Here is a 54,849-nt window from a genome sequence, read left to right as displayed (position 1 = left end):
TTCGCGGCTTCCTGGCCGGTGATGTCGAGGGCGACGGTCAGGAGGTTCTCGTGCTCGCCGATCGCCTCGAGCACCTTCTTGGGGTCGCGGCCGGTCGCGACGACTTGGTGGCCGGCGGCGAGGGCGGACTGGGCGATGTCGATGCCGAGGCCGCGGCCGGCTCCGGTGATGAACCAAACGTTGCTCATGGGTGATGCCTCCGTGAAGATCGTTGCCAGCGGTTCGGCCGGCTTGTGTTTCGAGTCAACCCGTCGACGCGTGAGTGAGCGTGGCTCTACCTACGGGTGCACCAGCAGGGACCCTCTACCGGCGGCGGATCGGCGTACCGTCGAGGCATGGACACCCACGACGACCTGAGCGAGTTCCTGACCTCGCGCCGGGCGAAGCTCACCCTGGAGAAGGCTGGCCTCCCCGACTACGGTGGCCGCCGCCGGGTGCCCGGGCTCCGCCGCGAAGAGGTCGCCCTGCTCGCAGGCATGAGCGCCGAGTACTACAAGCGCCTCGAGCGCGGCAACGCCACCGGCGTCTCCGAGGCGGTCATCGACGGCGTCAGCCGCGCCCTACAGCTCAACGAGGCGGAGCACTCCCACCTGTATGAGCTGATCCGCACCGCGAACGCCGGCGCACACCCCCAACGACGCCGGCAGAGTCGAAAGACTCAGTTGACCGCGGGCATGCAACAGACCATCGACGCGATGTCCACGGTCCCAGTGTTCGTGCAGAACGGCCGCCTCGACGCCATCGCCACGAACAGGCTCGGGCTGGCGCTCTTCTCCGAGATGTTCGACGGCGCCCGCCCGCCGGTGAACGCTGCACGATTCGTCTTCCTCGACCCGCGTGCCCAGACCTTCTACCAGGATTGGGAGAGCAACACCCGCCAGATCGTCGCCATCCTTCGCGCCGAAGCCGGCCGTTCCGCCTATGACCGGCAACTCAGCGACCTCGTCGGCGAACTCTCGACCCGCAGCGACCTCTTCCGCAAACTCTGGGGCGCCCACGACGTGCGTGAGCACCGCACCGGCCTCAAGAGGCTCCACCACCCGATCGTCGGCGACCTCGAGCTCACCTACCAGAGCATGGATCTGGCCTCCGATCGCGGCCTGCAGATGCTCGTCTTCTCCGCCGAGCCAGGCTCCGCCTCCGCCGACCGCCTTCAGCTCCTGGCCAACTGGGCCGAGTCGAACAGCACTCCCTCCGCGGCTGCCGCCAGTACGGAACGCAATCTGAGCTGAATCGCGAAGTCGCCTGAGCCGAAGGCTCGATTGACGCGTCCGTTGAAGGATCCGTAGACGTCTGTGCCCGCGAGCTCGCCGACCGGCGGACACGCTAAACTGTCCTCAGTAGAAAGCCTCCGTCCGGGACCCGGTCGGAGGCTTTTTTCATGCCCCTCCACACATATCGTCGACTGTTCCGCACGCCCGAATTCGCCCCATTCATCGTGTCGCTCGTCCTACAGAACGCGGCAACGGCGCTGAGCGGGCTCGCGACCGCGACGCTCGTGTACCGCCAGACCCAGTCGCCGTTGCTCTCGGCACTGGCGATGTTCGGCCCCGCGCTCGCCCAGCTCCTCGGCGCGTCGACCCTGCTCTCAGCAGCGGACCGGCTCCCGCCGAAAGCCGCGATCATCGGGACGACGATCGTGTTCGCCATCACGACCGCGATCCAGGCCGTGCCCGGTCTGCCCACCGGGGTGGCCTTCGCCGTCCTGTTCGTACAGGGCATCGTCGCCTCGCTCGCCGCCGGAGTACGCCTCGGGCTCCTCCACGAGATCCTGCCCCCCGATGGATTCGTGCTCGGCCGCTCCGTGACCTCGATAGCCGCGAGCGGAGTACAGATCCTCGGGTACATGCTCGGCGCGGGGCTCGTCCTGCTGCTCACACCTCGCGCGACGCTCATCCTGGGTGCGGCGCTCTTCGCGGGGTCTGCCCTCGTAGCGGCGTTCCTCTCGGAGCGCGCCGCACGCATCTCAGGATCGTCCTCCATCGGAACGACGTGGCGGCTGAACCGTCGCCTGCTCGGTTCGAGATCGCTGCTTCCCTTCTACCTTGCGCTGTGGGTGCCGAACGGACTCATCGTCGGTGCCGAGTCGCTCTTCGTGTCGTTGGAACCGCAGGTCGCCGGTGTGCTGTTCGCCTGCGCGGCGGCCGGAAGCCTGCTCGGCAGCGTCGTCGTCGGCCGTTTCCTGACCGCGTACCAGCGAGCTCGACTCGGGGCACCGCTCCGACTCCTGCTCGCCGTGCCGTACCTGTTCTTCGTCTTCGCGCTGCCACTCCCGCTTGCGGCAGTCGTCGTCTTCGCCGCCTCCATCGGGTTCGCGGCGAGCCTCGTGCTGCAGGAACAGCTCATGGAGCGCACGCCTCCCGAGTACGCGGGCCACACACTCGGTCTCGTCTCGTCGGGCACGCTCGCGATGCAGGGCATCAGTGCCGTCATCGCGGGCGGCCTCGCTCAGGCGACGTCTCCGACAGTCGCGATGACGCTCGTCGCCGCGGCATCCGTCGCCGTCACCCTCGCGCTTGCGTCCGTCATTCGGGCGCCCGCCAAAATGACGCCCGGTACCTGACGATCGCGACTGAGCATGTTGCCGGTTCACTCACCGTCGTTCCTATCGGCGGGCGGCGCTCAGCGACCTGAGAGGCGTACCGGTAGGCGATCCACGTACGGGCGTTCGGTCGAAATACTTGCTACTCAGCCGGGACGAGTGCTGTCTCCCAGACCGCCCGGTTCCGGGAAACGTAATCTGCTGCCGCACGCCAGTGGGCGCCGTGTCCTGCCAAGTACATCGTCGACCAGGGCTGGCGATCGGTCTCGTGCGCGGCCCGCAAGAGATCGTGCATTGCTGCTGCCCGTTCTGCCATGACGCGTGGAAGCTGAGCTCGCAGCGTCTGATCAGCGCCATAGCCGTCGATGAATGCTCTGAGGCGCTCGGCAGCGTGGGCGGGAGCCTCTGTCGCGTCGTTCAACGTGAAGGCTTGCGCCGCGTACGCCAGATCCCATACACGGTTACTTGGACCGGCGCCGTCCCAGTCGATGAATACCCACCGATCTCCGATGATCAGGTTCCACGGCGCCAGGTCGTTGTGGCAGATCAGGTTCGGAGTGCCTCGGGAGGGAATCAAAATCTCCCAAGCCGTGTCCGATGAACTGAGGCCTTCGGACGCGTCATGGATCTCTCGCACCATTCGGCCGACGCGGGTGAGATCTGCAAGCGAGAGCGGTCCGGCATCCTCGGCGAGCTGCCCAGGGACGAACTCGATGATCTGGCGGCCACGCTCGTCTCGACCCAGCGGCAGTGGAGCATCGATTCCAGCGTCAACGAGCGAGCTGACGAACTTCACGACAGCTTCAGTCGAACTCGTCCACGGTTTCCGCACCGTTGACCCGACGCGAACCACCCCTGTCGTTGCGTTCCCCCCGTGCAGTGGGATCTCGTCCTCAGCCATCCGATGAGAGTATCGACGGCATCGTGGCTAACTTGGCTACCACTCTGGGCTGCGCCCACATCCGCTGCCTCCGCAAGCGGATCCTTCAAGGCGCTACCGCCTGAAATACCGGAGACGGCGGTGGGTTGACGCTAGCGTGGGGTAAATCGCGTCAATGACGGAGTTGAAGTGGTAGAAGAGAATCCCTGGAATGCTGCGCGTCTGATCCCGACGTCAGGAATCAACGGTGCTGAGGAGCAGGAGCGCCGTGCGACATCCGCGCTGCTCGCGGTGATGAGCTCCGTGAAAGAGTATGGCCGGGTCCTCACGAGCCGGATGGGCGCACCGGCTGGCGCAATCGAGACCTTCATCGAGGTGCCATTCGCCCTGGGTGACAAGAAGGTCTTCCCCGACGGCCTCATTCGGGTGAAGCGGGGAACCAAAGTCTGGACTGCACTGGTCGAAGTCAAGACAGGCAACAACGAGCTCCAGCGGGAACAGCTGGAGAACTACCTGGATGTCGCACGGGAACACCGCTTTGATGCGCTGCTGACGATCTCCAACGAGATCTCACCGGCGGCCGGCGCCCATCCGACTGTCGTCGACAAGCGCAAGTCCAAATACGTTCCGATGCACCATCTGTCATGGACGGAGGTGCTGACCGCCGCGGTCATGCAGAAGGAATTCCGCGGCGTCGCGGACCCAGATCAGGCGTGGATCCTAGGCGAGCTGATCCGGTATCTCGAGCACCCGAAGTCGGGTGCGGTCGAGTTCACGGACATGGGTCCCAGCTGGGTGCCTGTTCGCGACTCGGTCTCCAGCGGCACTCTTCGCAAGACTGACAAGAATGCTGCCCAAGTCGCAGGCCGATTCGATGCGCTGCTCCGCTACGGCGCCCTCAAGCTGGGGCAACGACTCGGCGCTGATGTCACTCAGATCTTGTCAAAGGCCGAGATCGCAGACCCGACGCTTCGCATTGCGGCCGTCACCGAGATGTTGGTCAACGACGGCAAGATGTCGGGCGCGATCCGTATTCCCAACGCGGTCTCGCCACTGACCGTGACCGTAGATATTCGCGCGGGCCAGATAACTTGCTCGTTCTCCACCGGCGCTCCCGCCGAAGGCAGACCGACAACCCGCGTCAACTGGTTGCTCCGTCAGCTGAAAGAAGCACCTGACCAGCTGCGGATTGAAGCATTCGCCACCCGGCAACGAGGCGGAACCGCAGAACTCTTGAAGGCCGCGCGCGAGGACCCAAACGTGCTCGTCGCGGATCCCTCGAAGGAGATCAAGTCGTTCACGGTCACGTACCTTGGCAAAATGGGTGCCGCGCGACTTGCGGGGAGGTCCGGATTCATCGATTCGGTGATGGACGCCATCCTCGTCTCGTACGACGTGGTGGGCCAACGGCTCAAGGACTGGTCCGCCGCCCCGCCTCGGCTACGCAAGCCCGACGAAGTCGTGGTCGATTCGGGAGTTCCCACAGACATCCCCTCAGCCGCGTTGTCGTCCCAGGATGACGAGCTCCCGCCTTCTCCGACTGCTGACCCTCACTAAAGTCCGCCGGACATGATGACTCACGAACGACACAAGGGTTGAGCACCTGACAAATCGTCGACCCGAGGGCGATCGGTGAGGGATCCGTCTGTGGACGTTCACGGGCTTCTGCTCTCTTCACTCTTCGTAGTGCAGGAGGTCTCCGGGCTGGCAGTCAAGGACGCGGCAAATCGCGTCGAGTGTGGAGAATCGCACCGCCTTCGCACGGCCGTTCTTGAGCACGGCGACGTTCGCCGGCGTGATACCGATCGCTTCGGCGAAGTCGCCGACGCTCATCCGGCGCTCGACCAGCATGCGGTCGATCGAGATGCGGATCGGCATCAGATGACCTCCTCCAGCTCGGCACGCATCAGCATCGCGCGCCGAAGCAGCGATCGGAGCACAAGAGTGACGCAGCCCAACACGACGAGGACGAGAACGACGATCACCTGAATGAGCCCGAGCAACGGACTACCCGCCTGCCCATTGCTGATCACCACGAAGCTGGTGATCACGAGCACGACAGCGCACGCGAGGGAGGTGACGAGGACGTCGACCCAGAGCAAGGATGTACGGGCCAGCACGGTTCCGCGGTAGATGCGGTGCACGAGCAACGAGATCATCGCGAGCGCGACGAGCGCGAGAGCGATGAACGCAATCGCCAAGGCGAGCAGCGGATCGCGCAGATCCGCGTACTCAGGCAAGCTCGCCGCGACCTCCGCACTGATGCCGGGCAGAAGCACGAGCGCCCCAACACCAACGAGGAACAGCGCCCCCAGAAGCGACTGAGTGAAGATGATGAGACTGCGAGAGGGGCGCGGAAGGTCGTAATCCATGCATCGATTGTCGATAGACGACCTATCGAAAGTCAATAGATGCATTTGGCCAGGCTAACTTGGGATCGCCCTGCGAGCCCACGTCCGCACGTCGCGGTGATGGATCCCCTCGCGGATATCCGCGAACCGACCGTCAGGGTGTTCGCGCCGGCGGTATGCGACGCTTATCAGTACGTTCGAATGCTGAGGCGAGGCGCAGCAGCGAGATGTCGCTGTACGGAATGCCGGCGAAGGTGAGTCCCACCGGCATTCGAGTGTCGCTCATGCTTCCCATTGGTACGGTCACGGTCGGGATCCCGAAGTGCCGGATCGTGATGTTGCCGTTGGCTACCCAGACGCCGTTCTTCCAGCCAGCGCCCGCGGAGCTCGGGTTGACGTCCATATCAGCGGGACCGACGTCAGCGACGGCAGGGAATACGACGGCATCGAGATCGTGCTGCGTCATCCATTCGTCGAAGTCCCGGCGGCGGGTTTCCTCCAGTCCGGCGATGCCTTCGGCGAGAAACGGGATCTCGGTGAAGTGGGTGCGGGGAGTGGCGGCGACGACAGCCGGGAACTGTTCGACGCCGTCGTCGAACCCCTCGTAGCGGTCGGGGAGCGCGCCGGGCGGATCCGGGAAGATCATGTCCCCGTCGATCTGCGCGAGAGTGGACAGATTTGGGTCGCCGTTCGCGTTGAGGAAGTCCTCCCACGACCAGGCCGCGAGATCGACGAGTTCAACGTGAAGGTAGTCCGTGCTGACGAGCCCTCGCGATGTGATGCTCGGGGCGCCGGCTCGGTCGCCTTCGTAGTTCGACACGAGTGGGAAGTCGACTTCCACGATCGTGGCACCGGCCGTCTCCAGGTCGCGGCGCGCAGCCTTCCAGAGCTCGATGATCGAGGCCCGGGTCTCGATACGCTGGCCGGTCGGCCCGCCGATGCCTCCCGGGGTGCCGGTGCCCGCGTCGGGGTCCTGGTTGATGTACATGCGCGGCACGCCGAGGCGTTTGCCTCGCAGCGCGGCGCGTGCGGCTTCAACGGTCGCGCTGGCCACCTCCGCGTAGCTCTCCGGGCGATGCGCGAGCACGTCGGGGATGTCGAGCCAGGGTTGTTCGCGCCAGAAGTCCCCGCGAGTGCAGTGATCGGGATGCACGATCGTGTCCAGCAGGATGAGCAGGTCGTCCATCGTGCGGGTGTGCGGCACGACCACGTCCATAGTGGGCGTGAGTGGCCAGTTTCCCCGCATCGATACGATGCCCCGACTCGGTGTGTACGCGCAGAGCGCGTTGTTCGAGGCCGGCGCTCGTCCACTGGACCAGGTCTCTTCGCCGAGCCCGAAAGCGCAGAGGGATGCCGCCGTCGCAGTTCCGGAGCCGTTCGATGATCCCGAGCCGAACGCCGAGGTGAGCCAGTCGGCGCTGTACGGGCTTTCGGCACGGCCGTACGCTCCGCGCTGCATGCCGCCGTTCGCCATCGGCGGCATGTTCGTGAGCCCGATGAGCACGGCGCCTGCACCGCGAAGACGCTCGATGGTGAACGCGTCATGCTGGGCGACAAGTTCGGTGAATGCCGGAGACCCCGCCGCGGCAGTCAGTCCTTGCGCCAGGTAGCTGTTCTTGGCCGAGTACGGGATCCCGTCGAGGATACCGAGTGTCGCGCCTCGAGCACGCCGCTGGTCGGATTCGGTGGCTTCGGCCCGGGCCCGGGGATTCATGACGACGTACGCGTTGAGCGCGACCGGTGTGCCAACCTCGTCGTACTGGCGGATGCGCCCCAGGTACGCGTCGAGGAGCTCGACGGCGGTGGTGCGGCCGTCCGCGAGGGCGGCGGCGAGATCGCGGATCGATGCTTCGACGACGTTCACGGAGCTCATGCCGCGGTGACCTTCGGCTGCTGCTGGGTGATGCAGTGGATGCCTCCGCCGTCGGCGAAAATGGGGCGGGCCTCGACCGTGACTGCTCGGCGCCCGGGATACGCGGCTTCGAGGATGTCTCGCGCGTTGGCGTCGGCTTCTGGTTCTCCGAAGCCGCAGGCGATGATGCCGTCGTTGACGACGAGGTGGTTCACGTAGCTGTAGTCGACGAAGCCCTCCTCGTCGTGGACAACCGCGGGAGCAGGCAACTCGGTGACCCGGAGCCTGCGCCCTGCCGCGTCGATGGCTTCCGACAACACGTCCTTCAGCTGTCGAGAGACCTCGTAGTCGGGGTGCTCGGGATTCGTCTGGGTGTGCAGCAGTACTTCGCCGGGTGAGGTGATCGTGGCCAGCATATCGACGTGCCCGCTGGTGCCGAAGTCCTCGTAGTCGCGCGTGAGTCCGCGGGGCAGCCAGATCGCTCTTGTCGCCCCGACCGTGCGGGCGAGCTCCGCCTCGACACGTTCCCTGTCGGCGTAGGGGTTGCGGCGGGGATCCAGCTGGACCGTCTCGGTGAGCAGCACGGTGCCCTCGCCGTCGACATGGATGCCGCCGCCTTCGTTTACCAGCAGCGAGCTGATCCGGGTCGCGCCGACCAGGTCCGCGACGAAGCGGGCGTTCTGATTCGCTCGCTCCCAGCGCGACCAGGAATGCGCGCCCCACCCGTTGAACACCCAGTCCACGGCGCCGAGCGCTCCGGGACGTTCGTCGTCCAGGACGAAGGTCGGTCCGTGGTCGCGCATCCAGCACTCGTCGATCGGAGTCTCGAAGAGTTCCACGTCAGCGGTCAGCATGGCGCGAGCCCGCCGCGATTCGGAAGGGTCCACGAGCATCGAGACCGGCTCGAACTCGACGATGGTGTTCGCGACCTCGGCCCAAGCCAGGTACGTGGCCTCGCGGCTCTCCTCGGACCCGCCGAGCGCGGGGCCTTCACACGGGAACGCCATCCAGGTGCGCTCGTGTGGGTGGGTCTCACTGGGCATCCGCCAGTTCATCGTTGTTCCTCCAGTTGGTGAGTGAGTTCGTGTGTGCGGGGGCCTTGGAGGTCGCGCGCTCCCCCGGGTCGCCGTGTCGGGTCTCCGAATGGTGCCGCGGTGCGCCACAGCACGGCGTACAGCGCGCCGGCGAGGACCGGCGCCACGATCGCCGAGAGGTCCGCGCCGTTGAGGGCGTGCGCGATTGGGCCGATGTACAGCGTTGTGTTCGCCATGAGGAGTGCGACCGCGGTGCCGGCCAGCTGCGCGATGACGCCGGGCCAGAACCAACCGGCTGAGTACCAGAACGGGGCGCCGGGTCGTTCATCGTTCAGTGAGATGCCGTCGTAGCGGTTGCGCCGAAGGAAGATGTCGACCGCGTAGATCGCCATCAGTGGGCCGAGGATCGTGACCGTGAGCTCGAGCGCGTACTCCATCGTGTCGAGGAATCCGGAAGACAGGAACGTGAGCCAGTACGCGGCGGCGGTGGCGATCAGGCCGGTGATCAGCACCATTACGAACCGAGGCGCTTTGAACCCGAGTCCCTGTGCTGAGAGACCCGCCGAGTAGGCCACCAGGGCGTTGTTGGTGATGCAGCCGACGATCACGATCCCGAGGAAGATCGGGGCGAACCACGACGGCACGATCTCGTGGATCGTGAGCTGCGGATCAGTCATATCGATAGCCGTCGCGGCGAAGATTCCGATCAGGCTGATGAACAGGGTCGGGAGCACTCCGCCGAGCGCGGTCCACCATCCGACCGCGGCCATTGAGGTCCTCTTCGGCAGGTACCTCGAGTAATCGGCGCCGGTTCCCCACGACAGCGGCCCCGAGGCCACGATGGCGTAGCCGAGGAGTAAGGCGGCCCAGTGATCCTTCAGTTCGAGCGGTTCCGCGGTGTAGGCGTAGTCCGCCTGGCTGAAGACGAAGAACCCGAGCACGACGAACGCGAGTGCGAGTGCCGCGGAGAAGTAGGGTGATGCCTTCACGATGGCGTCGTATCCGTACACGCTGAGCACGAAGCTCAGCATCGCGATCACCAGAAGCACTGCCCATCTTGCGTTCGCAGGAAGGTGGACCCCGACATGTTCGAGCAGTGCGAGAGTGGCGAACGTTGCGACCGTGATGTTGATGATCTCGTAGAACAGCCCGATGACCAGTCCCTGACCTGCCCCGAAGATCCGGTTGCCTCGGATTCCGAACATGGCACGCATCACCGTGACGCTCGGCGTTCCTGAAGCCGGACCGCTGACCGACAGCCAACCGACTGCGATCCACCAGAGGCTGCCCAACAGGGTGACGATGATCGCCTCCCACACGCTCAGCCCGATCAGGATCAGCAGGCCCCCGAACGTGAACGAGAGGTAGTTCACGTTCGACCCCATCCAAACCCAGAACAGGTCGAACGGACGTCCGTGGCGCTCGTCGTCGGGGATGAAGTCGATCCCGCGCACCTCGACGTGCGACGAAGGGACAGGCCGCGCAGCGCCTGCGCCGTCGTCGCGAGGCACGGTGTCTCGGGTGCTGTTGGTCACGGCTACTCTCCTTCGAGCACGTATTGTTTATCACTTGATAAATAAGCTCGGGCTAGAGTGTCATGCAGGAGGGGGCATGTCAACCAGCACCAGCACGACCGGCAAAAGCGTGTCTCGCAAAGCGCCCGCAGTACGAGCGGCGGAGATTCTCGAGGGCGCCTGTGAATTGGCGACCGAGCAGGGTCTCTCCGCCCTCACACTCCGCTCCGTCGCCGCCCGAACGGGCGTGACCTCCACACTCGTGGCGCACTACTCCGACGGCATCGACGGGCTCGTCGCAGAAACGTTCGCCCGTATCGCCGATCGAGAACTCGACGAAGTGCGCGCGGCTGCCTCCGGGTGGCGAACACCCGCACAGCGTTTGAGCGCCTTGTGCTCGACGCTTCTCGACGGCAATCGGAGCAAGACAACGCTCGTTTGGGTGGAGGCGTTGGCGATTGGGTATCGCAATCGACGCCTCGCGGCGTCAGTCCGAGCTTCCCTCGACGCATGGCAGCAGCTGTTCTCCAGCGTTATCGCCGATGGTTCACGCCGCGGCGACTTCACTGTCGTGAATCCGGAGACTGCCGCGTGGCAGATCCTCGGGTTGATCGACGGCATCAACGAACAAGCACTCGTACTGCAGGAAGCCCCAGCCTCGCGCAGTACCTTGATCTTCGAAGCCGCCGAAGGCATCCTCGGGCTCCGCCCCGGAACGCTCGGCGAACCGACCGCCTGAGCCCCGCCATCCCCAACAGCAGAAAAGCCCACGGAAGAGCTGGGGCTGCGGACGCTCACACTCGACGTGTCACCACGACCCGTGTGCCCGACCTGGGGGTCCGCTCCAGTTGTATCGCCGAGGGGGCTCGGGAGCGTTGAACCCCAGTCGCACTGAGGGATCCGCGTGCGGGGCGGCCAGCGAGCCGGTGCCTTGCTCGGCTCTGACTGAGTGCTTCCCGGAGGGCTCGGATCTCTGAAGTGAGGAGCTCCATCTCAGCTTTCGTGGCGGCTTCCTCCTGCTTGTTGGACTCGCCGACCTTCTCGACGATCCAGGAAGCCAACGTGGCGGTCACCATACCGATTAGCGCGATACCGCCGATCATCACGCCGACCGCAACGAGCTGACCCGTCGGTGTCACCGGGAAGAAGTCTCCGTACCCGACGGTCGTGATGGTCACGAACGCCCACCACAGTCCATCCCCGATCGTCTGGATGGAGCCATCCTGGCCTCGCTCGGCGTCGAGAACCGCGACGGCAGCAGCCCAAACCAACAACAAGGACGCACCGATGACGTAGAGGATCACTCGACCGCGGAACGCTGCGCCGGCGGTGCGTTGGAGTACCGCGAGAAGCGTCACCAGCCGAAGCAGCCGGAGCGGTCGGAGCATCGGGAGAACGACGATGGCGAGATCCAAGAGGTGCGTGTAGAACCAGCGCCAGCGTTTCTCCGCGAGGCACAGGTTCACGATGTAGTCGATCACGAACAGTCCCCAGGTGAACCAGATGATTGTCTCCGCGATAGTCGCGGCTGCGCCGGTGAGCTCGCCGATCACCTGCCACGAATATGCGATGAGAAACGCCAAAGCGGCGATCGCGAGCGGCCAATCGACGAGCTTCTGCCAGCGTTGCTGATCCATGCGGTCAGCCTAGATGCGAGCGAATTGCGCTCCACTCGATCGCCCTCGCAAGCTCGCAATCACGGATCCTTCAGCGCCACCCGTTGATGAGAGCCCGGATGGTGCGCTCGTAAGCGGTCCGTTCGAACCGGAGCGTGAGTTTCGGCCCATCCAGGCTGATCTCGTTCGTCACGCGGTCTTGGAAGGCGATATCGCTCCACTCGACGAATTGCTGACCGACTTCGACGCGCGCACTGATCGCGCCGCACCAGATATCGCCACACCTGCCGCAGAACAAGATGGCGGTTCGTCCGTCAGGAAACCGCACCGATTCTTCCTCCGCGCCGACGTCGCTGGAAAGCAGAGCATGCAGGCTGGCGGCGACGCCGGCGTCGTACTGGTTCGTTTCGTACATAAGCGGGCGCTGGTCATCGCGGGGATCACCGTATGCGACCCGGTCACGAAGGGAACGCCCATCAACGAGCCAATCGCGGAACCGGATTACCGTGCGGATCTTGGTCCGTCTCGGCCACCGTCCCCCGATGCATTCCTCAGCAGCCTCAGTCCAAGCCGAAGTGAGCACCGACATTTCATGCTTGGGAGGCGGTGGCTGCATGACGGAAGCGTAACCGCCCCTCGGCGATGGCCAACACCGTGGCCCGTAGCGGTTCGGTCGACACGGTGCCCAGAGCACAAGCGGATCCTCGACCGGTCAGAACGTCAGACTTTGCGCACCCGGACTGCCTTGGCGATGCAGTACGCGGCGAAGGCGACATACGCGATCCATGCGACCCAAGTTCCGGCAACCCCAATCGCCGGTCCGGACTCGCAATAGCTCTTCGCGGGATCTGCGGAGTCGAAGCAGACTCCTTGCGTGATGCTGGTGACGAAGAAAACAACGACGCCGACGAGCGCGGCCAGTCCGACCCATCGCCAGCGATGCGCAGCGACCCCTCGCGAATGCTGCGACGTTGTCATTCGCTCAGGGTAGAGCTTCAGGTTCGATGGGCGCCAACGCAATCTGAACTGTCGCGATGATCGATCCGCCAGCGGCATCCTCGGCCGGACACAGGCTTTTGAGTCCACCGTTCTCGCCGCCGGCTGGCTATTGTTACCCAGTGGATTTCCAAGACGCGGCAGACCTCGCCATCCAACTCGCCCGCGATGCTGGCGATTTCGCGGTCGCTGAGCGCGAAGAGGCGCGAATCGAGGCAAAGGGCGACGGAGCCGACTTCGTCACCCACGTCGACCGCGCAGTCGAACGACGAATCGCTGCAGCCATCGCGACCCAATACCCCGATCACTCGATCCTTGGAGAGGAAGATGGCGAACAAGGGGGAGAACTGACCGAATTCCGCTGGCTTATTGACCCGCTGGATGGCACCAACAACTACGTCCTCGGCCTCGACATTTATGGCGTGTGCATCACACTCTGCCATCACGACATCCCGGTCGCAGCAGTAGTACACGACTCCCCACGTCGCCGAACCTACTGGGCTGTCGCCGGTACCGGCGCGTGGCTCTCCATCGACGCAAGGCCACCGCAGCGTCTCTTGCTCCATGGCGCAGAACCGCTCGCGAACACGACCGTTTCACTCACACAGGGATATGCGGTCGGCCACAACGACGCTCGTCGAAACACCCTGTTTGGCGCACTCGAACGCCAGACCAAGCGAGTCCTTCGCACGTGGGCTCCATCTGTCGATTGGGGACTTCTAGCCACTGGACGGCTCGGAGCCGTCATCGCCTACCGCAATGAGCCCTGGGACCTTGTCGGTGGGGCGCTTATCGCCACCGAAGCGGGCGCACGCATGTACACCGACGCCACAGGCGACCTCGTGATCGTGGGTCATCCACGCACAGTGGACGAACTTCAAGTCCTTCTGGACGGACAGCGTCATCACCGAAGTGCCCTCGCAGAGGCGGGCGAGCAAGCGTAGATCCCTGCCCTCGAGGTTCGGCGAATCCTGCAAGAGCTCGGCCAACGGGGCCTGGCAGCCGGCTACTACACGTCCTCGACCGCAGCGAAAGTGCAATACGGTCACCGCACCACCCCAGGCGGATCGGCCTGCGGATCATCGCTCCGTCCCTAGCGAATTTGCCCAGGGCTGCGGCCCTCCGCGTCAGCCGCGTGGATCCTCGAGGGAGCCCATCGCGTCCATAAGTGTGTCGTGGATGTACTCGAGCTCCGGGCTCGTGAAGCTCGACCAGTCATCGTCACCGCTGGCCTGCGACCAGTCCGAGGCATCAGCTTGGGTCTCGCCGTCCCAGGCCGTCGCCGGTAAGTGCTTGTAGACCCACCAGATGTTGCCGGACGGGTCTGAGAACCGCGACAAGGTGTCGCCGAAGAAGTCGGTTGGCTTCGTGATGACAGTGCCGCCGTGCTGCTCGGCGCGACCGAGCGTCGCGTCGACATCGTCGACGTACACGCGTGTGAACGCGGGGGTGAACGGCCAGTTGGGCTTCCGATCTGCGACCGTCATGGTCGAGTCACCGAGCCGCAGCTCGGAGTGCAGGATGAGCCCGTCGGTGTCGAGAGTGCGGGCTTCGGCAACATCGGTGGCGCCGAACACCGCGACGATGAAGTCGATCAGTGCGGCCGCGCCGTTGGACATGATGAATGGGTTCACGGTGTTCGAACCCTCGGGGGCTGGTGGGATGTTGTTCACATTCGTACCTTTCGCTCACCTTCAGGATCGGCTCACGCGCTCCCGAGCTCCTTGGACAATTGCGACAATCCGCGAATGGTTCGGCGGTAGCGTCGTCGGCGGCGATCAGGGCGTCTGACGGATGTCGGAGGGTCGCTCCGCCCGAAGCGCCACGAAGGAGCGGGTGAGGTGTGCCTGATCGGCGAAGCCGAGTTCGGCCGCGACCTCGGTCGCAGTCTTGCCTCGGCGGAGAGCGGCTTCGGCGGCCCTGGCCCGAGCGAACTGAGTGATACGCGTCGGGCTCAGCCCGGTGGCGACTTTCACTCGGCGCTGCCAACTTCTCGTGGAGTACCCGGTGCGGTCGCCGTGCAGTGCGCGCGCCGCATGCGCATCGACTCGCACGATGCCTCGCTGCTCGAGGGCCTCGACGCATGCGTGAAGCTGTTCAAATTCAGGAATCGGGAGCAACTCGCCTGACACGGCGAACGTGCCGTCTGCACAGGTCAGAGAGACGAACCGGCCGACGAGTTGCGACTTCGGCAGGCGTGCGATGGTCACTTCGGGGTGGAGCTCTACGCCCCAGTGACTCGCGCCGGCGATACCGACGAGTATTCGCGGCCTCGGCGTCGGGCCAGCGAGCTCGGCGGTGATCGACCCGTCGGGTAGTCGCGTGAATGCGAGCCCCCAATGCTCGTTCGCCGGCTCGAGGTACTCGTCGGGTTCTACGACGTGTGCTCGCCAGATCGAGTGGATCAGTCGGTGATCGTCGCAGACTTCGATCTCATACATGCATCCTCCCCGAACCATCGCGGCACCTGCGGTTGCACTCTGCCCGCAAGCAACGATCCCACACGGCGGAACCATCCGCTTCGATGGCTCGACTCGCACCGTGACCGCCGCCGGACAACCGAGACCGCACTCCACCTCTGCCGATCCCGCAGCGGGGTCGCCCAGCGCGCCACTTTGAGTTGCAGGTCGTCACAGGACGGATCGTCGCGCAAGCGGATCGCTCTGCGAACGCGTGATTGACTGTCCCGATGACGCCGGGACCAAGACTTGACATGTTGTGGGAGACCGTCGACTCGGCGGATGCAGCACTATCCACTCGGTTCGGATTCAGTGACGCGGGTCACGCAGTCGCATGGCTGGAGGAAGCGCTTCGGGAAGAGTGGGATGTTCGCGTCGACAGCTGCGACCGTCTCGTCATCAGTGCAAGCAATCTGCTCGCGTGGTTAACAGCAGACGGCAGACGCCTTGTCGCCAAAGTATGCGCCGAGGCGTCGTTGTTTCGACATCTCGCGAATGTCGACGCGGTTATCGCGTGGCTTCAGGACGAAGGAATTCCAGTCGCCGCCCCCCTTATCGCCATCGATGGCCGTGTGCGAGTCGATCGGGGCGGCTACTCAGTCAGCGTTTACCCGTTCGTCGGGGGAAGCCTGCTTGACGTGGAGGATGCGGGTCAGGTGGATGCTGCTGGTCGAATGCTGGCTTCGTTGCATGGCGCGTTGGCGTCCTATCCGGGGCCGTTCGGGGATCGGCTTCCCCCCGATGGCCAGCAGCTCGTGCACGGGGACTTCCGGTCTGCGAACATCCTTCAGGTGGATGGTGCAATCACCGCCATTCTGGACTTCGACGACGCGTCATACGGCAGTCGGGCTGAGGAGTTGGCTCGGTCAGCGGTTCTCCTCGGAACCCGGTATCACGATTGGCAGCCGATAAGCCGTGCGACTCGAGAGGTGTTCGTCTCGGCGTACAACGAGGTTGCCCCGCTCACCAGCGCCGAGCGGTACGAGTTTGACCAGGTCGTTGTTGCGGTCTCGAAGGACTTCGGCTGGACGTGACACACGGTCTCGATTCGCCTGGCGAGCTCGGCTGAAACGCCCGATAGCCCGATCCGTCTGCGGGCGGCGCCTTACGTGCGCGCGATGGGTGAATTCACCTTCGCGAAACACCTGATGCGCAGCACGTGGATACTCTTTGGCTACGCGGACCATGCATTCACTCGCGGCCGTTCCAAGATCTGGAGCTGTGTAGCTCCTCCGATAAATCGGGGTGCTCGTGGCGCGTCAGCAACACTCAAACGCACGGCCACGGCGCCGCATGCGACCGGTGACGCGCATGCGAGCAGTAGCAGCTCTGGCGCAGTGTGGGTTCGGAGCACTGCTGATCGGGTCCCTGACTGGATGCTCACCAGATTGGGCCGAGAGCACTCTGCGCATCGACTACGACGAAGTCGACCGCGGGAAGGTGGTGGCCTGCGCAGAACTGTCATCCGCCGATTCCCACCGGGAGAACCAAGCCGCACCGAGACTGATTGAAGTCTCGGACGTCACGGTCGAGGAGATCGCTAACGAGGCGCTGAGCATCAAAGGGACCACGACGGTGCTGCGCGACAATGGCGACGAGCGCTACGAATGGACATGCACGGTGACCGTCGCAGAGGGCGAGGATACGCTCCATGCCGAACTCACCTCGATCGACCGGGTGGAACGATGAACGAGGCCGGCCGCTCGGTAATCGCATCCTGCGTCGCAGCCCTCGTGGTGATCAGCCTCGCGTCATGCCTGTCGGATCGCGGCGGCTCCATCCATCTCGAATACGACGGTTTGCGTGACCGCCTCCCTGAGGTCTGTGTGAGCTTGGCGATCGAGGCAGTCGGGTGGTCGAGCAGCGCGCAGACCATCCGCGCATCGGTTGAGGATGATCCCGCCTCAACACCGGGTGAACGCTACCTCGGGATCATCAGATCAGATCAGGACGACGCTCGCTTCGAGTGGGTCTGCGAGCTCAGCACTGACGCCGACGAAACCTCCCTGACAGCGCGCCTTGTTCGCCTCGACGCGATGTGACGGGCGCTGGCCATCGGCGCAGGTGCGACTCCCAACGGCCCACGTGAGACCCAACGACTGCGCCCGCAGACGGATCGGTCTGCGGGCGGTCAAGGTTCGTCTTTGGTTCGAGGTTTCGTCAGGTGGTCGTTGTCTTCGTGGGCTACGTTCGTTGCCGTTGGGCCGTGCCATAAATTGTTACCGTTTTTGGGCCGTTCGATTTAACGGGGAGGGCAATGCGATGCCCACGACGCACTCGTTGAGTCCGGGCTCGGCGCCTGAGGGTGGGGATGCCGGTCGCTCTCGGGCGAAGATCGCGACGCGTGCGTGGGTGTCCGTTCTGGTGCTTTCGATCGGTGGCTTCGCGGTCGGCGCTGTCGTGGTCTTCGGGTGGATGGTCAACGAAACTCACTTCGATCGTTCGACGCCCGAGTTCGACGAATTCGAACGACATGTCGGGAACATCTCCGGCGTGCACAGCGTCGACACGGAGCGATGGGTCGAGGCTCCGACCTTCTCCGATCCGACGTCGTGGATGTCGGTCACGGTGGAGCAGGCCGGACTTCCCGGCTTGCTCGAGGCGGCCTGCTCGACCGACTATCCTGACGCCATCACCTGGTCGATTCACGTGCAGACGCCCGCCGCAACCGAGGTGTCACTGCACGCGGCACCACAGGCCCCGAACGCCGGAAGTCGCAACGCGCGGTGTCCTGACTTCGGACTCGATGCGGTTCGGCTCGTCTCTGAACTCGACCGGGTCGTCCCGGGTGTTGCGATTCAACCGGCCATCTGGGAGGAAGGCAGATTGTCCCTCGTCGCGCTCGAACGAGAACCCTCGACCGGGTTCACCCATCTTCTGCCGCTGATCGAGCACGCCGACGAACTGCTTACGGCGGCCGGTATGGCCGGGAACGGTGAGGTCGAGATCAACGCCATGAACCTCGGCCTCATTCTCGAGTCGGGCGAGAGCGATCGATACCTTGCGATGCTCACCGAGCTCGCCGAAGACCATGCAATCAGCAGTTACTGGGCCGATGGCGGAGGGACGCCGATCGACGGAGTCGAGAAAGTGCAGATCGTCGCCCCGGATCACCAGCACCGGGCGATCGAGGAAGCCATCCGGTCATCGCGACTGCACATCGCAGGTAACCCCGTGCGGTTCCTCGAGCAGTGAAAGCCTCAGGTTGATCAGGTTCGTGAATCGCGAGTCATGTCAGCGGCGCCGGCCAGCAGCCACTCCCATTGCCACCGTGGCGATCAGGAGGAGAAAGACGAAAACGAGGGCACTGATCGCCTCTACGCTCTCGTCAGCGAACATGCGTCCTCCCGGCCTTCATCCGTTGTGCACTGCGAGATGCTTCACTCGGGTCTTCGCGTGCTTCTCTACCAAGACGGGCACGAAGTCACGAACCGGATGGCCGTCAAAGGTCTTGTGCTCCTCGGCCACGATCTTCTCGATCTCGGCACGCTCGACTCCGGGGTATTTCGACGCGAGACGGTCAACGACCTCTTCGACCCCACGTGCCTCGCCACCCTCGCGTTGCTGCTGATCTGAGTCTCAACGCCGGAGGCATTCACGGTCAAGACTCTGCGAGCATTCGTCACGTCCCGGGGTGCCCGCTGGCCCGCGGTTGCCTGCAACTGCCGGATGCGCTGGTTGCGACGGAGGTCACCAGTCGAGGTCGTCCGTGAGCCTCATCCGCCTGAGGAAGCAATCCGTCATCAAGTCGTCAAGATCGGTGTTCGACCCGAGCAGTTCGGACGACCCGTTCTCCGCGGGAGGAGCGTATGCGAGCCAGCCCGCGTCCGTGTGGAAGACCGCACCGAGGTAGACGCCTTCGTAGTCGCGGTCACCGACGCGGACGACGTACCCGGTGTTGTCGGAAAGAGGAAACGCGGTCACCGTCAACGCATCTACCGCAATGTACCTTCGTGACGCTGGCATACCCGAAAGCTACAACCAACTCCCTCGCGTCGGAATGCCGTCCGCACGAAAGGCCGTCAATGCTTCCTCCCCGGCACGGACCTGGAATTGTTAGCGGCATCTCTGTGCGACAACGATGGGCGGAGCCATCTCCCACGGCGTCCCTCAACGCATGGTCGATCCGACGCGAGTTCAGCAGACATGGTCAGCGGCGTCGATCGGCAGCCACACCCATCGCAACAGCGCCGATCAAAAGGAGGACCACGAGGGCGAGGGCACTGAGCGGGTCAATGCCCTCATCACCAAACATTTGCCCTCCAGCCTCCATCCGGCACTTGGAGTCTCCCCGCACGCAGCCCCTGAAGAAACACCCTGGCGATGACTTCACGCGGTGGCTATCACCTGCTGCGAGTCGGGCGCAGGGAGGTAGGACTGCGGCGCGTTGGTGAAGCCTCACGGGTTGCGTGACCGGTCGGTCGATATCACTTGCTCAGCGCTTGTCCGGCGACGCCGTGATGCATTCACGGTCGCCAGCATCCAGCCAAGAAGGGACGCGGCCGCGGCAACCATCGCGTGCTGTAGCACGACACCGAGCGAGTTCGGCCAGGTCGCGTTACCCGATATGAGGGCGAGTGTCCCAACCACCACCGTACCGAGTACGAAGCCGAACACCGCGAAGACGATGGCCCTGCCTATCAGCGGAACCCGACGAAGCTTCCCGGAAAGCCATGCGCCCGCGGGCAACCACACCAACGCCCCGCACAGTCCGTATGCGAGGGCGGTACCCAGCAGCAAACCGAGTACGGAGCTCGCGGCCATGTCCCAGTCCTCGACGAAGACGAACCAAGCCGTCGCCGCGGTAAGCGGCCAGAGAGCCACACCCCATGCCAGATCCCGCAACGTCATACGGCAAGTGTCGCGGCCAGACATGGAATCGAGGTGAACTCGGCCAGCTCCGTTGGCAGCAGCCCCGTCACTTCGAACACGCCAGACGCTGATGCAATCAAGGATCCCCGACGCGACAGTCGAGTTTCCCTTCTGTTGCATGTCTAGAACGTGCGCACGGCGCTAACGTCGAAGCCGACAGAGGGGATCGAATGCTAGCCGAATGGGATGAGTCGTTCTTCGATGCACAACAGCAGGACGCATCGGTCTACTGGGTCTGTTTCTGGACCGGAGACGATGTCGAGCAGTCAGCCCAACATGATCCACAGCGCATCACTGGAGCGGGTTCAGTCGAGGAAGTCCTCACCTGGCTGGCCCAAGAGCGTGGCGAGCGAAGGTTCGAACTGTTCGTTGAGACCGTCGATCACGCCGAATCACGCGAGCATGGCTGGCTTGCCCAGCGCAATCTCGTCCGCCTGGCCGGCGACTTCACCCCAGGCAGCACGTCGGTGACGTTCAGCATGACCAAGTCGGACTAACGGCCCGCACGCGGATCCGCTTGCGCGACGATCCGTCCTGAGACGACCTAAGCGACCCTGCGACTCAACGTGGCGCGCTGGGCGACCGGCTTGCGGGCGTCATTCACTCAGCGGTCGGGTTGTGGCGTGGTGGTCGGTCACCTCAGTCGTCGGAGGCAACCACTACGTGGACCGTTCCGTTGGCGCGATCGATCACCACGAACTCGTGGAAGCCCAAGCCGCCTGTTACGGCCCCGTAATCGTGCATCGCGTCGTCGCCAGGGTTCGACAGGGCGTACACCTTCCCAACCCGCAGTAGGTCGAAGACCGTCTGGAGACGTCGTAGAACGTCGGGCGGCTGCCGATACGACGGGTCGACCCAGTCTTGATCGTCGACCCATGATCGGATCCGTTGCTCTGCCTCCACGGCCGTCGTGGGCTCGAAGCTGCCCGCCTCGATCGCACTCAGCCACCAGCGTCCGTGGACGGGAGGTTCGACCGGCCGCTGCTCGATGTGGAAAGGGGACGCATAGTCGTCCGCGTACCCGGGGCTCGCGATCAGGGCAGCGATCGCGGACATGTCGCCCTCGGGAGCTTCCCCGAAATGAGTCAGCTGCACCCACATGAACGTGTTCTTGTCGAGGTGCACGATATCCGCTCCGACAACGGGAAGTCCGACCACGTCCCGACTGTACATTCCCCGCAGTCCCATGTTCGCATTCGGGCTGCCCGAAATGCGCGAACGACGACGGCCAGGCCTGCTGGAGCGCGCGGTGATGTCCGAGGCGCAGCCAAGTGAGCTGTCGCTGAGGGATCCTTGTGCGATCTCCTCGTGTGGTCGACTCCTGGTCGACGCGGCGTTTGCTGAGTAGCCTGCGGTCATGAGCGAGCTCAGCAGCGTGGAAACGGTCGATGCGTTCATGCGCGCGTTCCGTGAGCAAGACCGAGATCGGGCGGAGAGCCTTATGGCCGACGATTTCGTGTTCACGAGTCCTCAGGACGATCACCTCGACAAGACCACTTGGCTTCAGCGATGCTTCCCGACCGCAGATCATTTCGACCAGGCCGCTCGAACACTCCAACTTGTTGAAGTCGACGGTGTCGTGCTGCATCGCTATGAGTACGTGGTGAACGGCCGGAGGTGGCGAAACACCGAGGCATCGACGGTCCGCGACGGCCGTGTGCGCGAGGTTGAGGTCTACTTCGGTGGCGCGGTCGACTGATCTACAGCACCGCCGGGTACCCGTCCGAACGCGGGGCAAGCCTTCCAGCCACGCCCGGAAACGATCCGCTTGCGGCGCCCGCCTGGTGGGGGTTCGGTCGAGTTTTGTTCAGCCCGCGATAAGTCGGCGACCCGCGTCGAGTATCAGTCCAACGGACAGGACCACCAAGAATCCGGATACCAGCGCGAAGGTCCCGGTCGTCGAACTCCGAGCGCTCGTCTCGCCGACGCGGCGCGGCAGTCTCTCGAGTCGTTCCTGAGTCTCGCGCGCGCGTGTTGCGCGCGTGAAGAAGAGCCACAGCCCGAGTGCGACGCCCGCGACTCCGGCGAAGAGTTGAATGAACGTATTGATCGGTTCCAAACGGTTCAGCTCCGCACCTTGGTGTGAACAGTGAGTCGTCCGGTGCAGCAGAGCCCCGCGAAGCGAGCCGGACGCATGAGCGAGCCTCTCACGCCACCTTCCGCAGGGCTAGCCGTAAGCCGATCCGCTTGCGCGACGATCCGTCCTGAGACGACCTAAGCGACCCTGCGACTCAACGTGGCGCGCTGGGCGACCGTCTATCGGGCCGGTCTGAGATCGCCGGCGCACGTATCGTGTGGACATGGATTTGGAAGCGCTGGTGCTCAACATGTCATCTCGAGCAGAGCTGGTGGAATTCCTCGGCGGGCTCTCCGCTTCGATTGCCGATGAACCGGAACGATGGGAGAACGCCGACCTTCCTAGTTTCTTGAGCGCCTGGGCAACATGGCTGGAAGACATGGACGGTTACTTCCTCAACAGAGGCGAGAACGTACCGACCTCGCCGTCCTGGCAACTGATTGCTCAGATGTTGCTCGCTGCGCGTGTGTACGAGTAGGTGTTCGCGCGCATCAGCTGAGGAATCTGCTTTGCGGCGGCCCGCCTACGGATCCGCGTGAGGGCGACCGAAATCCAATCGACAACGGGAGCTCTCCTGATAGGTGCGCTAGAGCCGCTCTAGATACCGCTCCCAGATGACGGCTTTTCGATACGGGCCGTCGCCATCTGCATCGAACTGTGATTCGTCGAATCTCACTGAGTACTGGAGTTCGTCTGGGCGTGCGTTCTTGTTCTGCGCTGGTTGGGGTGGGATCGTGGCGTCGATGGTGCCGATGAACACGCGGCGCCAAGGGCCTGCCCAGTCGCGGGCCTGAATGACTCGGACGCGGGTGCCCGGCTTCATCGATCTGACTGGCCATTCATCGTCGAGCGGTCGCCCCAGGACAATCTCAATGGCACGACGGTCGCGTGATTCCTGGTCCTTGGTCATGCGATCAACGTAAACCACGACATTCGTTCCCCGCCCACTGGGATCGAGGGGCCGGGGCCGCCGAATAGATGTCGGACAGCACGAACGCCCGCAGACGGATCCGTCTGCGGGACCTCACTCCTCTTCGATCAAAGGCGGGGCGGAGGATCCACTAAGTTGGCTGCACCGTCAGTAAAGGTGGTTGGCGCCCGGGATGGCAGGCCATCGGTCGCCATCGAAGTTCAGTCAAAGGAAGCAAGGGCTGTGAGACGCACGTGGGAACTCACGGCAGGGATCGGCCTCGTCATCGGTTCCGTCGGACTGTTGTTCGTTCGTGCTTTCAGTGGCCGAGGCAACGGGTGGGCTGACATTGCCGACTTCCTGCCGTACTTGGCAATCGGCGTTGGCGGAGCGCTGATCTACATAGCCATCTACGGCGGCTACGCAAGAGCGCGTGACACAAGACTCGCGGACCGTCTTCCCGGAGCGGTGGTCTTTGGTGCGGAGCTGACCCCGACCTTGAAGCGGCTTCTGCGCGCCAGCTTCGATGCTGAGATTGGCACCGAGCTCTACAAACGAATACCGCACCGATACACCTTGGTCGTCGACTGCGACTTCGTCGCGTTTTGGTACGGGCGACCATCTGCGCCGAAACTGCTGAGGCGGTTCGAGACACGATCATTTCGCGACGTGCAGGCAACGACGTTCCTCCTCCCGCAGAAGCGGATGGAGGGTCTCATGATCCTCGGAAGTGGATCGAACCTCGACGCTTCTCTGGAGATCGCCCCGTCCCCGACGGGTGTGATGGCGAAATCGCGCACCCGGCCACAAGTTGAGTTACTCGCCGGGCGCCTACGGAGCTGCTTCGAGGCTGCACACATCAGAGACTGAACCCACCGAGGGAGCAGAGAAGGATCCCTGAACGGCTAGATGAAACGCTGCCCGGTAGCCTTCGGACATGAGCGAGGCGAGCGTGCAGATAGAGCTGCTTTCGGAGTTGAGTGACGCCAACGCCACCGAGCTCGAGACGCTGCTCGGCCAACTCTCCACGGCGGCGTTCGACCGATCGCGCATCGCGGCGATGCTCGATCACGATGGGATCGAGTTGTTCGTTGCTCGTGACGGCCGGCGCATCGTCGGGATGGCCACGTTGGTAACCGTGCCGTTGCCGACAGGTTGGCGCGGGCACGTCGAGGACGTTGTGGTTGACGCAACGATGAGAGGTCGTGGTGTCGCGCGGCTCCTTATCGAGCGATTGACGAGCGTTGCTTCAGAGCGTGGACTTCGGACGCTCGACCTCACCTCACGCCCCTCGCGCGAGTCGGCACTGCGGCTATACGAGGATGTGGGAATCGTCCGCAGGGACACCAACGTGTTGCGCTTCACACCTCGGTCGATTGACAAGACCACCTCGCGATGAGGGATCGACCGTCGGGCGCGTTCAAGGAACTTTGAAGATCAGATTGGGGTACCCCACGCCATGAGGCCTGCAGGTTTCGCCATGAATCAAGACGAGTTCGACGCCGTAGAGCAGCGAGTGTCGGTAACTGTCGACCTCTCCGCACGGTTTCCAACATGGCCATTTCCCGCGGTATCAGGCTATGCAGTCCTGTACGAATTCGATCAGTTCCTCTCGCCAGCATTCGGAGGAGTGGTGGATCTTCTGATGGGCGCCCATGGAGACACGTCAGTCTCCGCCATAAATCCAGAGCCTTCGTACATCCGGGACTCCTACGGTTACTATCCTGCGTTCACGCTTGGCATCCCAGCTGTTGGATCCAGGTACGGGGAGGCAATGGCTTGGGAGCCCAACGACGACCCAACGGGCGCCCTCGAATTCGCGTCGAACGGCTTCGCCGTCTGTGGCTCCACAGGAAGGTGGGCCGCATTTGGGCAACGCGACTGGGAAGTAGCGCTCGTCGTCTCAGAGAAACCCCCGGGACCTTGGCTCGATTCAGAGGTGGCTTGGTTCGCTGCCGATATTGATCTCAGTTCCATCCGGTCCCCTGCTGGATACGGAATGCCTCTTGGAGCCCCCGAGATTGCGGCGTTCCAGCGCGGCATTCGCTCGAGGGGTAGCGGTCCCTTGGTCAGTAGATGATGGGACTTCTGTCGGTTGCTCAGTCGTGGAAGTACCTCGTCGTTGTGCGCCAGGTACTCTTTCCATCACTCGTCCCACTCGTCGTCATCGTGCACGCCCGATGCCCATTCGCGGGTGAGCCACTGCTGGGTAGGTTCGCGATGCCATACGTCTAACAGGCGGTCGCCACAGCAAGATCCGATGTCGCGTAGATGGATCGCTCAACGCATCGGTTTGCGCTGCTCAGGCGTAGCTCTGCGGGCCTACCTCGCGTGAAAGATGGCCAAGGAGCGAACTACGCGAGATCCGCGGAGCGGTGGCCTTGGGCGACTTCATGCGCGCGGATCTCCTCGAGCATTTGCACCAGTTGTGTCAGATCCGCTGGGGCGATCGCGAACATGTTAAGAAGACCACTCCCGAGCGGCTGAAGACTCATCACTCGGGAGTCGTGAAGCGTTATGTGGAGTGAGCGGCTGGAGAGAGCGCCGATACGAGCGCGGCTCGCTTGAACTTCCACAATCGCAGACCAGGGTACGAACGCAATCTTGAAGGGATCAGCTACCGGCCCTTCCCAGATTGAAAGGCCGCCGGCGTCGGCTATGAACGTCCCAGCCATCGGAAGACGACGCGATTGGGAACCCTGGACCGGAAAGGTTCCGAGAATCAGACGGGCGTCGTCAAGCAGGTTCGCTCCAAAGACGCGCCCGCCTCCTGAGCCTTCCCGATCAGCGACCCTACGATCTCGGGTGGCGCCGATCAGCCGAGACCCACCGCCAACGGCGGCCAAGAGAACGCCGGCGACGCCGGCAGCCCCGATCAGCGTCGCAACGGCCTCCGTCCACGACGGTGCCTGCGGTGCTCGGACAAGTACGACCGCGCTTGAAACTAGGTAGGCGCTTACGGCGAGGATCACGCAGAGTTGGGCCGTCCAAGCCCACCAGAATGGGCGACTTCGCGGCGGGAAGAGAGTCGCACCAGGCACGACGCGATCATATAGGTGCTCGCAAGACAGGCTTCGAAGCGGTTCCGCCCGATAGCCGGTCCCTCTCAGACGCGTTCGCCAGGTCTGGCGTCGCGTTGGCGCGTTCGCTTGGTTCGGTCCGCCACGATTCCCGTAAGACCCGCCCGCGAGAGTTCTCAGTGAAGGGAGGTCATACGCTCCACGCGCAGCATGCTGATCGGCCCCGCGAGAACCTCGCCTCACGACCTCACGACCCACAGCATGCGGTCGGCGCGTCAGGGGGCATGCCGCACCGCCTCGGGGGAGTACTGCTCGACGAGCTGCCGCTTCAGCACCTTGCCGCTGCCACCGAGGGGCAGCGACTCGGCGACGTGCACGACGCGCGGGTACTTGTAAGCGGCGATGCGCTCCTTCGTGAAGGCGACGAGTGCCTCGGGGTCGACCTCGTGTCCGTCGAGGGCGACGACGGCGGCGTGCACCTCCTGGCCGTGCGTGTCGTCGGCGATGCCGAAGACGGCGGCGAGCGCGACATCCGGATGCCGCATCATGACGGCCTCGACCTCGGTGGGGTACACGTTGTAGCCGTTGCGCACGATCATGTCCTTCTTGCGGTCGACGATCGTGATGATGCCGTCGACGATCGTGCCGAGGTCGCCCGTGCGGAACCACCCGTCGACGACGGCCTCGGCCGAGGCATCCGGTCGCCCGAGGTAGCCCTTGAAGAGGTTGTGGCCGCGCACGACGATCTCGCCGAGCGCGCCGGGCTCCTCGAGGAAGGCGATGCGACCCTCGACCTCGGAGTCGGCGATGGCCGCGTCGATGCCCCAGTAGGTGCGGCCGACGGTGCCGGGGCGGATCGGCTCGCCGACCATGTTGAACGAGACCGTCGGCGAGGTCTCGGTGAGGCCGTAGCCCTCGTGCACCTCGGCGCCGAAGGCGCGCTCGAACGCCTCGAGCAGGGCGACCGGCAGGGCGGCGCCGCCCGAGACCGCATAGCGAAGGGGCGGCCTGGCCTCCGAGCGCACGGCCGCCTCGACCATGCCCACGAACATCGTCGGCACGGCCGTGAACACCGTCGCGCCGTGCGCGTTCATGAGCTCGAGCGCCTGGTCGGGGTCGAACTTCGGCAGCAGGATGATCGACGCGCCCTTGCGGAAGGCGATGTTCATGACCGCGGTCTGCCCGAACGTGTGGAACAGCGGCAGCCCGCCGAACACGACGTCGTCGGCCCGCATGTCGAAGGCGTCGATGAGCGCGCAGTGCACCTGCTCGACGATCGCGAGGTGCGAGCCGACGGCGCCCTTCGGCGTGCCCGTCGTGCCGCTCGTGTAGAGGATCGTCGCGGCATCCGTCGGGCGCACCGACACGTGACGGTCGATGGGGGCGGATGCCGCGGCCTCCGCCTCGAGGCGGGGCAGGTCGGGTCCGCCCGCCTCGACGGGCGGCGTGAGCACGGTGATGAGCGGAACCCCGGCGGATGCCGCGGCGGGCACGGCCTCGCCGAGCAGGGGGCCGGCGGCGACGAGCACGTCGGCGCCGGAGTCGCGCAGCACGTACTCGATCTCCTCGGCCTTGAAGAGGAGGTGCACGGGCACCACGACCGCGCCCAGGGCGAGGGCTGCGTAGTAGACCCGGGCGAAGTCGGGCACGTTCGGCACGAGCATCGCGACCCGGTCGCCGCGCCCGATGCCGCGGTCGCGGAGGGCGCCGGCATAGGCGCGGCTCTGATCCCAGAGCGTGCCGTAGTCGATGGTCTGCCCCATGAAGTGCAGGGCGGCGCGGGCGGGCGTGCGGGCGGCCGACTCGGCGAGCATGCTCGCGACCGAGAGGGTTCCGAAGCCGTCGCCGTCGACCGCGGGGTCGGCGGAGTGGGTGCGGGTGGGCGCGCTGTTCGTGGGGGTCATGCGACGGGTTCCTTTCATCGTCGTTGATGGTGCGGGGGTTCGTACCTTGCGCGGTGCGGCGGTGCGGCGGTGCGCTCAGCCGCGCGGTGCCCTCCGCAGCTCGGCGCGGCCGAGGGCGTTGAGGTGCACCTCGTCGGGTCCGTCGGCCAGGCGCAGCGAGCGGGCGCCGGCGAACATCTCGGCGAGGGGCTGGTCGCCCGAGACGCCGGCGGCCCCGAAGAGCTGGATGGCGCGGTCGAGGATCTGCTGCACGGCGCGGGGCACGGCGATCTTGATGGCCTGGATCTCGGTCATCGCCTTGCGGTTGCCGACGGTGTCCATGAGCCACGCGGTCTTCAGCACGAGCAGCCGCAGCGACTCGACCTGGATGCGGGACTCGGCGACCCACTCGCGCACGACGCCCTGCTCGGCGAGCGGCCGGCCGAACGCGACGCGGGAGTTCGCGCGGTCCTGCACGAGGGCCAGGGCGCGTTCGGCCATGCCGATGGCGCGCATGCAGTGGTGGATGCGTCCGGGTCCGAGGCGAGCCTGCGCGATCGCGAACCCCTCGCCCTCGCCGGCGATGAGGTTCGCAGCGGGCACGCGCACGTCGTCGAAGGCGATCTCGGCGTGTCCGCCGTGGTCGCGATCGTCGTACCCGAACACGGTGAGCGGGCGGATGATGCGCACGCCGGGGGTGTCGCGGGGCACGAGGATCATCGACTGCCGGCGGTGGCGTTCGGCATCCGGGTCGGTCTGTCCCATGACGATGAACATCGCGGCATCCGGGTTCATGGCCCCCGTCGACCACCACTTGCGGCCCGTGATCACGTAGTGGTCGCCGTCGCGGCGGATGCGGGTCGCGATGTTCGTGGCATCCGACGACGCGACATCGGGCTCGGTCATGCAGAACGACGAGCGGATCTCGCCCGCGAGCAACGGCTCGAGCCACTCGGCCTGCTGGGCGGGGGTGCCGAAGTCCGCGAGCACCTCCATGTTGCCCGTGTCGGGCGCGGCGCAGTTGAACGCGACGGGCGCGAGCCGCGGCGACCAGCCGGTGCGCTCGGCGAGCGGCGCGTACTGCACGTTGGTCAGGCCGGCGCCGCGCTCGCCGGGAAGGAACAGGTTCCAGAGGCCCTCGGCGCGGGCGGCGGTGCGCAGTTCGCCCACGACGGGCCGGAACCGCCACTCGCCGGGTGTCGCGGCGAGCTGCTCGTCGAGCACGGGCTCGGCCGGGATCGCCCGCTCGTGCACGAACGCCTCGACGCGGTCGATGAGGTCGAGCGTCTGCTGGTCGTGGCTGAACTCCATGCGTCAGGCTCCCGTGGTCGAAATGGTCGAAGTGGTCGTCGAGTTGGTGGCTGTCGAGATCGTGGCGTGCGCGAGGCCGGTGCTCGCGAGCGGTTCGACGAGCTGGCCGATGCGGTCGAAGCCGTCGCCGAGGGTCTGGCCCTGGCGGTAGCGGTAGTGGATGCCCTCGAGGATCACGGCGAGCTTGTACGCCGCGAACGCCCGGTACCAGGTGAGGTCGGGCGTGCGGATGCCGGCCGCCTGCGCGTAGTGGTCGACGAGTTCGTCGAACTCGGGGTACCCGGCGGCCGGGTCGACGGCGCTGCGGGTGAGGCCGACGGCGTCGGGTGCGAGCGAGGCGATGTTCCAGTACATGCCGAGCATGCCGAGGTCGACGAGCGGGTCGCCGAGCGTCGCCATCTCCCAGTCGAGGATCGCCGCGATGCGGGGTGCGTCGGCGGGGCCCGCGATGATCGCGTTGTCGAGGCGGTAGTCGCCGTGCACGATGCCGCTCCGGATGTCGCCCGCGGGCGGCATCCGCTCCTCGAGGCGGTGCTGCAGGCGGTCGAGTTCGGGCAGGTCGCGGCTGCGCGATGCCTCGAGCTGCCGGCGCCAGGTGCGCAACTGGCGTTCGAGGTAGCCGTCGGGTCGGCCGAAGTCAGCGAGGCCGACGGATGCCGCGTCGAGCGTGTGCAGTCGCGCGAGCGTCGCGGCGAACTCGAGTCCGAGCCCGTGCAGGCCGGATGCCGTGTACTCGGCGTTCTGGCGCGGGCTCGCGAGCACGACGCCGTCGACCACGCGCATGACGAAGAACGGGGTGCCGGTCACGCGGGCCGCCTCGGTGTCGTCGACGAGGTCGACCGCGGGCGGCACCGGCACGCCGGAACCCGCGAGCGCGCTGATCACGCGGTGCTCGCGGCCCATGTCGTGGGCGCTCGCGAGCACGTGGCCGAGCGGCGGGCGGCGCACGATGAGCGGCACGCGCGGGCCGTCGACGCGATAGGTGAGGTTGCTGCGCCCGCCGGCGATGAGCGTCGCGGTCGGCGATGTGCCGACGAGATCGGGGTGCGCCTCGGAGAGCCACTCGGAGAAGCCCGCGAGGTTCAGCCCTGGGGTGTCGGTCATCGTCGATCGCCTTTCCGGCACCGCCGTGGTGCCCGCACCCGGGGTGCGTGTCCGAGCACGTGGAGCGGCTCGTCGTGACAGCATACCGCGCGGTCGGTATGTTCGGGAACCGGATACTCGCGGCATCCGCTCGCCAGGTTGTGTCAGGCGAGCAGCCGGGCCTCGATCTCCGAGCGGATGCCGGCCGGGATCGGCACCGGGCGGCGGGTCTCCGCGTCGACGAAGACGTGCACGAACCGCCCCTCGGCGATGGCCTCGGGCTCGCCGGCGCGGTGGATGCCGAGCGACCACGTGATGCTCGATGAGCCCAGGCGCTCGACGCCGATCGCGACCTCGAGCGGCTCGGGGAACGACGCCGACGCGCGGAACTCGCAGCTCGACGAGACCACGAGCCCGATCGGCTCGTCCCCGTGCGGGTCGAGGCCGGCGTGCTCGATCATCCACGTGTTCACGGCCGTGTCCATGGCCTCGTAGAAGACCGTGTTGTTCACGTGCCCGTACTGGTCGTTGTCGTTCCAGCGCGTGGTGAACGGGCGGCGCTCGGGTCGGTGCGTCACGGGGCTCCTCAGGTCGCAGGTCGCAGGGTCGCAGTGGGGTCGGATGCCGCGGCGCGTCAGTCGGCGCGCAGCAGGATGCGGAACGCGCGGCGCGCCCGGGCCTCGCTCGGGGCGTCGCCCGCGATGAGGTCGGCGTACGTGAACGACTCCGAGACGCGCACGAGCAGGTACGCGAGTTCGTCGGGCGAGATGGCACCGCCGAGCGGGCGCTGGCCGAGTTCGCGTTCGACGAGCCAGCGCGCCGTCGCGACGTAGCGCCGCTGGATCTCGCTCTCGGTCGTGGTGAGCAGGCGCAGGGCTCGGGCGGGCTCGCGCCGCAGGAAGTCGCGGAAGTAGTCGGCGCTGATCAGCGCGCCCGCGAAGCTCGACAGCTGCTCGGCGACGCGCTCGGCGCCGTGCAGCGACTCGGTCGCGTGCTCCGAGAGCACGAGGGTGGGCACGGCGAGCGACCAGAGCACCTCGCTGAGCAGGGCGTCGCGGTTGCCGACCCAGCGGAAGAGCGAGGTGCGGTCGACGCCGAGGGTCGTCGCGAGCGAGCCCATGTCGATGCGACGGCCGCTGATGAAGGTCTCGCGGGCGAGCTCGAAGGCGCGTACCGCGTCGGCGTGGGCGCCGTCGGCCAGGCGCTCGGAGAGCCACGAGGGTGCGGCGCGCAGGCCCACCTCGGCGATCTCGTGGGTGGTTCCGGTCGTCGTCGGCATGCCGGAACTCTAACCCGCCTTCGAGGATTCACATGCAACATTCTAGAAAATGATGCATAGTGGTGGTGTTCACCGACGAACGGAGAAGCGATGACGCTCACACTCGACCCGCAGTCCACTGCCGGCACCCCTTCCGACGCGGCCCCTGCCGCCGTGCTCGACGCCGACTTCTACGGCTTCATGCGCCGGCTCACGCCCGTGGAGCAGGCCTCGGTCGCCGAGATCCGCGACTACCTCGAGCGCGAGGTGCGCCCCGGTGCCGACGACCGCTGGGAGGCGACGACGAGCCCGCGCCACCTCATCCCGGGCTTCGCCGAGCTCGGCCTCTTCGGCTCCGGCGTCCCGGAGGTCGCGCACTTCGAGAACTCCGCCGTCTACCGCGGCTGGGTCGCCCTCGAGATCGCCCGCGTCGATCCGTCGACCGCGACCTTCATCGGCGTGCACTCCGGCCTCGCGATGAACGCCATCGCCGTCGGCGGTTCGCCCAAGCAGAAGGCCGAGTGGCTCGAGCCCATGGCGCGCGGCGAGCTCATCGGCGCCTTCGGGCTCACCGAACCGCTGCACGGCTCCGACACGGCCAAGGGCCTCGAGACAACGGCGACCCGCCGCACCGCCGCCGACGGCACCGACGAGTGGGTGCTCAACGGCTCGAAGCGATGGATCGGCAACGCGACCTTCGCCGACGTCGTCATCATCTGGGCGCGCGACACGGCCGACGACCAGGTCAAGGGGTTCCTCGTGCGCCAGCCGGCCACGGGCTTCACCGCGACGAAGATCGAGCGCAAGCAGTCGCTCCGCGCCGTCGAGAACGCCGACATCGTGCTCGAGGACGTGATCGTGCCCGAGACCGACCGGCTGCAGGAGATCCACGGGTTCCGCGACGTCGCGATCGTGCTGCGCCTCACCCGAGCGGATGTCGCATGGCAGGCCATCGGCGTCGCCGTCGGCGCCTACGAGGCCGCCCTCGCCTACGCGAAGACCCGCGTGCAGTTCGGCAAGCCGATCGCCTCGTTCCAGCTCGTGCAGCAGAAGCTCGCCGACTCGCTCGCCGACATCACGGCCTCGATCGCCCTCTGCGTGCGGGTGAGCGAGATGCTCGACGAAGACGCGCAGAAGGACCACCACTCGGCGATGGCCAAGGCCTTCGCGACGAAGAAGATGCGCGAGGTCGTCGCCCGCTGCCGCGAGCTCATGGGCGGCAACGGCATCCAGCTCGACCACGGCGCCGCGCGGTTCTTCGCCGACGCCGAGGCCGTCTACACGTTCGAGGGCACGTACGACATGAACACGCTCATCGTCGGCCGCGCCATCACGGGCATCGCCGCCTTCGTCTGAGTGAGCGGATGCCGCGGCATCCGCTCACTCGACGGCCGCCCCGCGGCATCCGCTCGCCCCCACCTGACTCGAGAAACCCGACCGCCTGAGGAGACCACCGCATGACCGAGGCCTACATCGTCGCCACCGCCCGCTCGCCCATCGGCCGCGCCCGCAAGGGGTCGCTCGCCGGCCTCCGCGGCGACGACCTCACCGCCCGCATGGTCGAGGCCGCGCTCGCCAAGGTGCCGGGCCTCGACCCGACCCGCGTCGAAGACCTCATGCTCGGCTGCGGCATGCCCGGCGGCGAGCAGGGCATGAACATGGCGCGCATCGTGGCCGTGCTGCTCGGGCTCGACGGCGTGCCCGGCACGACCGTGAACCGCTACTGCTCGTCGAGCCTGCAGACCACCCGCATGGCGTTCCACGCGATCAAGGCCGGCGAGGGCGACGTGTTCATCTCGGCGGGGGTCGAGTCGGTGAGCAACGCGATGCGCGGCTCGAGCGATTACATCCCCGGCGAGAAGCTCACGAACGCCCGCTTCGACGAGGCCATCGCGCGCACCGAGGCGCGTGCCATCGGTGGGGCGGATGCCGCGGGCCTGCGCCCCTGGCGCGATCCGCGCGAAGACGGGCTGCTGCCCGACGCGTACATCGCGATGGGGCAGACCGCCGAGAACGTCGCGGAGCTCCGCGGCATCACGCGGGACGAGCAGGACGCCTTCGCAGCCCGCAGCCAGCAGCGCGCCGAGGCCGCGATCGCCTCGGGCTTCTGGGCGAACGACATCACGCCCGTGACCCTCGACGACGGCACGGTCGTCTCGGCCGACGACGGCCCGCGCGCGGGCGTCACGATCGAGGCCCTCGCCGGGCTCGACCCCGTCTTCCGCCCCGACGGCACCGTGACCGCCGGCAATTGCTGCCCGCTCAACGACGGTGCCGCCGCCGTGGTCGTCGTCTCCGACCGCATCGTCGACGAGCTCGGCCTCCAGCCGCTTGCGCGCATCGTCTCGACCGGGGTCAGCGGCCTCTCGCCCGAGATCATGGGCCTCGGGCCCGTCGAGGCGTCGCGTCGTGCGCTCGCCCGGGCCGGGCTGTCGATCGACGACATCGACCTCGTCGAGATCAACGAGGCGTTCGCCGCGCAGGTCATCCCGTCGGCGCGCGAGCTCGGCATCGACCCCGAACGGCTCAACGTGCACGGCGGCGCGATCGCCGTGGGGCATCCGTTCGGCATGACCGGCGCCCGCATCACGTCGACGCTCATCAACGGGCTCACCGCGACCGGCGGCCGCTACGGCCTCGAGACCATGTGCGTCGGCGGCGGCCAGGGCATGGCGCTCGTGCTCGAGCGCGTGTAGCGCTGACCCGCCCGCGCGCGCGCCCGCGCGCGCGCCCGCCCGCGCGCCCCGCTCAGGGTTCTCCGGTGGAGTCCCGTTGTCGCGCCGGAGTCCCCGATCGGCGGGACTCCAGCGCAACAGCGGGATTCCAGCGCGTGAACGGAAATCCGGTGGAATCCGGCACGCAAAGCCCGGAGTCCAGTTCTCGCGCACGAACACGGTTCGGACGGTGTTCCTGCGTGCCAAGTGGATTCCGAGGGCGCGAGGGGAGCCGTACGGGCGCAGCTCGCGGATGCCGCGAGCATCAGCCCGCGGCATCCGCCCTGCCGTCGTTCAGGCCGCCGGCACGATGAGCGTCACCCACTGCGCGATGAGCGCGGGGCGCTCGGAGCCCTCGATCTCGATCGTGAGGTCCTGCACGACACGGATGCCGCTGCCGGTGCGCTCGGCCGACGCGAGCGTGCCGACGGCGCGCACGCGCGACCCCGCCGTGACCGGCTGGAGGAAGCGCACCTTCTCGAACCCGTAGTTCACGCCCATGGCGACGCCGTCGACGGCGAGGAGCGGGGTCGCGAGCGCGGTGAGCAGCGAGAGCGTGAGGAACCCGTGCGCGATCGGGGCGCCGAAGGAGCCGGCGGTGGCGCGTTCGACGTCGACGTGGATCCACTGGTGGTCGTCCGTGGCATCCGCGAACCGCTCGATGCGGGCCTGGTCGACCTCGAACCAGTCGCCGGGGCCGATCGCCGTGCCGACCGCGTCGAGCAGGTCGGCGGGCGAGGCGAGCGTGAGCGGGGTGCCGGTCGTGCGTGCCTCGGCGCTCATGCCTTCGGCCCTCCGGCGACGTAGAGCACCTGGCCCGAGACGAACGAGGCCGCCTCGGAGGCGAAGAACGACACGGCGGCCGCGACATCCTCGGGCTGGCCGACGCGGCCGACGGGGATCTCCTTGGCCGCGCCCTCGAGCAGCTGCTCGTTCGTGATGCCCATGCGCTCGGCCGTCTGGCGCAGCATGTCGGTCGCGATGAAGCCGGGTGCGACCGAGTTGGCGGTCACGTTGTAGCGGCCGAGCTCGATCGCGAGCGTCTTGGTGAAGCCCTGCATGCCGGCCTTCGCGGCGGCGTAGTTCGCCTGGCCGCGGTTGCCGAGTGCCGAGGTGCTCGAGAGGTTCACGATGCGCCCCCACTTCGCCTCGACCTGGTGCGCCTGCACGGCCCGGGTCATGAGGAATGCCCCGCGCAGGTGCACGGCGAGCACGGCGTCCCAGTCGTCGTCGGTCATCTTGAAGAGCAGGTTGTCGCGGAGGATCCCGGCATTGTTCACGAGGATCGTCGGCGCCCCGAGCTCGTCGGCCACGAGGGCGACGGCGTCGGCGACCGCGGCCGAGTCGGCGACGTTCGCGCCGACGGCGATCGCGCGACCGCCGTCGGCCTCGATGGCGGCGACGGTCTCGGCGCAGGATGCCGCGTCGAGGTCGAGCACGGCGACGGCGTATCCGTCGGCGGCGAGGCGGATGGCGGTGGCGGCTCCGATGCCGCGCGCGGCTCCGGTGACGATGGCGGTGCGGGTCATGCGTCGTTCCTTTCGTGGGGTGAGCGGCTGCGGTGATCGACCGGATGCCCGGCCCATGCCGGTCAGCTCAGCGTGATCAGCTGTCGGAGCTCCCCGCCGGCGGCGAGTCGGTCCATGGCCGTGTCGAGTTCGTCGAGGCGGATGCGCGACGAGACGAGACGTTCGAGGGGCAGGCGGCCCGCCCGCCAGAGTTCCACGTAGCGCGGGATGTCGCGCGCGGGCACCGCCGACCCGAGGTAGCTGCCGATGACGGTGCGGGCCTCGGCGGTGAGCGTCAGCGGGGAGAGGGTCGCGCGCGCGTCGGGAGCGGGCAGGCCGACGGTCACGGTCGTGCCGCCGGGCGCGGTGAGGGCGAGGGCGGTCTCGAAGGCCCTGGCCGAGCCGGCGGCCTCGATGACGAGGGGCGCCCGCGCCGCGGCATCCGCGGGGGTGCCGGTGCCGGTCCTCCCGGTAGCGGCCTCGGTTCCGGATGCCGCGCGCAGCGCCTCGGCGGGTGCGTGGGCCGCGCTCGCGCCGAGGCTCAGGGCGGTCTCGAGCTTGGCGGGCAGCGCGTCGACGCCGATCACCTCGTGGCCGAGCGCGACGGCGACGAGCAGCGCCGCCATGCCGACCCCGCCGAGTCCGACGATCGTGATGCGGCTGCCGGGTGCGGGGCGTCCGGCGTTGATCACGGCGCCGCCGCCCGTGAGCACCGCGCAGCCGAGCAGGGCCGCGATCTCGGCCGGCACGTCGTCGTCGACGGGAACCACCGACGTGCGACTGACGACCGCGTGGCTCGCGAACGCCGAGACGCCGAGGTGGTGGTGCACGGCCTCGCCGTCGCGATGCAGGCGGATGCCGCCGCCCACGAGCGTGCCCGCGGCGTTCGCCGCGCTGCCGGAGCGGCAGGGGAGCCGCCCGTCGCTCGCGCATTCGGGGCATTCGCCGCAGCGGGGGAGGAAAGTCATGACGACGCGCGTGCCGATCGCGACATCCGTGACGCCGTCGCCGACCTGCTCGACGATGCCGGATGCCTCGTGGCCGAGGAGCATGGGCACGGGGCGCCGGCGGTTGCCGTCGACGACGCTGAGGTCGGAGTGGCAGACGCCGGCGGCCTCGATGCGCACGAGCAGTTCGCCCTCGCCGGGCGGGTCGAGCTCGAGCCGGCCCACCGTGAACGGGCGCGACCGCGCGAAGGGCGCCTCAGCGCCTGACGTCTCGAGCACCGCTCCGGTGATCTGCATGCGCGTCCTCCTCGACGAGCCGGGCGGGTCGTGGCGACGCCGCGCGTGACAAGCATACCGACCGCGCGGTATGCTCGCGAATCGAGCCGGGAACATCCCGTTCGACACGGCTGACGACCGATCCGAGGAGCCTCGACGATGAGCCTTCCCCTTCCGACCGACGGGCCCGCGCCCTCGAGTGGCACCGCGCCCGTCCACGGCCACGTGCACGACGACTTCGCCGGCCTCCGCGACGAGTTCGAACGACAGCTCGCCTCGGGCGCCGAGCTCGGGGCATCCCTCGCCGTGATCGTCGACGGCGAGCCCGTCGTCGATCTCTGGGGCGGCTGGGCCGATCCCGAACAGCAGCGCGAATGGCAGCAGGACACGATCACGAACGTGTGGTCGATCTCGAAGACCGTCACCGCCCTCGCCGCACTCGTGCTCATCGACCGGGGCGACCTCGATCCCGAGCTGCCCGTCGCCCACTACTGGCCCGAGTTCGCCGCGGCCGGCAAGGAGGGCGTGCTCGTCAAGCACGTGCTCATGCACAGTTCGGGCGTCTCGGGCTGGGCGCAGCCGATCACCGGTGCCGACATCCTCGACGCGGATGCCGCGGCCGCGCGCCTCGCGGCGCAGCCGCCGTGGTGGCCGGCCGGCGCGGCATCCGGCTACCACCTGCTCGACTACGGGCACCTGATCGGCGAGCTCGTTCGCCGCATCACGGGACGCTCGCTCGGCGCGTTCGTGGCGGAGGAGCTCGCCGGTCCGCTCGGCGCCGACTTCTGGCTCGGACTGCCGGAGTCGGAGGATCACCGCGTGAGCAACGTCGTGCCGCCGCAGATGACGCTCGACTTCTCGGCGATCCCGCCCGAGTCGCCCGCGTTCAAGACCTACACGGGTCCGCCGCTCGACGCGGAGGTCACGTGGACGCGCGCGTGGCGCGCCGCGGGCGTCGGCGGTGCCGGAGGGCAGGGCAACGCCCGCTCGGTGGCTCGGCTGAACGCCCTCGTCTCGAACGGCGGCGAGGTGGACGGCGTCCGCCTGCTCTCGCCCGCGACGATCGATCGCATCTTCGCCGAGCACACCGACAACGTCGACCTCGTGCTCGGCCTCCCGCTGCGCTTCGGCCTCGGGTTCGCCCTGTCGAACCCGGCGAGCACGCCGTACATCCCCGAGGGCCGCGTCGCGTTCTGGGGCGGATGGGGCGGGTCGATCGTCATCAACGACGCCGAGCGTCGCACGACCTTCGCGTACGTCATGAACCGGATGTCGCCGGGCATCATCGGCTCGCCGCGCAGCGACGCCTACACGCGGGCGGTCTACGCCGCGCTCGGCGCCGCGACCCGGGCCTGACGATCCGGGCCTGACGATCCGGGCCTGACGATCCGGCAAGCCTGACGAGCAGACGGTGGCGAGCCCGGCGCCCACCGGTGGCGGCAGGTCGGGCCGCCAATGTCGCGCAGCGGCGAGGTCAGGCCCGCGGCGAGAGTCGCTCGACCGGGAAGAGCTCCGTGCGCGCGACGACGCGATCGCGCTCGTCGGCCAGCGCGAGGCGCTCGGGGTCGTGCAGGTAGGCGTCGAGCGACGCCTGGTTCGGGAAGCGGAACGACTGCACCTCGTGCGGATGACCCGCCGCACCGTCGCCGCGGAGGCGCTCGAGCACCTCGCCGCCGTGCGTGCCGAGCAGGGCGAGCACGCGATCCTCGTAGGCCGACATGGCGGCCTCTTCACCGGGGTGCGCCCAGAGCAGGCAGCAGAGGAGGAGCGATTCATCCGCAGGCATGTGCGGCAGCCTAGCGCCCGGCGAACGCGAAGAGCCCGGGTGCGGCATCCAAAGATGTCGTACCCGGGCTCTCGCGTCGCGCGGTGGCCGCCGGCTAGGCGTCGGTGGCGGGCGCTCCGCCCTCGCTCTCGCCGTCGACCGCCTCGAAGGAGCCGGTCTGCGCGCCCACGAGCGCGGGGTCGAGACCCTGGCCCTGCGCGATCGCGGCCTCGGCGTCGACGTCGGCCGCGGCCTGCTCGAACTGCGAGTTGTAGAGGCGCCAGTACGCCCCCTCGCGAGCGATGAGCTCGTCGTGGCTGCCCTGCTCGACGATGTCGCCGTGCTCCATCACGAGGATGAGGTCGGCGTCGCGGATGGTCGACAACCGGTGCGCGATCACGAACGACGTGCGGCCCTCGCGGAGCGCGGCCATCGCGTGCTGCAGCAGCAGCTCGGTGCGCGTGTCGACCGAGGAGGTGGCCTCGTCGAGGATGAGCACCGAGGGCTGCGCCACGAACGCGCGGGCGATCGTGATGAGCTGCTTCTCACCCGCCGAGACGTTGGACGCCTCTTCGTCGAGCACGGTGTCGTAGCCGTCGGGCAGCGAGTGCACGAACCGGTCGACGTAGGTCGCCCGTGCGGCATCGAGGATCTCCTCGTCGGTCGCCGACTCGCGGCCGTAGCGGATGTTCTCCCGGATCGAACCGGCGAACAGCCACGGGTCCTGCAGCACCATGCCGGTCTTCGTGCGCATGTCGCGGCGCGTGAGCTCGGCGATGTCCTGCCCGTTGAGCAGGATGCGACCGCCGTCGAGCTCGTAGAACCGCATGATGAGGTTCACGAGCGTCGTCTTGCCGGCGCCGGTCGGACCCACGATCGCGACCGTCTGACCGGGCTCGACCCGGAAGGACAGGTCGCGGATCAGCGGGTGCTCGGGAGCGTACGAGAACGACACGTGCTCGAACTCGATCGTGCCGTCGCCCTCCGCGGGCTTCGGCGCGTCGACGGCGTCGGGGTCCTGCTCGTCGGCGTCGAGCAGCTGGAACACGCGCTCGGCGGAGGCGGTGCCGGACTGCACGACCGCCGCCATGCCGCCCAGCTCCGAGAGGGGCTGGGTGAACTGCTGCGAGTACTGGATGAACGCCTGCACGTCGCCGAGTCGCAGCTGGCCGCTCGCGACCATGAGGCCGCCGAGCACCGCGATGCCGACGTAGGTGAGGTTTCCGATGAACATCATGCCCGGCATGATGATGCCCGAGAGGAACTGCGCCTTGAACGAGGCCTCGTAGAGCTCCTCGTTCTCGGCCTTGAACTTCGCGTGCGCGTCGGCCTCGCGGCCGAAGACCTTGACGAGCGCGTGGCCCGAGAAGGACTCCTCGACGCGTGCGTTCAGGCGGCCGACCTTGCGCCACTGGATGCCGAACGCCTTCTGCGACTTCGGACCGATGACGCCGAAGATCACGGCCATGAGCGGCAGCGAGACGAGCGCCACGATCGCGAGCTGCCACGAGATCGAGAACATCATGATGAGCACGCCGACCACGGTGAGCACCGCGGTGATGGCGCCCGACAGCGACTGCTGCATGGTCTGCGTGATGTTGTCGATGTCGTTCGTCACGCGCGAGATGAGCTCGCCGCGCTGCACCTTGTCGAAGTAGCTGAGGGGCAGGCGGTTGAGCTTGGCCTCGACGTCTTCGCGCAGGCGCCACATGGTGCGCACCATGATCACGTTGACGACGTAGCCCTGCACCCAGGTGAGGATCGCCGAGACCACGTAGAGCAGCAGCACGACGATGAGGATCTGGCTGAGCTTGACGAAGTCGATGCCCTCGCCGGGTACGGCGCCGGCCGTCTCGACGATGTTGGCGAGGTCGTTCTGCCCGTCGGCCCGGAGGAACTCGACCGCCTGCGCATTGGTCAGGCCCGCGGGCAGCTGTGCACCGATGACGCCGGCGAACAGGACGTTCGTGGCCTCGGCGAGCACCTTCGGAGCGATCACGGCGAGCACGACCCCGGCCGCGCCGAGGATCGAGACGAACGTGAACGCGAGGGCGTGCGGCTTCAGCAGGCCGATGAGCCGGCGGAAGCTGGGGCCGAACTTCGAGGCCTTGCCGGGTGCGACGCTGTCCCAGTCGCCGGAGTTCAGGCGGGCCTGCTCGGCGAGCTCGAGCTCGTACAGCTCTTCTTCGGTCTTCGGGGTGGGTTCGGTGCTCATCGGGCTGCCTCCGCTCCGAGCTGGGATTCGACGATCTCGCGGTAGGTGTCGGATGTCTCGAGCAACTGCTCGTGGGTTCCGATGCCGACCATGGCCCCGTCGTCGAGGACGACGATGCGGTCGGCGTCGGTGATGCTCGAGACGCGCTGCGCGACCACGATCTTGGTCACGTCGGGCAGCTCTCGCCAGAGCGCGTGCCGCAGGTTGGCGTCGGTCGTGAGGTCGAGCGCCGAGAACGAGTCGTCGAACACGAGCACGTCGGGCCGGTGCACGATCGCGCGGGCGATCGCGAGCCGCTGGCGCTGGCCTCCGGAGACGTTGGTGCCGCCCTGGGCGATGCGGGCGTTCAGCCCGCCCTCCATCTCGTCGACGAAGTCGCGGCCCTGCGCGATCTCGAGCGCGTGCCAGAGCTCCTCGTCGGTGGCCTCCTCTCGTCCGTAGCGGAGGTTGGAGGCGACCGTGCCGGTGAAGAGGAACGGGCGCTGCGGCACGAGCCCGATGGAGTTCCAGAGCACGTCGAGGTCGGCCTGGCGCACGTCGACCCCGCCGACCGCGACGGAGCCGCCGGTGGTGTCGAACAGGCGGGGGATCAGCGACACGAGCGTGGTCTTGCCCGCGCCCGTGGAGCCGACGATGGCGACGGTCTCGCCGCGTGCGGCGCTGAAGCTGATGCCGTCGAGCACCGGGTGCTCGGCGCCCGGGTAGGTGAACGAGACGTCCGCCACGGCGAGGGTGCCCGGGGTGGGCAGCTCGCGCACGGGGTTCGCAGGCCGTTCGAGGGTGCTCGTGCTGTCGAGCACCTCGGCGATGCGGTCGGCCGAGACGGCGGCGCGCGGGATCATGATCGTCATGAAGCTCGCCATGAGCACGCCCGTGAGGATGAGCATCACGTACTGCATGAAGGCGAACAGCGTGCCGATCTGCGCGTCGCCGGCGTCGACGGCGAAGGCGCCGAACCAGACGACCCCGACGATCGTGACGTTGAGCACGAGCATGAACAGCGGGAAGAGCAGCACGAACAGCGAGCCGACGCGGCGGCCGACGATCATGATCTCGGTGTTCGCGCCGCGGAAGCGCTCCTCCTCGATGGGCTCGCGCACGAACGCGCGCACGACGCGCACGCCCGTGAGCTGCTCCCGCATGATGCGGTTCACGTTGTCGAGCTTGTGCTGGAAGCTGCGGAACAGCGGGACCATGCGGCTGATGATGAGGATCGCGATGATGAGCAGCGTCGAGACCGCGACGGCGATGATCCAGCCGAGGCCGACGTCTTGGCGCAGGGCGAAGTAGATGCCGCCGATGGCCAGGATCGGCGCGGTGACGAGCATGGTGGCGCCCATCATGGCGAGCATCTGCACCTGCTGCACGTCGTTCGTGTTGCGGGTGATGAGCGAGCCGGGGCCGAACTTCGACACCTCGCGCTCGGAGAATCCGCTGACCTTCTCGAAGACGTCGTTGCGGATGTCGCGGCCGAGCCGCATGGCGGCCTTGGCGGCGAAGTACGTGGCGATGATCGACGCGGTGATCTGCCCGAGCGAGATGAGGAGCATGATGGCGCCGGTCGACCAGATGTACTCGGTGTCGCCCTTGGAGACGCCGTTATCGATGATCTTCGCGTTGAGGTCGGGCAGGTTGAACGTGGCGATCGCGGAGAGGATCTGGAAGACCAGGACTCCGACGAGCAACCACACGTAGGGCTTCAGGTAACGGACGAGGAGTTTTGCGAGCATGGCATCTCCGGTGCGGCGGTGAGGGCGGGATGGTCGACGGATGCCGCAGCACGACGGATCGTACCGAGGCGGAGTCGGCGGACGGCGCGTGCAAGGCCCACCCCCGGGCCTCGCGCAGCGTTACAGCCTCGCATGTGCCCCTTTCGGAGGCAAGCGGAGCGGGCGCTTCGTTCGACTCGTTCTCGGAGGGCGAACACCCGGCCGGATTCGCCGCCCGATCAGGGCGCAACCAGTCTCGCGGGTGCCACCGACATTCGGGGGCGGCATCCGCTCAGCAGTCGGGGCGCGCGTCAGGCCAGCAGCGCGAGCAGGGCGTCGAGTGCGGGGCGCTGCCCCTTGACCAGCCGGGTGCGGGCCTCGCCGATGGGCACCCAGGCGGCGGAGTCGAGCTCGGGGAACGACTGCCGCCGTCCCGACCTCGGCGGCCACTCGAGCTCGAACGTGTTGCTCCTGATCGACGAGGCGTCGAAGTCGGCCTCGCCCGCGAAGACCGCGACGGTCTTGCCCGAGGTGTATCGGAAGACGCCGAGCTCGACGTACGGCACGTCGGGCGCCGGGCTGCCGAGCTCCTCGGCGAACTCCCGCTTCGCCGCGTCGATCGGCGCCTCGTCGGTGAATGTGCCCTTCGGGAGCGACCAGGCCGCCTCGTCGCGGCCGTTCCAGAACGGGCCGCCCATGTGGCCGAGCAGCACCTCGACGTCGAGCGGGTCGGATGCCGCGCCGCGGCGTCGGTGGAGCAGGATCCCCGCGCTGGTCTCGGCCATGCGCCCACGCTAGCGGCTGCCCCCGACGGCCGCGCGCGAGCAGAATGGGCGTGGAGGTCGAAGATGATCAGCACCCACGAGGTCGCCAACCAGGTTCCGCCGCGCACCGACGTCGACGAGTTCGCCGCGAACGTCCCGCTCGTCGAGGCGGTCGCGCGGTGGGGTCGCGCGGGTCGAGCCGGCGGCGGCCGCGCGGGATCCGGCGCCCCCGCGGCATCCGACCTGCACGCCGTCGGGCGTACCGTCGGCTCGGCCGCCTTCCAACGCGACGCCGAGCGCGCGAACACGCATGCGCCCGTGCTGCACACGCACGACCGGTGGGGCCGTCGCATCGACGAGGTCGAGTACGACGACGCGTACCACCGGGTCATCGCGCACGCGGTCGCGGCGGGCGCGCACACGTCGGCCGCCGCAGATCCCGGACCGGGCGCGAACGCCGACCGCGCCGCCGCGTTCCTCCTCTTCGCGCAGGTCGAGCCCGGGCATGCCTGCCCCGTCTCGATGACGCACGCCGCCGTGCCGGTGCTCGAGCACGCGGCATCCGCCCTGCGAGACGAATGGATGCCGCGCCTGCTGAGCCGCGACTACGAGCCCGACCTCGTGCCGGGCAAGGCGAGCGCGCTCGTGGGCATGGCGATGACCGAGAAGCAGGGCGGGTCCGACGTGCGCGCGAACACGACGCTCGCCGAGCGGCGCGGGGCGGGCGATGCCGGGTGGGGCGCCGAGTACGGCCTCACCGGCCACAAGTGGTTCTGCAGTGCCCCGATGAGCGACGCGTTCCTCGTGCTCGCGCAGGCGCCCCACGGCCTCAGCTGCTTCCTCGTGCCGCGCGTGCTGCCGGGCGGCGAGCGCAACGTGTTCCGCATCCAGCGGCTGAAGGACAAGCTCGGCAACCGGTCGAACGCGTCGAGCGAGATCGAGCTCGACGGCACGAGCGGATGGCTCGTCGGCGACGAGGGCCGCGGCGTCGCGACGATCGTGCAGATGGTCACGCGCACGAGGCTCGACTGCGTCATCGGCACGGCGGCCGGCATGCGGCAGTCGGTCGCCGAGGCGGCGTGGCACGTGCGGCACCGCAGCGCGTTCGGCGCGCTGCTCGTCGACCAGCCCGCGATGTCCGCGGTCGTCGCCGACCTCGCGCTCGAGTCGGAGGCCGCGACGCTCACGGCGATGCGGCTCGCGCGCTCGTACGACGACGATGCGGACGGCGCCGAGCAGGCGTTCCGGCGCCTCGCGACGGCCGTGGCGAAGTACCAGGTCTGCAAGCGGGGCGCGGGCCACGCGGCCGAGGCGCTCGAGTGCCTCGGCGGCAACGGGTACACCGAGGCGTTCCCGCTCGCCCGGCGGTACCGCGAGCAGCCGCTGCTCGCCATCTGGGAGGGATCGGGCAACGTCATCGCGCTCGACGTGCTGCGCGTGCTGGCCCGCGAGCCCGAGGCCTTCGACGCGTTCTTCGCCGAGGTCGGCGCCGCCGCGGGTGCGAGCCGGGTGTTCGACGCCGCGCTCGCCGACACGAGGTCGCTCGTGCGCGAGGCCGCGACGTTGAGCCCGGATGCCGCGGCCTCCGTCGCCCGAGAGCTGACCGAGCGTCTGGCGCTCGTGCTGCAGGCCTCGCTCCTGCTGCGGTTCTCGCCCTCGCCGGTGGCCGAGGCGTTCGTGCGGTCCCGGCTCGGACGCGAGGGCGGCGCGCAGTACGGTGCGCTGCCGCGCGGGGTCGACGTCGGGGCGATCCTCGCGAGGGCGTGACCGAGGCGCGTCGCGGGGGACTCGAGCCGGTCAGCGCCAGACGAACGGCGGATGCTCCGCCGGCAGGTCGCCCGCGGCGATGAGCCTCGCGAGCCGTACCGCGCCGTCGAGCGGCGTGCCCAGCGGAGCCCGGAGGTCGGCGTCGGGCGCGAGGCGCGCGAACTCCGCCTCGAACGCGTCGCGGTAGGCACCCGTCGCGGCGAACATGCCACCGGTCCACGACGCGTGCCGCGGCAGGTCGGGGTCGAGCGCGGCGACGAGCGTGGCGGCGACCTCGGTGCCGGCGGTGCGCATGATGGCGGATGCCGCGGCGTCGCCGTCGGCGGCCAACGCGGCGACCTCGGGGGCGAAGCCGGCGATGACGCCCGCACGGTCGGCGCGGGTGAGCAGCTCGCCCGGCCAGGTCGGCGCCGGCCCGAACCGGGACTCGGCGGCCGAGAGCAGTGCCGCGGCATCCGCCGTCACCCCGTCGTGGGTGCGGATCGCCGACTTGAGCGCCTCGATGCCGACCCAGACGCCCGACCCGCGGTCGTCCCAGAGGTGGCCCCAGCCGCCGACGCGACGCCAGACGGCCTCGAGGTCGGTGCCGAGTGCGATCGCCCCGGTGCCGACGGCGACGACCGCGCCGGCGCGGCCGCCGAGCGCCCCGAGGTGGGCCGTGAGGGCGTCGACCGCGAGGGCGACCGGCACCGGGGCATCCGCCGTCGGGGCCGCGAGGACCGACAGCCGGCTGATCGCGGCATCGGGGGCCGACACGAGCGAGGCGAGGCCCGTCGCGCCGACGCCGACGGCCGTGACCGCGGCATCCGGCCACTCGTGCGTCGCGGCCTCGACGAGCGCGGCGGCCACGTCGAGCACGGTGGACCCGGCGGATGCCACGGCGACGCGTCCGCCCTCGAGCAGGCGGCGATCACGTCCGAACGGCGCGTCGAGCGGGTCGAGCGCGGCACGCGACCCGGTGCCGCCGACGTCGATGCCGAGCACCCAGCCGCGTCGCGCGGGGGCGTCGGTGCGGTCCCTGCTCGCGGCGCCGTTCACGAGCCGAGCCTACGGCGGCGGTGTCCGTGACGCGGAGGTTTCGAACCGGTCACGACTTTGGAAAGAACTTGCAAACATTGCATAGCTCACGAATACTACTTCCAGAGTCAGGTTCCAGGACGCCGGGTGTGGCGGTTCGTCCGACGACAGATCCATCAACGAGGAGGCATCTATGAAGAAGCGACTGCTGCCCGTCGCCGTGCTCGCCACGGCCGTGTTCGGGCTCACCGCCTGTGCGGGCGGGTCGGACGGCAACGACGGTTCGAACGCCGAGGGCCAGACGCTCGACGTCTGGATCATGGAGGGCACGAACCCCGACTCCGAGGCGTTCTTCGACGAGGTCGGCGATGCCTTCACCGAGGAGACCGGCGCCGAGCTCAACGTCGAGTTCGTGCAGTGGGCCGACGCCCACGACCGCTTCGTCACGTCCATCGCGGGCGGCACCACCCCGGATGTCGCCGAGACCGGCACCACGTGGACCGCCGAGTTCGCCGACTCCGGCGCGCTCGAGCCGATCGGCGACTTCGTCGCCGACGAGAACCTGGGCGACGACCTCGTCGAGGGCCTCGTCGAGGCGGGCACCTACGACGGCGAGCTCTACGGCATGCCGTGGTACGCCGGCGTGCGCTCGCTCGTCTACCGCTCCGACATCTTCGACGAGCTCGGCCTCGAGGCCCCGAAGAGCTGGGACGACATCGTCGCCGCGGGCGACGCCATCAAGGCCGCCCACCCCGAGATGCTCGCCTTCGCCGTGCCCGGCGACGCCGAGTTCGGCGTGTACCCGTGGGTCTGGGGCGCCGGCGGGGAGATCTCCGAGAAGAACGGCGACACCTGGGAGTCCGGCATGGCCAGCCCCGAGTCGCAGGAGGGCATCGGCTTCTACACCGGGCTCGCGACCGAGCACGACTTCTCGTCGGCCGGCGCGACCACCTGGAAGGAGACCGACGTCCTCGACAACTTCGCGCAGGGCAACGTCGCGATGGCGCTCATGGGCTCGTGGACCCCGTCGGCGATCATCGAGAAGAACGCCGACCTCGAGGGCAAGTTCGCCGCGACCCCGATCCCGGGCAAGGACGGCGGCATCGCGCCGTCGGTGCTCGGCGGCTCGCACCTGTCGATGTTCAGCACCGCGGACAACACCGACCTCGCGTGGTCGTTCATCAAGCTCATGACCACCGGCGAGTTCGCCGAGAAGTGGGGCGAGCAGTCGGGCTACTTCCCGGGCCAGCAGTCGCTGCTGACCGAGACGATGAACTCCGACGACCCGCTCGTCGCACCCTTCGCCACGCAGCTCGTCGACGGCGGCGGCACGGTTCCCGTGACGCCCACCTTCGGCGCCGTGCAGGCCAAGAAGACGACGAACACCGCCATCCAGGCGATCCTCTCCGGGCAGAAGACGGTCGAACAGGCCACCTCGGACGCCGCTGAGGAGATGGACGAGATCATGAACGGCAACTGACCAGGTGTCCGCCACGATCCAGGCTCCGACGCCCGCGCCGGGGGGCACCACCCCCCGGCCGGGCGGCGGCCCCGTGCAGCGAAACCGGCTGATCGCCTCGTCGCGCCCGTGGCTGCTGCTCGCACCGGCCCTCGCCGTGCTGGCCGTGCTGCTGCTCTGGCCGCTCATCCGGGTGTTCCTCTTCTCACTGCAGGACTACGGCCTGCGCGAGATCGTCTCGGGCGAACCGAACTGGATCGGCCTCGCCAACTACGGCGAGATCCTCACGGACCCGACGCTCTGGGGCGTCGTGCTCCCGAACACCGTCGGGTTCGCGGTGCTCGCCGTCGCGGGCACTGTCGCGCTCGGCACCGGCGTCGCCGTGCTCATGGCCTCGCTCGGCGGCTTCTGGCGCACCGTCGTCGGCAGCGCGATCATGATCGCCTGGGCCATGCCCGCGGTCACCGGCACCTACGTCTGGGTGTGGATCTTCGACGCCGACCGCGGCATCTTCAACCAGACCCTCCAGGCCCTCGGCCTGCAGGACGAGCCGGTCAACTGGTTCACGAACCGCTACAGCTTCTATGCGATCGTGCTGCTGAACGTGGTCCACCACGGATTCCCGTTCGTCGCGATCACGGTGCTCGCGGGCCTCCTCGGCGTGCCGAAGGAGATGCTCGAGGCCGCAGAGATGGACGGCGCCGGGCCGTGGCGCCGCTTCTTCCAGGTCATCGTGCCGAACCTCCGGCAGGTCTTCAGCGTGGTCATCATCCTCTCGACCATCTGGGACTTCAAGGTGTTCGCGCAGGTCTACCTGATGCCGGGCGGCGCGGGCACGAACCGCGAGGCGCTGAACCTCGGCGTCTGGTCGTACGTCGAGTCGTTCGGGCAGAACCGGTACGGATTCGGCTCCGCCATCGCGGTGCTCCTCACGGTGCTGCTGCTCATCGTCACCGTCATCTACGTTCGCACGATGCTGAAGGAGGACGAGCTGTGAGCACCTTCACGCCCGCCCCGACCGCCCCGCCCGTGGCATCCGGCGCCCGCCCGCCCGAGCCTCCGCGCGCCATCCCCGCGACGCGTCGTTCGGCCCGCAAGACCCGCGCGGCGGCCGGCAAGGCCGTGCTCGTCGTGCTGCTGCTCGTGTTCACGCTCTTCCCCGCGTTCTGGATGCTCTCGAGCGCGTTCGACGCGAAGGCCGGCGCCGGCGGGCAGACCCTGCTGCCGCGCGAGTGGTCGCTCGCGAACTTCGAGTACGTGCTCACCGACGGCGGCTTCGACGTGTTCCTGCGCAACTCCGCGATCGTGGCCGTGGTCACGGTGCTCGCGAGCGCCGTGCTGGCGCTGCTCGCCTCGGTCGCCGTCGCGCGCTTCCGCTTCCGGCTCCGAACGGCGATGCTGCTCATGATCCTCGTCGTGCAGATGGTGCCCCTCGAGGCGCTCGTCATCCCGCTGTTCGTGCAGGTGCGCGACCTGCAGCTGCTGAACACGCTGCTCGGCCTCATGGTCGTCTACGTCGCGCTCGCCCTGCCGTTCGGCATCTGGATGCTGCGCGGCTTCGTCGCCGCGGTGCCGGTCGAGCTCGAGGAGGCCGCCTACCTCGACGGCGCGAGCTGGGGCCGCATGTTCCGCTCGGTGCTGCTGCCGCTCGTGATGCCGGGCCTCGTCGCGACCTCCGTCTTCTCCTTCATCACCGCGTGGAACGAGTTCATCTTCGCCATGACCCTGCTGGGCGGCGCGTCCGAGAACTACACGGTGGCCATCGGCCTCAAGCAGTTCTTCGGCGAGCACACCAACGAGTGGGGCTACATCATGGCCGCATCCACGATCATCACCATCCCGGTCATGGTCTTCTTCGTCATCGTCCAACGTCGCCTGTCGAGCGGCCTCGTGGCCGGCGCGGTCAAGGGGTGACCGCCGTGGACGATCCCACCATCAGGGGACTGGTGGGCGGGGTGCTCTGGCCGGGGTTCCTCGGCCGGGGCATCCCGGATCTCTTCCGCCGCGAGCTCGACGAGGGCGGCCTCGCGGGGCTCGTGCTGTTCGCGCACAACCTCGGCGACGAGGGCGAGCGGATGTCGCTCGCCGCCGAACTGCGCGACCGCGATCGCCCGCTCGTGGTGGGCATCGACGAGGAGGGCGGCAACGTCACGCGCACCGAGTCGGCCACCGGGTCGACCCTGCCGGGGGCGGCGCAGCTCGGTTTCGTCGACGACCTCGCGATCACCGAGGCCGTCGGCGCCGAGCTCGCCCGCCGGTCGCTCGCCGTGGGGGCCAACGTCGTGCTCGCGCCCGTCGCCGACGTGAACACGGATCCCCGCAACCCGGTCATCGGGGTGCGCTCGTTCGGCGACTCCGCCGAGCTCGTCGGCCGGCACGCCCGCGCCCAGGCCCGCGGCATCCGCCTGGCCGGCGCCGCGCCCGCGGCCAAGCACTTCCCGGGCCACGGCGACACCCACCTCGACTCGCATCACGCGATGCCGACCCTCGAGATCGGCCTCGACGAGCTCGAACGCACGCACCTGCCGCCGTTCCAGGCGCTCGTCGATGCCGGCGTGCCCGCGATCATGACCGCGCACGTCGTCGTGCCGGCGTGGGGCGAGCAGCCGTCGACCCTGAACCCGGTCGCGCTCGGGCGCCTGCGCGCCATGGGCTTCGAGGGCGTCATCATCACCGACGCGCTCGACATGGCCGCGGTGCGCGAGTCGGTCGGCGCCGGGCCCGGTGCCGTGCAGGCGCTGCTCGCCGGCGCCGACCTGCTCTGCATCAGCAATCCGGCGAACCTCGGCGCGGCCGCCGCGCCCGACCAGGACGCGCGCGACTTCCGCGAGGTGCAGCGGGCGATCCTCGCGGCGGTCGACGACGGCACGCTCCCCGTGTCCGTGCTCGAACGCGCCGCGGCCCGCGTGCGGGTGCTTGCGGCGACCCTCGCCGATGCCCGGACCGAGGCGGATGCCGCGTCGCGCACCGTCCCGTCCGGCGCCGTGCCCGTCGTGGCCTTCGACCCGGTCGACGCCGCGGCCGTCGCCCGCGCAGCGATCTCCATCGACGGCGAGGTCGCGGCGCTGCCTGCACCGCGCACGGTGCTCGACATCCGGGGCCGCTCGACCCTCGCCGTCGCGAGCGACCGGGACTTCCTCGAATCCGCACTCGCCGCCGGCGGCGCGGTGCTCCGCGGCGATGCCGCCGTCCCGGGTTCGGGTGCGCTCGTCGTGCTCGCCGACCGGGTCGGCGCCGACGGACCGCAGCGCGAGCGCATCGCGAACGTCGCCCGCCTCAGGCCCGACGCCGTGGTCGTCGACGCGGGCGTCCCGGGCGCGCCCCTGCCACTGCCCACGGTGCGCACGCGCGCCGCGAGCCGCCTCGCCGCGGATGCCGCGGCCGCCGTGCTCGCCGAGGGGTCCGCCGGCTCGGAGGCGACCGCATGATCGTGCTCTCGCTGCAGTCCGGCACCTCGGTCGACGGGATCGACGTCGCGGTCGTGGCGATCGACGTCGTGCCGGGCGGCGAGACCCGGCCCGGCGTCGACACCGATCCGGTGCACCTCGTGATGACGCCGATCCACACCGCGACGGTCGACTTCGACCCCGAGCTGCGCGCTCGCGTGCTCGCCCTCGCCGCCGGCGAGGCGACGACCGTCGGCGAGGTCGCCCGGCTCACCACGCTGCTCGGACAGGCCTTCGCCGAGGCGGCGGCCGGCGGCATCCGCGACTCGGGCGCCGCGCCCGACCTCATCGTGTCGCACGGCCAGACCGTCTTCCACTGGGCCGAGCACGGGCACGCCCGTGGCACCCTGCAGCTCGGGGATCCCTCGTGGATCGCCGAGCTCACGGGCGTGCCCGTGCTCTCCGACCTGCGCGCGGCCGACATCGCCGCCGGAGGCGAGGGCGCCCCTCTCATGGCGTTCTTCGACCGGGCCTGGCTCGCCCGCGAGGCGACGCAGGCGGGTCGGGTCATCGCCACGGTGAACCTCGGCGGCATCGCGAACGTCCAGCTCGTGCACCCGGGCGGCGACGTGCTCGCGTTCGACAGCGGCCCGGCCAACGGGCTCGTCGACGCCGTGGTCGACCGGCACTCCGGGGGTGCGGCGGCCTTCGACCGCGACGGCGCCCTCGCCGCCGCCGGGCAGGTGCGCGCGCCGCTGCTCGAGGCCCTGCTGCGGCATCCGTACCTCGCCGCCGTGCCGCCGAAATCGACCGGTCGCGAGACATTCGACCTCGCGGTCGTCGACGACGCCGTCGCGGCGTCCGGCGTCGGGGCGATCCCGGTCGAGGACCTCGTCGCCACCCTCACCGAGTTCACGGCCCGCACGGTCGTCGACGCGATCCCGGATGCCGCGGCCGAGGTGATCTGCTCGGGCGGCGGCGCGCACAACCCGGTGCTGCTCGAACGCCTGTGCGCGCTCGCGGCCGAGCGCGGCATCCGCGTCGTCTCGAGCGCCGAGCGCGGCGTCGACCCGGCGTTCAAGGAGTCGCTGATGTTCGCCCTGCTGGGCTTCCTCAGCCGACACGGCGTGCCGATCGCGCTCTCGACGATCGCCGCGCGCGTGGCCGGCCGCATCACGCCGGGCCGTGAACCGCTCGAACTGCCCGCGCCGCTCGCCGGCGTCGCATCCGTCACCATCGCGCCGCCCGTCGCGCGCACCACCGCACCGTCTGAAACCGGGGGAGCAACATGACCTGGTCCGCACCGAAGCCCACCCGCGAGCACGTCGAACTGCGCGACCTGCTCGCCGACCTCTCGACCGAGGAGGTCAACCTCGCCCACGCCGAGTTCGACCTGATGCCCACCGAGTCCCAGGTCGGCGCGATGCTCGACGAGAGCAGCGCCGCCGTGGCGGCCGTCGCCGAGGTGACGCCGCAGATCGGGGTCGCGGTCGACGCGATCGTCGCCCGCCTGCGCGCCGGCGGACGCCTGGTCTACCTCGGCGCCGGCACGGCCGGGCGCATGGGCGTGCTCGACGCGAGCGAGATCCCGCCGACGTTCGGCACCGATCCCGCGCTCGTCGTGGGCGTCATCGCGGGCGGCGACGTCGCCCTGCGCTCCGCCGTCGAGAACGCGGAGGACGACGCCGAGCGGGGCGCCGCCGACCTCGCTGCGATCGGGCTCACCGCCGGTGACGCGCTCGTCGGCATCTCTGCCTCGGGCCGCACCCCCTACGTGGTCGGCGCCCTCGAGTACGCCCGGGGGATCGGCGCCTTCACCGTCGGCCTCGCCTGCAACCGCGACTCCGCCATCGGCCGTGCCGCCGACCTCGCGATCGAGACCGTCGTCGGCCCCGAGATCGTCGCCGGGTCCACCCGCCTCAAAGGCGGCACCGCGCAGAAGCTCGTGCTGAACGCCATCTCGACCATCGCGATGGTGCGCCTCGGCAAGGTGCACGGCAACCTCATGGTCGACGTGCAGGCGACGAACGCGAAGCTCCGCGCCCGCGCCGAGCGCATCGTCATGCAGGCGACCGGGGCGGATGCCGCCGCGGCATCCGCCGCCCTCGAGTCGGTCGGCGGCAGTGTGAAGGCCGCGATCCTCGTCACCCTCACCGGGGTCGCGCCCGAGGTCGCCCTCGCGCGCCTCGTGGCGGAGGATGGCGTGCTGCGCGATGCTATCTCCAGCGTGAACGGCGGCACCGCGCACGCGGTGAGCGCCACGGATTGAGAAGGGTCCCCATCTGATGTCGGCGAACGTGCTCTCGGAGATCCGCCAGGCCCTGCCGCGCCTCAGCTCGGCCGAGGCCCGCGTCGCCGAGGCGATCATCGCCGACCCGGGCATCGTCGTCGACCTGACCATCACCGAGCTTTCGACCGTGTGCGGCACGTCGCTCTCCACGGTCGCCCGGTTCTGCCAGACCCTCGGGTACAGCGGCTACCGCGAGTTCCGCATGGAGGTCGCAGGGGCCCTCAGCCGCGAGGAGGCCGAACGCGACCGCTTCGGCCTCGCCGACTCGGACATCGGCGCCGACGACTCCGCCGCCGACGTCGTCGCCAAGATCGCCTTCCACGAGGTGCTCGCGATCGAGCAGACCGTGAAGGGGCTCGACACCGTCGTGCTCGACCAGGTCGTCGAGGCCGTCGTCGGGGCCGGCCACGTCGACCTCTACGGCTTCGGCGCGAGCGGGCTCACCGCTCAAGACCTGCAGCAGAAGCTCGGCCGCATCGGCATCTCGGCGGCGTGCTCGGTCGACGTGCACCTCGCGCTCGTGAGTGCGGCGCTGCGCAAGCCGACGGATGTCGCGATCGGCATCTCGCACTCCGGCCTCACGGCCGAGACGCACCACACGCTCGAGGTCGCGCGCGACGCCGGCGCGACCACCGTGGCGATCACGAACTCCCCAGACTCGCCGCTCGCGGAGCTCGCCGACTTCGTGCTCACGACGCGCGCCCGCGAGTCGACCTATCGCATGGGCGCCATGTCGAGCCGCATCGCGCAGCTCGCACTCGTGGACTTCCTGTTCGTGCGGATCGCGCAGCGCCGCGATGACGTCGCCGCTCCGCTGCGCCGCACGCGCGAGGTCACGGCGAGTCACCGCATCGGCTCCCGGCGCCGCACCACGGGCTGAGTCGCGAACCGAGTCGCGCACGCACCCCGCGGTCGCGGCGACGGACCCGGCGGTTCGGCCGGCCGGGGCCATCGGGCGGCGCGGGCGTGTGCGACGAGCGTTGTCGGAGGCCGCGCGTACCGTGTCAGCCATGACGAAGCAGATGCAGCAGACCCTGGTGCCCGAGATGGCCGACGAGCTCTGCCCGCGCTGCGGCTCGGAGGCCGTGCGCGTGGCCGACACCATCACCCTCAGTGGCGGAGACCCGCTCTTCGACTGCCGCGAATGCGGCTTCGAGTGGGGCGAGCTCCTCCGCGACCTCATGGCCTGACCGACGAGCCGGGTCGCTCGGGCGACCTCGGCGGTCGTGGCCTCGACCGTCGCGGTCTCAGAGGTCGAGCACGGTGAGCGACACCGTCACGTCGCCGCCCTCGACGAGGCCCTCGGCCACGCGCACCGCCTTCTTCATCGGCAGCATGTAGCACCCGACCTTCGATTCCGGGAAGATCGACGTC

At 68.2% G+C, this 54,849-nt stretch carries 57 protein-coding genes and 1 pseudogene (2 of these 58 only partly in view); 27 read left to right on the top strand and 31 right to left on the bottom strand.

Translation table 11 applies throughout. The annotated features are described in order from the left end of the window. On the bottom strand, window positions 1–188 hold the beginning of the coding sequence (locus ACR3IO_RS02380) for an SDR family NAD(P)-dependent oxidoreductase (protein WP_434069554.1). Its footprint begins 292 nt before the window's first position; only the first 188 of its 480 coding nucleotides appear in the window; it begins with the start codon at window positions 186–188; its stop codon lies beyond the left edge, outside the window. Window positions 189–335: 147 nt separating this feature from the next. On the opposite strand from ACR3IO_RS02380, the gene ACR3IO_RS02375 reads away from it, so the two are divergent. Together ACR3IO_RS02375 and ACR3IO_RS02370 are read left to right on the top strand one after the other, a co-directional pair. Beyond that, a complete protein-coding gene (locus ACR3IO_RS02375) occupies window positions 336–1,232 on the top strand; it encodes a helix-turn-helix transcriptional regulator (RefSeq protein WP_434069553.1) in 897 nt (298 codons plus the stop codon). Window positions 1,233–1,381: 149 nt separating this feature from the next. Beyond that, window positions 1,382–2,563 carry an MFS transporter gene (locus tag ACR3IO_RS02370; protein ID WP_434069552.1) on the top strand — a complete coding sequence of 394 codons (1,182 nt, stop codon included), beginning with the start codon at window positions 1,382–1,384 and terminating at the stop codon, window positions 2,561–2,563. Between the two features lie 121 nt (window positions 2,564–2,684). Here ACR3IO_RS02370 and ACR3IO_RS02365 read toward each other — a convergent pair whose 3' ends face one another. Beyond that, a complete protein-coding gene (locus ACR3IO_RS02365; protein WP_434069551.1) occupies window positions 2,685–3,443 on the bottom strand; it encodes a phosphotransferase in 759 nt (252 codons plus the stop codon). Between the two features lie 168 nt (window positions 3,444–3,611). On the opposite strand from ACR3IO_RS02365, the gene ACR3IO_RS02360 reads away from it, so the two are divergent. Further along, window positions 3,612–4,979: a hypothetical protein gene (locus tag ACR3IO_RS02360; protein WP_434069550.1), complete on the top strand. Its 1,368-nt coding sequence runs from the start codon at window positions 3,612–3,614 to the stop codon at window positions 4,977–4,979. A 117-nt stretch (window positions 4,980–5,096) separates the two neighbouring features. Here ACR3IO_RS02360 and ACR3IO_RS02355 read toward each other — a convergent pair whose 3' ends face one another. The 5 genes from ACR3IO_RS02355 to ACR3IO_RS02335 form a co-directional block, all read right to left on the bottom strand. Beyond that, window positions 5,097–5,300, bottom strand: a complete 204-nt coding sequence (locus ACR3IO_RS02355; protein ID WP_434069549.1) for a helix-turn-helix domain-containing protein — start codon at window positions 5,298–5,300, stop codon at window positions 5,097–5,099. Next, on the bottom strand, window positions 5,300–5,794 hold the full coding sequence (locus tag ACR3IO_RS02350; protein WP_434069548.1) for a DUF2975 domain-containing protein: 495 nt from the start codon (window positions 5,792–5,794) through the stop codon (window positions 5,300–5,302). Before ACR3IO_RS02350 ends, ACR3IO_RS02355 begins: the two co-directional genes overlap by 1 nt. A 133-nt stretch (window positions 5,795–5,927) precedes the next feature. Further along, on the bottom strand, window positions 5,928–7,646 hold the full coding sequence (locus tag ACR3IO_RS02345; protein WP_434069547.1) for an amidase: 1,719 nt from the start codon (window positions 7,644–7,646) through the stop codon (window positions 5,928–5,930). Then, entirely contained in the window at window positions 7,643–8,680 is a 1,038-nt protein-coding gene (locus tag ACR3IO_RS02340) for an agmatine deiminase family protein (protein WP_434069546.1), read from the bottom strand. Before ACR3IO_RS02340 ends, ACR3IO_RS02345 begins: the two co-directional genes overlap by 4 nt. After that, window positions 8,677–10,194: a purine-cytosine permease family protein gene (locus ACR3IO_RS02335; protein WP_434069545.1), complete on the bottom strand. Its 1,518-nt coding sequence runs from the start codon at window positions 10,192–10,194 to the stop codon at window positions 8,677–8,679. The genes ACR3IO_RS02340 and ACR3IO_RS02335 overlap by 4 nt, the downstream gene beginning before the upstream one ends. Before the next feature lie 76 nt (window positions 10,195–10,270). On the opposite strand from ACR3IO_RS02335, the gene ACR3IO_RS02330 reads away from it, so the two are divergent. Beyond that, a complete protein-coding gene (locus ACR3IO_RS02330; RefSeq protein ID WP_434069544.1) occupies window positions 10,271–10,912 on the top strand; it encodes a TetR/AcrR family transcriptional regulator in 642 nt (213 codons plus the stop codon). 55 nt (window positions 10,913–10,967) lie between these two features. On the opposite strand, the gene ACR3IO_RS02325 is transcribed toward ACR3IO_RS02330, so the two are convergent. The 3 genes from ACR3IO_RS02325 to ACR3IO_RS02315 all read right to left on the bottom strand — a co-directional run bounded on the left by ACR3IO_RS02325 (window position 10,968) and on the right by ACR3IO_RS02315 (window position 12,767). Continuing rightward, window positions 10,968–11,810, bottom strand: coding sequence for a potassium channel family protein (locus ACR3IO_RS02325; RefSeq protein ID WP_434069543.1), 843 nt, complete (start codon window positions 11,808–11,810; stop codon window positions 10,968–10,970). 70 nt (window positions 11,811–11,880) lie between these two features. After that, window positions 11,881–12,204 carry a hypothetical protein gene (locus tag ACR3IO_RS02320; RefSeq protein WP_354244369.1) on the bottom strand — a complete coding sequence of 108 codons (324 nt, stop codon included), beginning with the start codon at window positions 12,202–12,204 and terminating at the stop codon, window positions 11,881–11,883. Between the two features lie 305 nt (window positions 12,205–12,509). Beyond that, the gene (locus ACR3IO_RS02315) at window positions 12,510–12,767 is read right to left on the bottom strand and encodes a hypothetical protein (protein ID WP_434069542.1); all 258 of its coding nucleotides are present in this window, start codon (window positions 12,765–12,767) and stop codon (window positions 12,510–12,512) included. Between the two features lie 140 nt (window positions 12,768–12,907). On the opposite strand from ACR3IO_RS02315, the gene ACR3IO_RS02310 reads away from it, so the two are divergent. Further along, the gene (locus ACR3IO_RS02310) at window positions 12,908–13,729 is read left to right on the top strand and encodes an inositol monophosphatase family protein (protein ID WP_434069541.1); all 822 of its coding nucleotides are present in this window, start codon (window positions 12,908–12,910) and stop codon (window positions 13,727–13,729) included. A gap of 183 nt (window positions 13,730–13,912) precedes the next feature. On the opposite strand, the gene ACR3IO_RS02305 is transcribed toward ACR3IO_RS02310, so the two are convergent. Together ACR3IO_RS02305 and ACR3IO_RS02300 are read right to left on the bottom strand one after the other, a co-directional pair. Beyond that, the gene (locus ACR3IO_RS02305; RefSeq protein ID WP_434069540.1) at window positions 13,913–14,419 is read right to left on the bottom strand and encodes a VOC family protein; all 507 of its coding nucleotides are present in this window, start codon (window positions 14,417–14,419) and stop codon (window positions 13,913–13,915) included. A 144-nt stretch (window positions 14,420–14,563) separates the two neighbouring features. Continuing rightward, the gene (locus ACR3IO_RS02300) at window positions 14,564–15,226 is read right to left on the bottom strand and encodes a helix-turn-helix domain-containing protein (RefSeq protein WP_434069539.1); all 663 of its coding nucleotides are present in this window, start codon (window positions 15,224–15,226) and stop codon (window positions 14,564–14,566) included. Window positions 15,227–15,498: 272 nt separating this feature from the next. Here ACR3IO_RS02300 and ACR3IO_RS02295 point away from each other — a divergent pair, with 272 nt between their 5' ends. The 4 genes from ACR3IO_RS02295 (at window position 15,499) to ACR3IO_RS02280 (ending at window position 18,439) form a co-directional block, all read left to right on the top strand. Continuing rightward, the gene (locus tag ACR3IO_RS02295; protein WP_434069538.1) at window positions 15,499–16,278 is read left to right on the top strand and encodes a phosphotransferase enzyme family protein; all 780 of its coding nucleotides are present in this window, start codon (window positions 15,499–15,501) and stop codon (window positions 16,276–16,278) included. A 268-nt stretch (window positions 16,279–16,546) separates the two neighbouring features. Next, window positions 16,547–16,933: a hypothetical protein gene (locus tag ACR3IO_RS02290; protein WP_434069537.1), complete on the top strand. Its 387-nt coding sequence runs from the start codon at window positions 16,547–16,549 to the stop codon at window positions 16,931–16,933. Beyond that, window positions 16,930–17,286 carry a hypothetical protein gene (locus tag ACR3IO_RS02285; RefSeq protein WP_434069536.1) on the top strand — a complete coding sequence of 119 codons (357 nt, stop codon included), beginning with the start codon at window positions 16,930–16,932 and terminating at the stop codon, window positions 17,284–17,286. The genes ACR3IO_RS02290 and ACR3IO_RS02285 overlap by 4 nt, the downstream gene beginning before the upstream one ends. Window positions 17,287–17,596: 310 nt before the next feature. Continuing rightward, window positions 17,597–18,439 carry a hypothetical protein gene (locus tag ACR3IO_RS02280; RefSeq protein WP_434069535.1) on the top strand — a complete coding sequence of 281 codons (843 nt, stop codon included), beginning with the start codon at window positions 17,597–17,599 and terminating at the stop codon, window positions 18,437–18,439. A gap of 159 nt (window positions 18,440–18,598) precedes the next feature. Here the strand turns inward: ACR3IO_RS02280 and ACR3IO_RS02275 are convergent. From ACR3IO_RS02275 to ACR3IO_RS02265, 3 genes and pseudogenes are all read right to left on the bottom strand, one after another. After that, a pseudogene (locus ACR3IO_RS02275) lies at window positions 18,599–18,733 on the bottom strand (three-helix bundle dimerization domain-containing protein); the annotation flags it as partial. A 201-nt stretch (window positions 18,734–18,934) separates the two neighbouring features. Next, the gene (locus ACR3IO_RS02270) at window positions 18,935–19,210 is read right to left on the bottom strand and encodes a hypothetical protein (RefSeq protein ID WP_434069534.1); all 276 of its coding nucleotides are present in this window, start codon (window positions 19,208–19,210) and stop codon (window positions 18,935–18,937) included. 432 nt (window positions 19,211–19,642) lie between these two features. Continuing rightward, window positions 19,643–20,095: a hypothetical protein gene (locus tag ACR3IO_RS02265; protein ID WP_434069533.1), complete on the bottom strand. Its 453-nt coding sequence runs from the start codon at window positions 20,093–20,095 to the stop codon at window positions 19,643–19,645. Between the two features lie 191 nt (window positions 20,096–20,286). Here ACR3IO_RS02265 and ACR3IO_RS02260 point away from each other — a divergent pair, with 191 nt between their 5' ends. Further along, the gene (locus ACR3IO_RS02260; RefSeq protein ID WP_434069532.1) at window positions 20,287–20,613 is read left to right on the top strand and encodes a hypothetical protein; all 327 of its coding nucleotides are present in this window, start codon (window positions 20,287–20,289) and stop codon (window positions 20,611–20,613) included. 142 nt (window positions 20,614–20,755) lie between these two features. Here the strand turns inward: ACR3IO_RS02260 and ACR3IO_RS02255 are convergent, their stop codons facing one another. After that, a complete protein-coding gene (locus ACR3IO_RS02255; RefSeq protein ID WP_434069531.1) occupies window positions 20,756–21,274 on the bottom strand; it encodes a hypothetical protein in 519 nt (172 codons plus the stop codon). 199 nt (window positions 21,275–21,473) lie between these two features. Here ACR3IO_RS02255 and ACR3IO_RS02250 point away from each other — a divergent pair, with 199 nt between their 5' ends. Together ACR3IO_RS02250 and ACR3IO_RS02245 are read left to right on the top strand one after the other, a co-directional pair. Next, a complete protein-coding gene (locus ACR3IO_RS02250; protein WP_434069530.1) occupies window positions 21,474–21,815 on the top strand; it encodes a nuclear transport factor 2 family protein in 342 nt (113 codons plus the stop codon). 601 nt (window positions 21,816–22,416) lie between these two features. Further along, window positions 22,417–22,671, top strand: coding sequence for a DUF7660 family protein (locus ACR3IO_RS02245; protein ID WP_434069529.1), 255 nt, complete (start codon window positions 22,417–22,419; stop codon window positions 22,669–22,671). A gap of 108 nt (window positions 22,672–22,779) precedes the next feature. On the opposite strand, the gene ACR3IO_RS02240 is transcribed toward ACR3IO_RS02245, so the two are convergent. Next, on the bottom strand, window positions 22,780–23,103 hold the full coding sequence (locus ACR3IO_RS02240) for a hypothetical protein (RefSeq protein ID WP_434069528.1): 324 nt from the start codon (window positions 23,101–23,103) through the stop codon (window positions 22,780–22,782). 156 nt (window positions 23,104–23,259) lie between these two features. On the opposite strand from ACR3IO_RS02240, the gene ACR3IO_RS02235 reads away from it, so the two are divergent. The 3 genes from ACR3IO_RS02235 (at window position 23,260) to ACR3IO_RS02225 (ending at window position 25,183) form a co-directional block, all read left to right on the top strand. Further along, the gene (locus tag ACR3IO_RS02235) at window positions 23,260–23,973 is read left to right on the top strand and encodes a hypothetical protein (RefSeq protein WP_434069527.1); all 714 of its coding nucleotides are present in this window, start codon (window positions 23,260–23,262) and stop codon (window positions 23,971–23,973) included. Between the two features lie 67 nt (window positions 23,974–24,040). After that, entirely contained in the window at window positions 24,041–24,502 is a 462-nt protein-coding gene (locus ACR3IO_RS02230; RefSeq protein ID WP_434069526.1) for a GNAT family N-acetyltransferase, read from the top strand. An 81-nt stretch (window positions 24,503–24,583) separates the two neighbouring features. Beyond that, complete coding sequence (locus ACR3IO_RS02225; protein WP_434069525.1) at window positions 24,584–25,183, top strand: hypothetical protein; 600 nt, start codon at window positions 24,584–24,586, stop codon at window positions 25,181–25,183. Between the two features lie 1,215 nt (window positions 25,184–26,398). On the opposite strand, the gene ACR3IO_RS02220 is transcribed toward ACR3IO_RS02225, so the two are convergent. From ACR3IO_RS02220 to ACR3IO_RS02200, 5 genes are all read right to left on the bottom strand, one after another. Next, entirely contained in the window at window positions 26,399–28,027 is a 1,629-nt protein-coding gene (locus ACR3IO_RS02220; RefSeq protein ID WP_434069524.1) for an AMP-binding protein, read from the bottom strand. 75 nt (window positions 28,028–28,102) lie between these two features. Then, window positions 28,103–29,317 (bottom strand): acyl-CoA dehydrogenase family protein, encoded by a 1,215-nt coding sequence (locus ACR3IO_RS02215; protein WP_434069523.1) that lies wholly within the window; start codon window positions 29,315–29,317, stop codon window positions 28,103–28,105. 3 nt (window positions 29,318–29,320) lie between these two features. Continuing rightward, window positions 29,321–30,421 (bottom strand): phosphotransferase family protein, encoded by a 1,101-nt coding sequence (locus ACR3IO_RS02210; protein ID WP_434069522.1) that lies wholly within the window; start codon window positions 30,419–30,421, stop codon window positions 29,321–29,323. A gap of 143 nt (window positions 30,422–30,564) precedes the next feature. Beyond that, window positions 30,565–30,978 (bottom strand): acyl-CoA thioesterase, encoded by a 414-nt coding sequence (locus ACR3IO_RS02205; protein ID WP_434069521.1) that lies wholly within the window; start codon window positions 30,976–30,978, stop codon window positions 30,565–30,567. A 56-nt stretch (window positions 30,979–31,034) separates the two neighbouring features. Beyond that, entirely contained in the window at window positions 31,035–31,679 is a 645-nt protein-coding gene (locus tag ACR3IO_RS02200) for a QsdR family transcriptional regulator (RefSeq protein ID WP_434069520.1), read from the bottom strand. Between the two features lie 90 nt (window positions 31,680–31,769). On the opposite strand from ACR3IO_RS02200, the gene ACR3IO_RS02195 reads away from it, so the two are divergent. Together ACR3IO_RS02195 and ACR3IO_RS02190 are read left to right on the top strand one after the other, a co-directional pair. Beyond that, window positions 31,770–33,014 (top strand): acyl-CoA dehydrogenase family protein, encoded by a 1,245-nt coding sequence (locus ACR3IO_RS02195; protein WP_434069519.1) that lies wholly within the window; start codon window positions 31,770–31,772, stop codon window positions 33,012–33,014. Window positions 33,015–33,115: 101 nt separating this feature from the next. Beyond that, entirely contained in the window at window positions 33,116–34,354 is a 1,239-nt protein-coding gene (locus ACR3IO_RS02190) for an acetyl-CoA C-acetyltransferase (protein ID WP_434069518.1), read from the top strand. A gap of 312 nt (window positions 34,355–34,666) precedes the next feature. Here the strand turns inward: ACR3IO_RS02190 and ACR3IO_RS02185 are convergent, their stop codons facing one another. From ACR3IO_RS02185 to ACR3IO_RS02175, 3 genes are all read right to left on the bottom strand, one after another. Then, window positions 34,667–35,155 carry a MaoC family dehydratase gene (locus ACR3IO_RS02185; protein ID WP_434069517.1) on the bottom strand — a complete coding sequence of 163 codons (489 nt, stop codon included), beginning with the start codon at window positions 35,153–35,155 and terminating at the stop codon, window positions 34,667–34,669. Beyond that, a complete protein-coding gene (fabG, locus tag ACR3IO_RS02180) occupies window positions 35,152–35,901 on the bottom strand; it encodes a 3-oxoacyl-ACP reductase FabG (RefSeq protein ID WP_434069516.1) in 750 nt (249 codons plus the stop codon). Before fabG ends, ACR3IO_RS02185 begins: the two co-directional genes overlap by 4 nt. A gap of 62 nt (window positions 35,902–35,963) precedes the next feature. Continuing rightward, a complete protein-coding gene (locus tag ACR3IO_RS02175; protein WP_434069515.1) occupies window positions 35,964–37,124 on the bottom strand; it encodes an alcohol dehydrogenase catalytic domain-containing protein in 1,161 nt (386 codons plus the stop codon). 138 nt (window positions 37,125–37,262) lie between these two features. On the opposite strand from ACR3IO_RS02175, the gene ACR3IO_RS02170 reads away from it, so the two are divergent. Beyond that, window positions 37,263–38,459, top strand: coding sequence for a serine hydrolase domain-containing protein (locus ACR3IO_RS02170; RefSeq protein ID WP_434069514.1), 1,197 nt, complete (start codon window positions 37,263–37,265; stop codon window positions 38,457–38,459). Between the two features lie 118 nt (window positions 38,460–38,577). Here the strand turns inward: ACR3IO_RS02170 and ACR3IO_RS02165 are convergent, their stop codons facing one another. From ACR3IO_RS02165 to ACR3IO_RS02150, 4 genes are all read right to left on the bottom strand, one after another. Then, a complete protein-coding gene (locus ACR3IO_RS02165; RefSeq protein ID WP_434069513.1) occupies window positions 38,578–38,889 on the bottom strand; it encodes a hypothetical protein in 312 nt (103 codons plus the stop codon). A 94-nt stretch (window positions 38,890–38,983) separates the two neighbouring features. Further along, window positions 38,984–41,083: an ABC transporter ATP-binding protein gene (locus tag ACR3IO_RS02160; protein ID WP_434069512.1), complete on the bottom strand. Its 2,100-nt coding sequence runs from the start codon at window positions 41,081–41,083 to the stop codon at window positions 38,984–38,986. Further along, window positions 41,080–42,813, bottom strand: a complete 1,734-nt coding sequence (locus tag ACR3IO_RS02155; protein WP_434069511.1) for an ABC transporter ATP-binding protein — start codon at window positions 42,811–42,813, stop codon at window positions 41,080–41,082. Before ACR3IO_RS02155 ends, ACR3IO_RS02160 begins: the two co-directional genes overlap by 4 nt. A gap of 290 nt (window positions 42,814–43,103) precedes the next feature. After that, window positions 43,104–43,577, bottom strand: a complete 474-nt coding sequence (locus tag ACR3IO_RS02150) for an NUDIX domain-containing protein (RefSeq protein ID WP_434069510.1) — start codon at window positions 43,575–43,577, stop codon at window positions 43,104–43,106. 63 nt (window positions 43,578–43,640) lie between these two features. On the opposite strand from ACR3IO_RS02150, the gene ACR3IO_RS02145 reads away from it, so the two are divergent. Next, complete coding sequence (locus ACR3IO_RS02145) at window positions 43,641–45,323, top strand: acyl-CoA dehydrogenase family protein (RefSeq protein WP_434069509.1); 1,683 nt, start codon at window positions 43,641–43,643, stop codon at window positions 45,321–45,323. Window positions 45,324–45,353: 30 nt separating this feature from the next. On the opposite strand, the gene ACR3IO_RS02140 is transcribed toward ACR3IO_RS02145, so the two are convergent. Next, window positions 45,354–46,361, bottom strand: a complete 1,008-nt coding sequence (locus tag ACR3IO_RS02140; RefSeq protein ID WP_434069508.1) for a BadF/BadG/BcrA/BcrD ATPase family protein — start codon at window positions 46,359–46,361, stop codon at window positions 45,354–45,356. Between the two features lie 172 nt (window positions 46,362–46,533). On the opposite strand from ACR3IO_RS02140, the gene ACR3IO_RS02135 reads away from it, so the two are divergent. The 8 genes from ACR3IO_RS02135 (at window position 46,534) to ACR3IO_RS02100 (ending at window position 54,665) form a co-directional block, all read left to right on the top strand. Continuing rightward, window positions 46,534–47,820, top strand: coding sequence for a sugar ABC transporter substrate-binding protein (locus ACR3IO_RS02135; RefSeq protein ID WP_434069507.1), 1,287 nt, complete (start codon window positions 46,534–46,536; stop codon window positions 47,818–47,820). 73 nt (window positions 47,821–47,893) lie between these two features. After that, window positions 47,894–48,796: a carbohydrate ABC transporter permease gene (locus tag ACR3IO_RS02130; RefSeq protein WP_434069831.1), complete on the top strand. Its 903-nt coding sequence runs from the start codon at window positions 47,894–47,896 to the stop codon at window positions 48,794–48,796. 125 nt (window positions 48,797–48,921) lie between these two features. Continuing rightward, complete coding sequence (locus ACR3IO_RS02125) at window positions 48,922–49,713, top strand: carbohydrate ABC transporter permease (RefSeq protein ID WP_434069830.1); 792 nt, start codon at window positions 48,922–48,924, stop codon at window positions 49,711–49,713. Window positions 49,714–49,718: 5 nt separating this feature from the next. Next, on the top strand, window positions 49,719–51,227 hold the full coding sequence (locus ACR3IO_RS02120; protein ID WP_434069506.1) for a glycoside hydrolase family 3 N-terminal domain-containing protein: 1,509 nt from the start codon (window positions 49,719–49,721) through the stop codon (window positions 51,225–51,227). Then, window positions 51,224–52,477 carry an anhydro-N-acetylmuramic acid kinase gene (locus ACR3IO_RS02115; protein ID WP_434069505.1) on the top strand — a complete coding sequence of 418 codons (1,254 nt, stop codon included), beginning with the start codon at window positions 51,224–51,226 and terminating at the stop codon, window positions 52,475–52,477. The genes ACR3IO_RS02120 and ACR3IO_RS02115 overlap by 4 nt, the downstream gene beginning before the upstream one ends. Further along, entirely contained in the window at window positions 52,474–53,454 is a 981-nt protein-coding gene (gene murQ, locus ACR3IO_RS02110; RefSeq protein ID WP_434069504.1) for an N-acetylmuramic acid 6-phosphate etherase, read from the top strand. Before ACR3IO_RS02115 ends, murQ begins: the two co-directional genes overlap by 4 nt. A 16-nt stretch (window positions 53,455–53,470) precedes the next feature. Then, window positions 53,471–54,355: a MurR/RpiR family transcriptional regulator gene (locus tag ACR3IO_RS02105; RefSeq protein ID WP_434069503.1), complete on the top strand. Its 885-nt coding sequence runs from the start codon at window positions 53,471–53,473 to the stop codon at window positions 54,353–54,355. 130 nt (window positions 54,356–54,485) lie between these two features. Next, a complete protein-coding gene (locus ACR3IO_RS02100) occupies window positions 54,486–54,665 on the top strand; it encodes a hypothetical protein (protein ID WP_434069502.1) in 180 nt (59 codons plus the stop codon). Between the two features lie 57 nt (window positions 54,666–54,722). Here the strand turns inward: ACR3IO_RS02100 and ACR3IO_RS02095 are convergent, their stop codons facing one another. Beyond that, on the bottom strand, window positions 54,723–54,849 hold the end of the coding sequence (locus ACR3IO_RS02095; protein WP_434069501.1) for a DUF1905 domain-containing protein. Its footprint extends 167 nt past the window's final position; only the last 127 of its 294 coding nucleotides appear in the window; its start codon lies beyond the right edge, outside the window; its stop codon occupies window positions 54,723–54,725.

Origin of the sequence: Agromyces sp. Marseille-Q5079 (assembly GCF_051016555.1) — a bacterium.
In the GTDB taxonomy this organism is placed as follows: domain Bacteria; phylum Actinomycetota; class Actinomycetes; order Actinomycetales; family Microbacteriaceae; genus Agromyces.
This window is presented reverse-complemented; position numbering and strand designations above follow the sequence as displayed.

Coding starts and splice junctions, on each gene's coding strand:
- ACR3IO_RS02375 (WP_434069553.1), top strand. CDS start 336: ATGGACACCCACGACGACCTGAGCGAGTTCCTGACCTCGCGCCGGGCG.
- ACR3IO_RS02370 (WP_434069552.1), top strand. CDS start 1,382: ATGCCCCTCCACACATATCGTCGACTGTTCCGCACGCCCGAATTCGCC.
- ACR3IO_RS02365 (WP_434069551.1), bottom strand. CDS start 3,443: ATGGCTGAGGACGAGATCCCACTGCACGGGGGGAACGCAACGACAGGG.
- ACR3IO_RS02355 (WP_434069549.1), bottom strand. CDS start 5,300: ATGCCGATCCGCATCTCGATCGACCGCATGCTGGTCGAGCGCCGGATG.
- ACR3IO_RS02350 (WP_434069548.1), bottom strand. CDS start 5,794: ATGGATTACGACCTTCCGCGCCCCTCTCGCAGTCTCATCATCTTCACT.
- ACR3IO_RS02345 (WP_434069547.1), bottom strand. CDS start 7,646: ATGAGCTCCGTGAACGTCGTCGAAGCATCGATCCGCGATCTCGCCGCC.
- ACR3IO_RS02340 (WP_434069546.1), bottom strand. CDS start 8,680: ATGAACTGGCGGATGCCCAGTGAGACCCACCCACACGAGCGCACCTGG.
- ACR3IO_RS02330 (WP_434069544.1), top strand. CDS start 10,271: ATGTCAACCAGCACCAGCACGACCGGCAAAAGCGTGTCTCGCAAAGCG.
- ACR3IO_RS02325 (WP_434069543.1), bottom strand. CDS start 11,810: ATGGATCAGCAACGCTGGCAGAAGCTCGTCGATTGGCCGCTCGCGATC.
- ACR3IO_RS02320 (WP_354244369.1), bottom strand. CDS start 12,204: ATGTACGAAACGAACCAGTACGACGCCGGCGTCGCCGCCAGCCTGCAT.
- ACR3IO_RS02315 (WP_434069542.1), bottom strand. CDS start 12,767: ATGACAACGTCGCAGCATTCGCGAGGGGTCGCTGCGCATCGCTGGCGA.
- ACR3IO_RS02300 (WP_434069539.1), bottom strand. CDS start 15,226: ATGTATGAGATCGAAGTCTGCGACGATCACCGACTGATCCACTCGATC.
- ACR3IO_RS02295 (WP_434069538.1), top strand. CDS start 15,499: ATGTTGTGGGAGACCGTCGACTCGGCGGATGCAGCACTATCCACTCGG.
- ACR3IO_RS02285 (WP_434069536.1), top strand. CDS start 16,930: ATGAACGAGGCCGGCCGCTCGGTAATCGCATCCTGCGTCGCAGCCCTC.
- ACR3IO_RS02270 (WP_434069534.1), bottom strand. CDS start 19,210: ATGCCAGCGTCACGAAGGTACATTGCGGTAGATGCGTTGACGGTGACC.
- ACR3IO_RS02265 (WP_434069533.1), bottom strand. CDS start 20,095: ATGACGTTGCGGGATCTGGCATGGGGTGTGGCTCTCTGGCCGCTTACC.
- ACR3IO_RS02260 (WP_434069532.1), top strand. CDS start 20,287: ATGCTAGCCGAATGGGATGAGTCGTTCTTCGATGCACAACAGCAGGAC.
- ACR3IO_RS02250 (WP_434069530.1), top strand. CDS start 21,474: ATGAGCGAGCTCAGCAGCGTGGAAACGGTCGATGCGTTCATGCGCGCG.
- ACR3IO_RS02245 (WP_434069529.1), top strand. CDS start 22,417: ATGGATTTGGAAGCGCTGGTGCTCAACATGTCATCTCGAGCAGAGCTG.
- ACR3IO_RS02240 (WP_434069528.1), bottom strand. CDS start 23,103: ATGACCAAGGACCAGGAATCACGCGACCGTCGTGCCATTGAGATTGTC.
- ACR3IO_RS02230 (WP_434069526.1), top strand. CDS start 24,041: ATGAGCGAGGCGAGCGTGCAGATAGAGCTGCTTTCGGAGTTGAGTGAC.
- ACR3IO_RS02225 (WP_434069525.1), top strand. CDS start 24,584: ATGAATCAAGACGAGTTCGACGCCGTAGAGCAGCGAGTGTCGGTAACT.
- ACR3IO_RS02220 (WP_434069524.1), bottom strand. CDS start 28,027: ATGACCCCCACGAACAGCGCGCCCACCCGCACCCACTCCGCCGACCCC.
- ACR3IO_RS02215 (WP_434069523.1), bottom strand. CDS start 29,317: ATGGAGTTCAGCCACGACCAGCAGACGCTCGACCTCATCGACCGCGTC.
- ACR3IO_RS02210 (WP_434069522.1), bottom strand. CDS start 30,421: ATGACCGACACCCCAGGGCTGAACCTCGCGGGCTTCTCCGAGTGGCTC.
- ACR3IO_RS02200 (WP_434069520.1), bottom strand. CDS start 31,679: ATGCCGACGACGACCGGAACCACCCACGAGATCGCCGAGGTGGGCCTG.
- ACR3IO_RS02195 (WP_434069519.1), top strand. CDS start 31,770: ATGACGCTCACACTCGACCCGCAGTCCACTGCCGGCACCCCTTCCGAC.
- ACR3IO_RS02190 (WP_434069518.1), top strand. CDS start 33,116: ATGACCGAGGCCTACATCGTCGCCACCGCCCGCTCGCCCATCGGCCGC.
- ACR3IO_RS02185 (WP_434069517.1), bottom strand. CDS start 35,155: ATGAGCGCCGAGGCACGCACGACCGGCACCCCGCTCACGCTCGCCTCG.
- fabG (WP_434069516.1), bottom strand. CDS start 35,901: ATGACCCGCACCGCCATCGTCACCGGAGCCGCGCGCGGCATCGGAGCC.
- ACR3IO_RS02175 (WP_434069515.1), bottom strand. CDS start 37,124: ATGCAGATCACCGGAGCGGTGCTCGAGACGTCAGGCGCTGAGGCGCCC.
- ACR3IO_RS02170 (WP_434069514.1), top strand. CDS start 37,263: ATGAGCCTTCCCCTTCCGACCGACGGGCCCGCGCCCTCGAGTGGCACC.
- ACR3IO_RS02165 (WP_434069513.1), bottom strand. CDS start 38,889: ATGCCTGCGGATGAATCGCTCCTCCTCTGCTGCCTGCTCTGGGCGCAC.
- ACR3IO_RS02160 (WP_434069512.1), bottom strand. CDS start 41,083: ATGAGCACCGAACCCACCCCGAAGACCGAAGAAGAGCTGTACGAGCTC.
- ACR3IO_RS02155 (WP_434069511.1), bottom strand. CDS start 42,813: ATGCTCGCAAAACTCCTCGTCCGTTACCTGAAGCCCTACGTGTGGTTG.
- ACR3IO_RS02150 (WP_434069510.1), bottom strand. CDS start 43,577: ATGGCCGAGACCAGCGCGGGGATCCTGCTCCACCGACGCCGCGGCGCG.
- ACR3IO_RS02145 (WP_434069509.1), top strand. CDS start 43,641: ATGATCAGCACCCACGAGGTCGCCAACCAGGTTCCGCCGCGCACCGAC.
- ACR3IO_RS02135 (WP_434069507.1), top strand. CDS start 46,534: ATGAAGAAGCGACTGCTGCCCGTCGCCGTGCTCGCCACGGCCGTGTTC.
- ACR3IO_RS02115 (WP_434069505.1), top strand. CDS start 51,224: ATGATCGTGCTCTCGCTGCAGTCCGGCACCTCGGTCGACGGGATCGAC.
- murQ (WP_434069504.1), top strand. CDS start 52,474: ATGACCTGGTCCGCACCGAAGCCCACCCGCGAGCACGTCGAACTGCGC.
- ACR3IO_RS02105 (WP_434069503.1), top strand. CDS start 53,471: ATGTCGGCGAACGTGCTCTCGGAGATCCGCCAGGCCCTGCCGCGCCTC.
- ACR3IO_RS02100 (WP_434069502.1), top strand. CDS start 54,486: ATGACGAAGCAGATGCAGCAGACCCTGGTGCCCGAGATGGCCGACGAG.